General features: G+C 33.8%; 56 protein-coding genes, 1 tRNA gene, 2 pseudogenes and 1 riboswitch (1 of these 60 running past the window's edge). Of the genes and pseudogenes, 44 read left to right on the forward strand and 15 right to left on the reverse strand.

Features of this window, described 5'->3' with window-relative positions; genetic code table 11:
• Positions 1-765 precede the first annotated feature (765 nt).
• The 7 genes from Q7C23_RS15885 (at position 766) to Q7C23_RS15915 (ending at position 10,997) form a co-directional block, all read left to right on the forward strand.
• A complete protein-coding gene (locus Q7C23_RS15885) occupies positions 766-978 on the forward strand; it encodes a hypothetical protein (protein WP_375033457.1) in 213 nt (70 codons plus the stop codon).
• Complete coding sequence (locus Q7C23_RS15890) at positions 966-2,066, forward strand: phosphotransferase enzyme family protein (RefSeq protein ID WP_375033458.1); 1,101 nt, start codon at positions 966-968, stop codon at positions 2,064-2,066. The genes Q7C23_RS15885 and Q7C23_RS15890 overlap by 13 nt, the downstream gene beginning before the upstream one ends.
• Before the next feature lie 44 nt (positions 2,067-2,110).
• A complete protein-coding gene (locus Q7C23_RS15895; RefSeq protein ID WP_375033459.1) occupies positions 2,111-3,976 on the forward strand; it encodes a beta-galactosidase family protein in 1,866 nt (621 codons plus the stop codon).
• A gap of 305 nt (positions 3,977-4,281) precedes the next feature.
• Positions 4,282-7,608, forward strand: a complete 3,327-nt coding sequence (locus Q7C23_RS15900; RefSeq protein ID WP_375033460.1) for a SusC/RagA family TonB-linked outer membrane protein — start codon at positions 4,282-4,284, stop codon at positions 7,606-7,608.
• 11 nt (positions 7,609-7,619) lie between these two features.
• Positions 7,620-9,155, forward strand: coding sequence for a RagB/SusD family nutrient uptake outer membrane protein (locus Q7C23_RS15905; protein WP_375033461.1), 1,536 nt, complete (start codon positions 7,620-7,622; stop codon positions 9,153-9,155).
• A 26-nt stretch (positions 9,156-9,181) separates the two neighbouring features.
• Positions 9,182-9,817, forward strand: a complete 636-nt coding sequence (locus Q7C23_RS15910; RefSeq protein ID WP_375033462.1) for a hypothetical protein — start codon at positions 9,182-9,184, stop codon at positions 9,815-9,817.
• Positions 9,818-9,917: 100 nt separating this feature from the next.
• Positions 9,918-10,997 carry a hypothetical protein gene (locus tag Q7C23_RS15915; RefSeq protein WP_375033463.1) on the forward strand — a complete coding sequence of 360 codons (1,080 nt, stop codon included), beginning with the start codon at positions 9,918-9,920 and terminating at the stop codon, positions 10,995-10,997.
• Positions 10,998-11,236: 239 nt separating this feature from the next.
• Here Q7C23_RS15915 and Q7C23_RS15920 read toward each other — a convergent pair.
• Positions 11,237-11,800 (reverse strand): annotated as a pseudogene (locus Q7C23_RS15920) (RagB/SusD family nutrient uptake outer membrane protein); the annotation flags it as partial.
• Between the two features lie 73 nt (positions 11,801-11,873).
• Between Q7C23_RS15920 and Q7C23_RS15925 the strand changes: the two are divergent.
• The 17 genes from Q7C23_RS15925 to Q7C23_RS16005 all read left to right on the forward strand — a co-directional run bounded on the left by Q7C23_RS15925 (position 11,874) and on the right by Q7C23_RS16005 (position 24,176).
• Positions 11,874-12,275 (forward strand): helix-turn-helix domain-containing protein, encoded by a 402-nt coding sequence (locus Q7C23_RS15925; RefSeq protein WP_375033464.1) that lies wholly within the window; start codon positions 11,874-11,876, stop codon positions 12,273-12,275.
• A 112-nt stretch (positions 12,276-12,387) separates the two neighbouring features.
• Positions 12,388-12,460 (forward strand) — tRNA-Lys (locus Q7C23_RS15930).
• Positions 12,461-12,753: 293 nt separating this feature from the next.
• Positions 12,754-13,077, forward strand: coding sequence for an ArsR/SmtB family transcription factor (locus tag Q7C23_RS15935; RefSeq protein WP_375033465.1), 324 nt, complete (start codon positions 12,754-12,756; stop codon positions 13,075-13,077).
• 6 nt (positions 13,078-13,083) lie between these two features.
• Complete coding sequence (locus tag Q7C23_RS15940) at positions 13,084-13,551, forward strand: SRPBCC domain-containing protein (protein ID WP_375033466.1); 468 nt, start codon at positions 13,084-13,086, stop codon at positions 13,549-13,551.
• Positions 13,552-13,557: 6 nt separating this feature from the next.
• Positions 13,558-13,935 carry a DoxX family protein gene (locus tag Q7C23_RS15945; protein ID WP_375033467.1) on the forward strand — a complete coding sequence of 126 codons (378 nt, stop codon included), beginning with the start codon at positions 13,558-13,560 and terminating at the stop codon, positions 13,933-13,935.
• Between the two features lie 17 nt (positions 13,936-13,952).
• Positions 13,953-14,528: a YdeI family protein gene (locus tag Q7C23_RS15950; protein ID WP_375033468.1), complete on the forward strand. Its 576-nt coding sequence runs from the start codon at positions 13,953-13,955 to the stop codon at positions 14,526-14,528.
• A gap of 29 nt (positions 14,529-14,557) precedes the next feature.
• Positions 14,558-15,223 (forward strand): DNA alkylation repair protein, encoded by a 666-nt coding sequence (locus Q7C23_RS15955; protein WP_375033469.1) that lies wholly within the window; start codon positions 14,558-14,560, stop codon positions 15,221-15,223.
• Between the two features lie 18 nt (positions 15,224-15,241).
• Positions 15,242-15,802: a DUF4256 domain-containing protein gene (locus tag Q7C23_RS15960; RefSeq protein WP_375033470.1), complete on the forward strand. Its 561-nt coding sequence runs from the start codon at positions 15,242-15,244 to the stop codon at positions 15,800-15,802.
• 222 nt (positions 15,803-16,024) lie between these two features.
• Entirely contained in the window at positions 16,025-16,798 is a 774-nt protein-coding gene (locus Q7C23_RS15965; protein WP_375033471.1) for a hypothetical protein, read from the forward strand.
• Between the two features lie 110 nt (positions 16,799-16,908).
• Positions 16,909-17,409: a tetratricopeptide repeat protein gene (locus Q7C23_RS15970; RefSeq protein WP_375033472.1), complete on the forward strand. Its 501-nt coding sequence runs from the start codon at positions 16,909-16,911 to the stop codon at positions 17,407-17,409.
• Positions 17,410-17,537: 128 nt separating this feature from the next.
• Positions 17,538-18,500: an ion channel gene (locus Q7C23_RS15975; RefSeq protein ID WP_375033473.1), complete on the forward strand. Its 963-nt coding sequence runs from the start codon at positions 17,538-17,540 to the stop codon at positions 18,498-18,500.
• Positions 18,501-18,572: 72 nt separating this feature from the next.
• A complete protein-coding gene (locus Q7C23_RS15980) occupies positions 18,573-19,472 on the forward strand; it encodes a MerR family transcriptional regulator (protein ID WP_375033474.1) in 900 nt (299 codons plus the stop codon).
• A 37-nt stretch (positions 19,473-19,509) separates the two neighbouring features.
• Positions 19,510-20,976, forward strand: coding sequence for a phytoene desaturase family protein (locus Q7C23_RS15985; RefSeq protein ID WP_375033475.1), 1,467 nt, complete (start codon positions 19,510-19,512; stop codon positions 20,974-20,976).
• Positions 20,977-20,980: 4 nt separating this feature from the next.
• Positions 20,981-21,820 carry a phytoene/squalene synthase family protein gene (locus Q7C23_RS15990; protein WP_375033476.1) on the forward strand — a complete coding sequence of 280 codons (840 nt, stop codon included), beginning with the start codon at positions 20,981-20,983 and terminating at the stop codon, positions 21,818-21,820.
• An 85-nt stretch (positions 21,821-21,905) separates the two neighbouring features.
• A complete protein-coding gene (locus Q7C23_RS15995; protein WP_375033477.1) occupies positions 21,906-22,346 on the forward strand; it encodes a carotene hydroxylase in 441 nt (146 codons plus the stop codon).
• A gap of 9 nt (positions 22,347-22,355) precedes the next feature.
• Complete coding sequence (locus tag Q7C23_RS16000) at positions 22,356-22,841, forward strand: hypothetical protein (RefSeq protein WP_375033478.1); 486 nt, start codon at positions 22,356-22,358, stop codon at positions 22,839-22,841.
• Positions 22,842-22,880: 39 nt separating this feature from the next.
• Positions 22,881-24,176 carry a cryptochrome/photolyase family protein gene (locus Q7C23_RS16005; protein WP_375033479.1) on the forward strand — a complete coding sequence of 432 codons (1,296 nt, stop codon included), beginning with the start codon at positions 22,881-22,883 and terminating at the stop codon, positions 24,174-24,176.
• Positions 24,177-24,289: 113 nt separating this feature from the next.
• On the opposite strand, the gene Q7C23_RS16010 is transcribed toward Q7C23_RS16005, so the two are convergent.
• Both Q7C23_RS16010 and Q7C23_RS16015 read right to left on the reverse strand, forming a co-directional pair.
• Positions 24,290-25,594 carry an ABC1 kinase family protein gene (locus Q7C23_RS16010; RefSeq protein ID WP_375033480.1) on the reverse strand — a complete coding sequence of 435 codons (1,305 nt, stop codon included), beginning with the start codon at positions 25,592-25,594 and terminating at the stop codon, positions 24,290-24,292.
• On the reverse strand, positions 25,591-26,253 hold the full coding sequence (locus Q7C23_RS16015) for a TetR family transcriptional regulator C-terminal domain-containing protein (RefSeq protein WP_375033481.1): 663 nt from the start codon (positions 26,251-26,253) through the stop codon (positions 25,591-25,593). The genes Q7C23_RS16010 and Q7C23_RS16015 overlap by 4 nt, the downstream gene beginning before the upstream one ends.
• 96 nt (positions 26,254-26,349) lie before the next feature.
• Between Q7C23_RS16015 and Q7C23_RS16020 the strand changes: the two genes are divergently transcribed.
• On the forward strand, positions 26,350-27,261 hold the full coding sequence (locus Q7C23_RS16020; protein ID WP_375033482.1) for a TIGR01777 family oxidoreductase: 912 nt from the start codon (positions 26,350-26,352) through the stop codon (positions 27,259-27,261).
• 1 nt (position 27,262) lies between these two features.
• Here the strand turns inward: Q7C23_RS16020 and Q7C23_RS16025 are convergent, their stop codons facing one another.
• The 4 genes from Q7C23_RS16025 to rmuC form a co-directional block, all read right to left on the reverse strand.
• Positions 27,263-27,832, reverse strand: a complete 570-nt coding sequence (locus Q7C23_RS16025) for a YceI family protein (protein WP_375033483.1) — start codon at positions 27,830-27,832, stop codon at positions 27,263-27,265.
• Positions 27,833-28,066: 234 nt separating this feature from the next.
• Positions 28,067-28,459 (reverse strand): VOC family protein, encoded by a 393-nt coding sequence (locus Q7C23_RS16030; protein ID WP_375033484.1) that lies wholly within the window; start codon positions 28,457-28,459, stop codon positions 28,067-28,069.
• A gap of 30 nt (positions 28,460-28,489) precedes the next feature.
• The gene (locus Q7C23_RS16035; protein WP_375033485.1) at positions 28,490-29,038 is read right to left on the reverse strand and encodes an acyl-CoA thioesterase; all 549 of its coding nucleotides are present in this window, start codon (positions 29,036-29,038) and stop codon (positions 28,490-28,492) included.
• A gap of 31 nt (positions 29,039-29,069) precedes the next feature.
• Positions 29,070-30,443, reverse strand: a complete 1,374-nt coding sequence (gene rmuC, locus Q7C23_RS16040) for a DNA recombination protein RmuC (protein ID WP_375033486.1) — start codon at positions 30,441-30,443, stop codon at positions 29,070-29,072.
• 193 nt (positions 30,444-30,636) lie between these two features.
• Between rmuC and Q7C23_RS16045 the strand changes: the two genes are divergently transcribed.
• The 4 genes from Q7C23_RS16045 to Q7C23_RS16060 all read left to right on the forward strand — a co-directional run bounded on the left by Q7C23_RS16045 (position 30,637) and on the right by Q7C23_RS16060 (position 34,690).
• Positions 30,637-31,515: a protease complex subunit PrcB family protein gene (locus Q7C23_RS16045; RefSeq protein ID WP_375033487.1), complete on the forward strand. Its 879-nt coding sequence runs from the start codon at positions 30,637-30,639 to the stop codon at positions 31,513-31,515.
• 261 nt (positions 31,516-31,776) lie between these two features.
• Positions 31,777-32,331, forward strand: coding sequence for an RNA polymerase sigma factor (locus Q7C23_RS16050; protein ID WP_375033488.1), 555 nt, complete (start codon positions 31,777-31,779; stop codon positions 32,329-32,331).
• On the forward strand, positions 32,328-34,070 hold the full coding sequence (locus Q7C23_RS16055) for a hypothetical protein (RefSeq protein ID WP_375033489.1): 1,743 nt from the start codon (positions 32,328-32,330) through the stop codon (positions 34,068-34,070). Before Q7C23_RS16050 ends, Q7C23_RS16055 begins: the two co-directional genes overlap by 4 nt.
• 59 nt (positions 34,071-34,129) lie before the next feature.
• A complete protein-coding gene (locus Q7C23_RS16060; RefSeq protein ID WP_375033490.1) occupies positions 34,130-34,690 on the forward strand; it encodes a MepB family protein in 561 nt (186 codons plus the stop codon).
• 59 nt (positions 34,691-34,749) lie between these two features.
• Here Q7C23_RS16060 and Q7C23_RS16065 read toward each other — a convergent pair.
• A pseudogene (locus Q7C23_RS16065) lies at positions 34,750-35,501 on the reverse strand (SDR family NAD(P)-dependent oxidoreductase).
• A 164-nt stretch (positions 35,502-35,665) separates the two neighbouring features.
• Entirely contained in the window at positions 35,666-36,034 is a 369-nt protein-coding gene (locus Q7C23_RS16070) for a hypothetical protein (protein ID WP_375033491.1), read from the reverse strand.
• A 432-nt stretch (positions 36,035-36,466) separates the two neighbouring features.
• On the opposite strand from Q7C23_RS16070, the gene Q7C23_RS16075 reads away from it, so the two are divergent.
• The 3 genes from Q7C23_RS16075 (at position 36,467) to Q7C23_RS16085 (ending at position 38,363) form a co-directional block, all read left to right on the forward strand.
• Positions 36,467-37,039, forward strand: coding sequence for a pseudouridine synthase (locus tag Q7C23_RS16075; RefSeq protein WP_375033492.1), 573 nt, complete (start codon positions 36,467-36,469; stop codon positions 37,037-37,039).
• Positions 37,040-37,113: 74 nt separating this feature from the next.
• Positions 37,114-37,572, forward strand: a complete 459-nt coding sequence (locus Q7C23_RS16080; RefSeq protein WP_375033493.1) for a tRNA (cytidine(34)-2'-O)-methyltransferase — start codon at positions 37,114-37,116, stop codon at positions 37,570-37,572.
• A 2-nt stretch (positions 37,573-37,574) separates the two neighbouring features.
• On the forward strand, positions 37,575-38,363 hold the full coding sequence (locus tag Q7C23_RS16085) for a hypothetical protein (protein WP_375033494.1): 789 nt from the start codon (positions 37,575-37,577) through the stop codon (positions 38,361-38,363).
• Here Q7C23_RS16085 and Q7C23_RS16090 read toward each other — a convergent pair.
• From Q7C23_RS16090 to Q7C23_RS16100, 3 genes are read right to left on the reverse strand one after another with little or no spacing between them, the layout of a single operon-like run.
• Positions 38,356-39,132: an ABC transporter ATP-binding protein gene (locus Q7C23_RS16090; RefSeq protein WP_375033495.1), complete on the reverse strand. Its 777-nt coding sequence runs from the start codon at positions 39,130-39,132 to the stop codon at positions 38,356-38,358. The two genes, Q7C23_RS16085 and Q7C23_RS16090, sit on opposite strands and share 8 nt — an antisense overlap.
• Positions 39,133-39,176: 44 nt before the next feature.
• Positions 39,177-40,205, reverse strand: a complete 1,029-nt coding sequence (locus Q7C23_RS16095; RefSeq protein WP_375033496.1) for an iron chelate uptake ABC transporter family permease subunit — start codon at positions 40,203-40,205, stop codon at positions 39,177-39,179.
• Position 40,206: 1 nt separating this feature from the next.
• Complete coding sequence (locus Q7C23_RS16100; RefSeq protein WP_375033497.1) at positions 40,207-41,349, reverse strand: ABC transporter substrate-binding protein; 1,143 nt, start codon at positions 41,347-41,349, stop codon at positions 40,207-40,209.
• A 173-nt stretch (positions 41,350-41,522) separates the two neighbouring features.
• On the opposite strand from Q7C23_RS16100, the gene Q7C23_RS16105 reads away from it, so the two are divergent.
• From Q7C23_RS16105 to Q7C23_RS16135, 7 genes are all read left to right on the forward strand, one after another.
• Positions 41,523-41,885: a DUF5522 domain-containing protein gene (locus Q7C23_RS16105; RefSeq protein WP_375033498.1), complete on the forward strand. Its 363-nt coding sequence runs from the start codon at positions 41,523-41,525 to the stop codon at positions 41,883-41,885.
• A 166-nt stretch (positions 41,886-42,051) separates the two neighbouring features.
• Positions 42,052-42,573 carry a bifunctional adenosylcobinamide kinase/adenosylcobinamide-phosphate guanylyltransferase gene (cobU, locus tag Q7C23_RS16110; protein ID WP_375033499.1) on the forward strand — a complete coding sequence of 174 codons (522 nt, stop codon included), beginning with the start codon at positions 42,052-42,054 and terminating at the stop codon, positions 42,571-42,573.
• Positions 42,574-42,754: 181 nt separating this feature from the next.
• Complete coding sequence (cobT, locus tag Q7C23_RS16115; protein WP_375033500.1) at positions 42,755-44,434, forward strand: nicotinate-nucleotide--dimethylbenzimidazole phosphoribosyltransferase; 1,680 nt, start codon at positions 42,755-42,757, stop codon at positions 44,432-44,434.
• A 51-nt stretch (positions 44,435-44,485) separates the two neighbouring features.
• The gene (locus Q7C23_RS16120) at positions 44,486-45,283 is read left to right on the forward strand and encodes an adenosylcobinamide-GDP ribazoletransferase (RefSeq protein WP_375033501.1); all 798 of its coding nucleotides are present in this window, start codon (positions 44,486-44,488) and stop codon (positions 45,281-45,283) included.
• The gene (gene cobC, locus Q7C23_RS16125) at positions 45,268-45,804 is read left to right on the forward strand and encodes an alpha-ribazole phosphatase (RefSeq protein ID WP_375033502.1); all 537 of its coding nucleotides are present in this window, start codon (positions 45,268-45,270) and stop codon (positions 45,802-45,804) included. The genes Q7C23_RS16120 and cobC overlap by 16 nt, the downstream gene beginning before the upstream one ends.
• Before the next feature lie 68 nt (positions 45,805-45,872).
• Positions 45,873-46,079: riboswitch (cobalamin riboswitch) on the forward strand.
• A 26-nt stretch (positions 46,080-46,105) separates the two neighbouring features.
• Complete coding sequence (locus Q7C23_RS16130; RefSeq protein WP_375033503.1) at positions 46,106-47,959, forward strand: TonB-dependent receptor plug domain-containing protein; 1,854 nt, start codon at positions 46,106-46,108, stop codon at positions 47,957-47,959.
• A gap of 4 nt (positions 47,960-47,963) precedes the next feature.
• The gene (locus tag Q7C23_RS16135) at positions 47,964-49,025 is read left to right on the forward strand and encodes a YncE family protein (RefSeq protein ID WP_375033504.1); all 1,062 of its coding nucleotides are present in this window, start codon (positions 47,964-47,966) and stop codon (positions 49,023-49,025) included.
• 76 nt (positions 49,026-49,101) lie between these two features.
• Here Q7C23_RS16135 and Q7C23_RS16140 read toward each other — a convergent pair whose 3' ends face one another.
• A complete protein-coding gene (locus Q7C23_RS16140) occupies positions 49,102-50,574 on the reverse strand; it encodes a S41 family peptidase (protein WP_375033505.1) in 1,473 nt (490 codons plus the stop codon).
• Positions 50,575-50,793: 219 nt separating this feature from the next.
• Between Q7C23_RS16140 and Q7C23_RS16145 the strand changes: the two genes are divergently transcribed.
• From Q7C23_RS16145 to yiaA, 5 genes are all read left to right on the forward strand, one after another.
• Positions 50,794-51,303: an RNA polymerase sigma factor gene (locus Q7C23_RS16145; protein ID WP_072974436.1), complete on the forward strand. Its 510-nt coding sequence runs from the start codon at positions 50,794-50,796 to the stop codon at positions 51,301-51,303.
• Entirely contained in the window at positions 51,290-51,748 is a 459-nt protein-coding gene (locus Q7C23_RS16150; RefSeq protein WP_375033506.1) for a hypothetical protein, read from the forward strand. Before Q7C23_RS16145 ends, Q7C23_RS16150 begins: the two co-directional genes overlap by 14 nt.
• 22 nt (positions 51,749-51,770) lie before the next feature.
• Positions 51,771-52,298, forward strand: a complete 528-nt coding sequence (locus Q7C23_RS16155; RefSeq protein WP_375033507.1) for a DUF4252 domain-containing protein — start codon at positions 51,771-51,773, stop codon at positions 52,296-52,298.
• Between the two features lie 2 nt (positions 52,299-52,300).
• A complete protein-coding gene (locus Q7C23_RS16160) occupies positions 52,301-52,846 on the forward strand; it encodes a DUF4252 domain-containing protein (RefSeq protein WP_375033508.1) in 546 nt (181 codons plus the stop codon).
• 150 nt (positions 52,847-52,996) lie between these two features.
• Positions 52,997-53,392 (forward strand): inner membrane protein YiaA, encoded by a 396-nt coding sequence (gene yiaA, locus Q7C23_RS16165; RefSeq protein ID WP_375033509.1) that lies wholly within the window; start codon positions 52,997-52,999, stop codon positions 53,390-53,392.
• A 74-nt stretch (positions 53,393-53,466) separates the two neighbouring features.
• Here the strand turns inward: yiaA and Q7C23_RS16170 are convergent, their stop codons facing one another.
• A complete protein-coding gene (locus Q7C23_RS16170) occupies positions 53,467-54,852 on the reverse strand; it encodes a S41 family peptidase (RefSeq protein ID WP_375033510.1) in 1,386 nt (461 codons plus the stop codon).
• A gap of 150 nt (positions 54,853-55,002) precedes the next feature.
• Positions 55,003-57,671, reverse strand: partial view of a carbamoyl-phosphate synthase large subunit gene (gene carB, locus Q7C23_RS16175; protein WP_072974444.1) — the 3' portion only. The gene runs 187 nt beyond the window's last position; only the last 2,669 of its 2,856 coding nucleotides appear in the window; its start codon lies off the right edge, out of view; it ends in the stop codon at positions 55,003-55,005.

Raw genomic sequence — 57,671 nt, forward strand, 5'->3', positions numbered from 1 at the left:
GGGTCATCTCAAATTCTTAGATTGCAAATTTCTTATTTTATTTTGACATTTCCTCCCCAGGTTTTGTGCTTGATCCTTCAAAATACCGATAAAGATTTTCTCCTTCATTCTCTCAATCACTAAACAACAAAACTCACTCTTAGTTAGAACATCAAAAATAATAAAAATCAACTTTTTTTTCCCATTTCAGTAAAAACCTTCGCATTACGAATATACTTTTTCTAACCGTTCATTTAAAAAATCTCCTGCAAGTACAAAGAAAGTTTTTTCTTGTTATTTGTAAAAAGTTAAAAAACCAGAAAAAAAGGTTGAATGTTGTTATTTGGCGTATTTAATGTGCTCGTGCACATAAATTTAATGTGTTCGAACACATTTTTTTAAATTTTCTTTTTTTATTTAAAAAAAATATATAGTTTAGTCATTGAATTACGAACAACTAGTTCATATTTTTAATTTAAAAACAAATAAAACAGCAATTAAGTATGGTTTTTTAGATTTTTTATGAAAACATATAATTATTAAATAAAGTCTTTTTTACTCATTTTTTTTAATATGGGAAAAAGTCCAAAATAACAGGCCTTTTTGAAGATTAATATTTGTTAAAAAAGGGAGGGAATTATTATTAATTTGTTTATTTTTTTTAAGATTAATACTCGAAATAAACAAAGAGTAAATTCTTCAATAACAAGATTTTACTTCTAAATTATCCTATAAACTAAAATAGAACAACCAAAGATTTATATTAATAAAGCATAACCAAAGTAGATGAAGCGAAAATTAGCAGAATTAGCCGTAGTTATTGTAACACAACACGGAACCTTTAAAAAGTTACAAACTAAAAAATCAAATATTGAAATTTCAAATAAAAACCACCAACAGGCTGGATTTACTTATACAACATATAAAGATTTGGCTGAAATAGAGACAAAAAAAACGCATACTAACGGCATTCATCAAATGATAGTATGGAACAATTAATTCAAACTGTCTTTCAGGATTTTTATCCGGACAAACCTATAATTGCCTACACTGTCATCGATATTGGCTTGATTAATAGCACTTATAAAATTAAGACTGCCGATGCTGAATATATTTTGCAAAAGATCAACCAGATCGTGTTCCCAAACATAAAAGCTTTGTTGAACAATAAGATCAAAACTACTTGCTATCTAAATGCAAACGGTTTTTTTACTTTGACATTTATCGAAAATAAAAATGGCCATTTTTATTCGGAACAAAACCAAGCGATCTGGCAGCTTTCAACGTATATCCCTTCTTTGGTCCTAGATCGAATTGACTCAGATGCGGTTGCTAGTCAGGTGGGTGCTTATTTAGCAAAGTTTCATACGGCATTGCTTAATTTTCCTGTTTCGGAGTTGGAATATACAATCCCGGACTTTCATAATACCATAAAAAGATTTTCTGACTTTAAGGAAAGTATAAAAAAAGCTTCTCCGAAAAGGTTATTAGAAGCAAAAGAATCAATTGCGTTTTTAGAATCTAATTTTAAAAACATACAGAATGTTGCTAGTGATATAAATACAGGAACAATACCTCTGAGAGTAGTACACAATGACACTAAAATAGGCAACATGCTTTTTGATCAAAACAAAAATATACTATGTATGATTGATTTTGATACCATAATGCCGGGAAGTATTTTTCACGATATAGGTGACACTTTAAGAACAGGAACTAACACAGCAACTGAAGAAGAAAAGGATCTATCAAAAGTATCTTTTGATATAGAAATTTATGAGGCCTTTATGAAAGCCTATGTAAATGTAGCCTCTTCTTTTATGTCGGAGAAAGAAGCAAAAAACATCCATCTAAGTTTACCCCTGATTCTTTTCGAGCAAGCCTGTCGTTTCTTGGGAGATTACTTAAATAATGATAGTTATTACGCTACAACATATGAAAATCAGAATTTGGTAAGAGCAAAAACCCAAATTAAACTTATGGACAGTGTACAGTCCTATCTCAAAACAAAAAAATCAATTCCGTTTCAATACAAGACAATGAAATTTCTCAAGGGAAAATTGTCTTTGATTTTAAATAGAAAATAATAAACAACCAATGGTTCGTTGGTTTCATTAAATTAAATAGTTACATGAAAAAAAATCTTTTTACCCTATTTCTCTTTCTTTTGCTGGCGGTAAACGCAAAAGGACAAACTAAACATACTTTTACTATTACAGATGGTAATTTTGTTTTAGACGGAAAACCTATTCAGATTCATAGCGGAGAAATGCATTATGCACGAATTCCTAAACCGTATTGGCGTCATCGTTTGCAAATGATGAAAGCCATGGGACTAAATGCCGTGGCAACCTATGTTTTTTGGAATTACCATGAAACTGTGCCGGGTGTTTGGGATTTTGAAACGGGTAATAAAGATATTGCCGAATATATAAAGATTGCTCAGGAAGAAGGTTTGTATGTCATTTTACGTCCGGGACCGTATGTTTGCGCTGAATGGGAGTTTGGCGGATATCCGTGGTTTTTACGAAATGTTCCAGGAATGGTTATTCGTGGTAATAATCCTCAATATTTAGCTGCGACAAAATCTTACTTTACCGCACTTTATGGACAGGTAAAAAATTTATTGGTTAGTAATGGAGGCCCAATAATTATGGTTCAGGGTGAAAATGAATTCGGTTCCTATGTAGCGCAACGAAAAGATATTCCGTTAGAAGAACATAAAAAGTACAGTGCAGCCGTTTTTCAACAACTGAAAGATGTCGGTTTTAACGTTCCTTTCTTTACTTCGGATGGTAGCTGGTTATTTGAAGGCGGTGCCCTTCCGGGAGCTTTACCAACAGTAAATGGTGAAGATGACGTAGCTAAACTAAAAGAAGTTGTCAATAAATATAACGATGGAAAAGGTCCCTATATGGTGGCTGAATTTTATCCAGGCTGGTTGGATCATTGGGCTGAAGAATTCCCGAAAGTTTCTACCGAAAGTGTAGTAAAACAAACTCAAAAATATCTTGATGCAGGGGTTTCTTTCAACTATTATATGGTGCATGGAGGAACTAATTTCGGTTTTACCTCTGGAGCTAATTACGATGGGAATCATGATATTCAGCCAGACTTAACTACTTATGATTATGATGCTCCAATAAGCGAGGCAGGTTGGGGAACAGAAAAATACATTGCATTACGCGATATCTTAAAGAATCCTAAAACACCACCAGTCCCTACAAAGATTCCGGTAATTTCTATTCCAAACATTAAATTAACCAAAGCCGTTAGTCTCGAATATTTAAAGAATAAAGTAAAACCAGTTAATGCAGATTCACCTTTAACTTTTGAGGATTTAAATCAAGGACATGGCTACGTTTGGTACAGTAAAAAATTCAAACAGCCTATTAGTGGAACACTTGAGTTAAAAGGACTTCGTGATTATGCAATTGTATATGTGAATGGAGTAAAAGTAGCTGAACTGAATCGTTACTACAAAAAATACGATTGTACGATCGATGTTCCTTTTAATGCCACTTTGGATATTATTGTCGAGAACATGGGACGTATTAATTACGGAGCAGACATTATAAATAGTACAAAAGGAATTATTTCACCTGTAATTATCAACGGACAAACAATCACCGGAGATTGGAACATGTACCAACTACCAATGGATGTCGCTCCAAATTTAACCGATGCTAAAAATAACGCAAAAGTTGGAGCACCAACAGTTTATCAGGGAACTTTTAATCTGAGTACAGTAGGTGACACTTTCCTTGACATGCGCGATTGGGGCAAAGGAATCGTTTTTGTAAATGGAATCAATATTGGCCGATATTGGAGTGTTGGACCTCAACAAACTTTATATCTCCCAGGATGTTGGTTGAAAAAAGGTGCTAATGATATTGTAATTTTTGAACAGAAAAATGACAAAGTACAAACTTCAGTAGGAACTTTAGAAACGCCAATATTAGAAAGTTTACAGCCTGAGAAAGGAGAACCTAAATAAAAAAGGTTGGTTTTTCAGGAGAAAAATTAGGGCAATGAAAAAGTAAGAACAGCCAAAATAACCATCTCTATTTACTGTCTGATTTTAAGAAAGTTAAACCGAAAAATGGTTTACTTATTGCCCTTCCTATGCCTTTTTTTAAAATAATTAAACAAATAAATATCAAAAATGAGCAGTACTCACCATGCTTCTATTTTTTGATTTCAACCTAATTAAAATCGCCAATAACGAGCCAATAGAGCGAACTGTTATTACATCAAACATTTAATTAAACCATATTTATAAACCACTTAAACAACCAATTTATGAGAAACCAATTTGACCCGGCTCCGGCTGGGCTATTAACCAAACAAAAAAAAATATTTCTTTTGATGAAAAAGAAAGCAATATTCTTTTTTGCATTCTTATTTACTATTTCTTCTTTTGGAAATACATCAAAATTATCTTCTGATTCAAAGAAAGATATTTTGATGAAACTTCCTGTGAAATCAAAACCCGAAGGAAAACTAATCACATCCAAAATTGACAATCCCATCACTGGAAAAATTTTGGGTGAATTAGGTGAAAATTTATCAGGAGCAACTGTTAAAGTAAAAGGCAGTTCCATACAAGCTATTACTGATGTAGACGGAAGTTTTTCTATAGCTGCAAAAGAAGGAGATGTTTTACTTATCTCTTTTGTAGGTTATCAAAACAAAGAGATTACTGTTGGTACTCAAAAAAATTACAACATTAAACTTAAATCTGCTCAAAACGATTTAACAGACGTTGTTGTTATTGGATATCAAAAAGTCCATAAAAAGAATGTAAATGCAGCAGTATCAACTATTACCAGCAAAGACTTACAGGATATTCCGGTAATTAGTGTTTCTTCTATCATTGGTAGTTTGGCAACCGGAGTACAAACACCAACTCAAACGGGTGCTCCCGGAGGAAGAGGTTCTTTGGTTATACGTGGAAATACAAGTATGTCTTCAGGATACAGCAGCCCGCTTTATGTAATTGACGGAGTACAGACTTCTTTAGAAGATTTAGCAGGATACAATACTTCCAACACAGACTTTTTAGCTTCTTTGAATCCAAATGATATTGAGAAAATAGATTTCTTAAAAGATGCTTCTGCAGCCGCTATTTACGGATCACGAGGTGCTAATGGGGTAATTATCATTACCACTAAAAAAGGAGGGGCATTGGATAAACCAGAATTTACTTTTTCATTAAACACAGGATTATCCCCTATTCCGGATTTAGTACCAATGAATATTGGATCTGCCGAAAGAAATGCCAAGATGGCCATGGTAAACAAATGGTGGAAATCTGATGACTTACAAACATCACATATTCCAATGGTTTTATCAGACAGTTTGAATCCGGCTTTTAATAACAAAGTAGATTATCAGGGATTATTTTATAGAACCGGGATTTCTAATAAGTATAACTTAGGTATGAGAGGCGGATCAGAATCGACCAACTATAGATTATCATTAGGATATGATAATGTAGAGGGTGTTATTAAAAATTCAGGTTTTAAGCGTTATACTTTTTCAGGAAATATCAATTCTAAAGTTGGGCAGAATTTTGACAATCAATTTCGTGTGAATTTAGTGCTAACTGAAAATCAAACTGGTCAGGGAAATCCTGATGGCGGAAATTTTCAATTTAATAACACATTACCTACTGACCCTTCAAACTTAAATTCTTCTTTATTTTATGTTTCAGATGCTAAAATTAAATCACTTCAAGGAGAATTATCTGAAAAGCTAAATACTGATGAAGTTACACAAGTGACCTTTTCTGATTTTATGAAATATGATTTCACTTCTGCTTTTTCTGTTAATGCCCAATTTAATTATGTGTATAGTTCTGAAAAGAAAAATTATTATGAGCCTTCAACAGTGCGTGAAGATGGCGATGGTTTTGCCAGTTATGCTTTGTATAACCGTAAAAATTTGTCTTCAGATCTTTATGTTAACTACCTGAAAAAATTTAGTGAACATACCATTACGGCTGTACTAGGACAAAAAACGGATTATAATAAATATGAAAATATGTTTATGTACGCCAAAGGATTTGGAGTAGATGCTATCAAGGTTATTAACGAACGTTATACGCAGGATCAGATTAATGGTAATACAAGTATAGAATCAAATGCCTTATTATCTTATTTTGGCCGTGTAGGGTATCGTTATAAAGATCGTTATATGATTGACGTTGCTTTTAGTAGGGATGGTTCTTCTCGTTTTGGTGAAGATGTTCGTTATGCTAATTTCTCTTCTGTAGCGTTAGGATGGGTTTTCTCTGATGAACCTTTCATCAAAAATTGGGGTGAAAATATTATAAGTTATGGAAAACTAAGAGCCAGTTATGGTGTAAATGGAAATGAAATTGACGAGAACTTTTTAAGATATGGATCTTACAGATTAGGGTACGGTGGAAACCCGTTGTGGTCTAACCTTATGAATGTCTCTACTTACGGCGGCACAACAGGAGTGGTAACCGATTATAATACTATCGGGAATCCTAATCTTTCCTGGGTAAATGCAAAACAATGGGATATTGGTTTCGATTTGGATTTGTTTAATAATCGAATCAATGTAACTTTTGATGCCTATAATAAAAAAACAGAGAATCTATTATTTGAAACACTTTTCCCAGCTTATTCAGGTTTCAATCAGGCCAAATCAAATGTAGCGGGAGTAATGAATTACGGTTGGGAATCAATGGTTAAATTCCAAATCTTTTCGATGAATAATCCCTGGAAACTAGAGGTAACTACGGGGATAAGTCAAAACAAAAACTATGTAACGAAGCTTCCTAATGGGAACAAAGATTATTACGGATATGATGCAAACAGAGGCAGAGATTATGGATATGTGGTAGGAATGCCATTAATTCTTCCTGTACAATTCAAGAATGAATATATTATAGATTATCTGAGTCAGTTACCCGTAAATCCATATACAGGTGAAGTGCTACATGGCAAGTCTGCCTGGGGAACTATTGCACCTGGTACACCAATATGGAAAGATTATAATGGTGATTATTTGTTAGATGAAGCCGGTGATTACAAACTAGATACTTCATTTAAGCCAACACCAGATTTCACAGGTTTATTCAATATAAATTTACGATACAAAGGCTGGTATTTACAAGCCTACAGTCAATTCTCTTTTGGTTCTGATATTATAGATTCATCTACACAAAGATATTTGGATAATTATGATAGAGGTACTGATTGGGCTACTACAGGACTGCAAGATCTGAGTGATTTGTCATTTTGGGAGAATCCCGGAGATGGTGCAGCAGGCGTACATTACCCGGCTTTATATCCTGCCCGACCAAATACTACACCATACTACAGGTTTAGAAGTGGTCAGTCTTTATGGAAAGAAAGTGGTGATTATTGGAAAATATCAAATGCTACTCTTGGCTATACAATAGACAAAAATCGTGTTTTAGATCAAATGCATATTTCTAGAGTGCGTGTTTATGGAACAATTTTAAATCCATATCAATGGCAACGTTCTAAAGTAGTTGCAGATGCTTCTCAAGTAGATGAGATGGGGTATACTCTTGGAAACGGGTATCCACAATCAAAAACATTCACATTTGGATTGGATATTAAATTTTAAATGAATTAAAAATGAAAAAATATACATACAGTAAAATAACAGTCCTGATTTTTGGCTTTTTTAGCCTTTTTAGCTGTACAGACATGCTGGACCAGGAACCACTAGGTCTTGCTACTCCACAAAATTTTTGGGTTTCGCAAGCCAATGTCGAATCAGCATTAGCTGGAGATTACGCTTTACTTAAAGAAGCACTGACTAGAGATTCAAACTTTTTGTTATGGGGAGAATTTACCGGAATGACTTTTATGGATAGTCAATTCTGGATTGTAGATTATATCGAAGGAAGTGGCAATTATGTTTTGGCGTATCGAGATGATTCCCGTAATTGGAAAGGATTTTACAGAGCAGCAAACTGGGCCCTTTCTATAGAAAAACACGTAAGCGAAATGCCAGACAGTGCTTTCCAATCGACAGAAGAAAAAAACAGATTAATGGGAGAAGCGGCTTTTGTAAGATCGTTATCTTATTTCTATCTGGCCCGTATTTGGGGAGATGCACCTATTGTTGATGAAGTTATAGAAACTTCAGACCAATTGATTAAGGACGGTTATATCGTCACAAAACCAAGAGAAAACGAATTAAAAGTGCTGGATTTTGCTTTGGCTGCAGCCAATAAAGCAATCAGCTTACTGAAATACTCATCTCCAGGGGCTCCTAAATGGGCTATTACAGCAAACAAAGCAAGCGCTGAAGCCTTAAAAGCACATATTACACTTTGGTACGCGAGTAGAGATCATGGCAATCCAGCGATGCTGGCTCAAGCTCTTGCCTCGGCTAATTCAGTAATTGGAAACAGTAATGCTTCACTTATTGATTATGCAAATGAAGGAGTTGATGGCTTTAATGATATGTGTATTGGTCAATCTAAAACAGGACTTTTTGAGATCAATATCAGTTCTGCAATGAATGAGTCTTATCGTGTTGACGGAGGAGACAATACGATGACAGGGTTAACATTAACAGATCCGTTTTTTCTAAATCCTAATTCCAATGCTCCAATTATTAATGATGATTTTTATGGTAAGAATATGATGAATTCTAATCCGGATCGGGATAATGACAAGCGTAAAGAATTGTTTTTTAGTGATTTCGACTCCAATGAACAATCCTCTTTGATGAAGTATTCGCAGGCAACGCGTGACGGTCAGTCAACTGATCCGTATGCGAGATTTTCAGAATCGAATATTCTAATTTTCCGATTGGCAGATATCTATCTTCTTAGAGCAGAAGCCAATATGAAATTAGGAAATACTACAGCTGCGGTTTCAGATCTAAATACAATCAGATCTAAAGCAAATGTACCTAATTATACTGGTGCAACAGATATTACATCATTAACCAAAGCCATTTTTGATGAACGTACAATTGAACTTGTGGGAGAAGGACAATCTGGATTTGACAGAATCAGAATGAATTACTACGCAGGAGTGAGTTGGATGAATCCAGACAGAATTTCTCATCAAGGATGTTTTTGGCCAGTTGATCCGACAATAATTTCAATTAATCCAGCCATTATTCAAACAGATTACTGGAAAGGAAAACTGTAATTTTTTAATCTTAAAGAACACAAAACATGAAATATATATCTATAATAATTGTACTGTTTACCTTGTATTCCTGTTCAAACGATGACTATCTAATAGATGGCGGTTTGGCCGATCAAAATGTTGGAAAATCAACTTATGATTTTCTAAAATCACATAAACAATTAGACACCTTAGCTTTATTAATTGAAAAAGCAGGAATGATTGACGTAGTTAACGCCGAGTCAACAACTCTTTTTGCTCCAAATAACTTATCTATAAAAAATTATATTTATTATATGAGGGACATAGAGGAGAATCAGGATTATGGAATCGATGATATACCTACTGAAGATTTAAAAGGGATGTTGGGAGGCTACATTTTTGATCAAAGTCTCGATCGAAGTAAACTGGTAAAAGAAGGAAAAATTTATACGGCACATAATGGAGAGCAAAGAATGCTTTCGCTTAAACCTGTCGATGAATATGGAGATCAGTTAGATGAATTTCCTGAATATGTATATTATACTTTTAAGGGAGATGACGACTATTGGGGGGCTAACCCAAGTGAAGACGGTAACAATGACGATGTTAATACTGTTGTCAGAACTTCCAATTTAATTTCTACCAATGGAGTAATTCATGTACTGCAAGGGTCTCATCATTTTTCGAATTATACCGATTAAACCATCGTTTTTATAGGAAAATGTCAGAACAAAAATGGAATGCCAAAATTGATTTTTTGAAGCTATTTCTAAGAAAATTAAAAAAATAACATAAGTACATATGAAAAAGATAATTTATTTATTCGGGATTACCCTGCTTGTATTATCGTGTGAGCAGCCCGAAGTAGGATATATCAGTGATAATATACATTCACTACAAGACACAATAACCGTACCTCGTGGCGTATTTTATTCTTCAACGCCACCAGCTGTAGAAGGATCGACCTATCCTATGGAATGGTCAATCACCGGTATTACAGACAAAGATGGTAAACCAACTACTGAATTGCAGGACTTACATGAAATTCTAACCTGGACCGCTCCGTTTGATCCTAAAACAGATACTACGCTGGAGCTGGCCATGAAAAAATTAAAATTGAGCCCGCAGCCTTCTATTATAATGAATCCGGTGAGTGGTGAATTTGTCTTCACACAAGCTTCAAAAAATGTTGTTAATAATGATTTCATTATTAATGTAAATGCTAAAAATGTTAGGGGCGAACGTCAATTAGACAAGTTTACGTGGGTAAAAATGGGACCTTTTGTTCCTGTAGAATTCAAAACGGAGATGCGTTCAAGATTACAATTAGGCAAAGGAGGAGGAGTTTATGACACAGGTTATACCTACTCTGTTTTAAATGATAGTGATCCGAAAGTTCCGGGTGTATTAGATGGGACCGATCCTTATATCACAATTGTAAAAATAAGCGATGAACCTAAAATGGCTGTAAACGTAAAAATGATTATTGCCGATAGTCATGGAGCAGCTCTTGATCCTAATAAAGTAGTTTTTAATATTAGTGGATCTGAACCTTTGCAAAATTACCATGACAATACTATAGGTGTCGTATTGGATTCAGAAAGCACTACTTTTGGTTTACCTGCTCCTCCATTTCCACAATATGCAAGAAATTACCAAGGTAATGATGCTTACTTAATGTATTATTTAACAACAGCTGATGCTTTTACGGTAGATAAAGCAGCTTTTGAAGCAGATAATGGAGTAAAAGACTGGACGAATTATATCGATCCTGCCACTGGTCAAATTCGAAACAGAGCATACATAAGATGGGGTGTAAAAATAAATGATTCCGGTACTTGGGAAATTAAAATGAAAATCCCTTATACAACCAAAAAATAATTTTAGCTGAAACCTCAATCATAAAGTTATTTAGGCTCATTTATTTGAGTTGCTATTAAAACAAATCCCTTTTTACTGTAACAGGTAAAAAGGGATTTGTTTTTTATATCCAGTTATTTATTTACACTAGAAAAAAAAGCACTGTCCTACCACAGGACAGTGCTTCTTACATAAACCACCAATTTATTGGAAACCAAAACCAATCAACAACAACTTACAAATTGTTGATCGTCTTTTCTTTAACACCCTTTTTCTGATTGTGCCGAACTCAAATTCGGGTTCTTATCTACCGCAGCCTGCGGATAGGGCAATTTCATAAATTTGGCCTGCCAACCACGCTCTTGTGCAATGTTACCTGTAATATCATAAATGGTTTTCATTACCTGATCAGCAATTCCCCAACGGCGACTATCAAAATAACACTGCCCTTCTCCCGCTAATTCAATACGTTTTTCATTTCGAATAAGTTCACGCATTTTTTCTTTCGTATTATACATCGCCTGATCTACTGCTGGCATTCCTGAACGATCTCTAATGTCATTAATTGCATCGTAAACAGAGCTATCCGGACCACTCTCCTCATTTTTTGCTTCTGCATAAATCAGTAAAATTTCAGCATAACGCATAATCGGAAAATCCTGCGCGCCATCCCATTCTGCAGAAAGATAAGCTGGATCCGTTAATTTTCTGTAATTATATCCTGTCATATTGCTGCTTGCGCTCCAATCATAAATATAACCCGGCGAAGCATTTTCCCAAGGGGAAGTAGGAAACATTATACTAGCGTATAAACGTGTATCTCTATTATGAAATTCTGCAAAATAAGCAACTGAAGGACTTCAGCGAATAATTGAATTTCTTAAGATCGTAAATATTATGCTCAATACTGATGAATATGAGCTGCTTGCCGGTTTAGGATATTTCCATTCCTATAATGAAAAAGACACCGAAAGAATGAATCAGGTGTATAAATACATAATGATGAATTTCACCAAACCCATTTCTTTAGAAACGATTGCATCTGTCGCTCACATGACACCACCGGCATTTTGCAGTTTCTTTAAAAAACGAGCTCAAAAATCATTTACCCGTTTTTTAAACGAATTAAGAACAGGGCATGCCTGCAAACTTTTGCAAAATGAAAAACTATCAGTATCTGATGTATGCTATGAAAGTGGTTATCAGAATTTTGTGAATTTCAATAAGCATTTTAAACAGATAACAGGAAAAACGCCAAGTACCTATAGAAAAGAATTTACTACGATTCGAAATTTCTAATAAACAACGAGTTAAAAAAAAACTACTATTCTCAAGCTTTTTAAATTAAATTTATTGGGTATTACCAAAAAAAACTTCCTATATTTGCACCCCCATTCAAGAATCGAATTATGACTCGATAGCTCAGTTGGTAGAGCACATCACTTTTAATGATGGGGTCCTGGGTTCGAGCCCCAGTCGGGTCACAAAAGGTTGAGTAATTTATTTTACTCAACCTTTTTTTATTTTAGGTCATGCAGAGAAATGGTACACTCGCCATCTTGAAAGGATCGTGCTTTTATTACTTCCAGGGCACAAATAATCATTAGAGAGCAATGTAATTTTTTAAAGTTTTCAAGAACTACACTTTTCCAGTTCTCCTTTCAATCTATCAGAACAAAGACTTTACTACTAAAATACAATCAATTACAAAAAAAATCCTAAAAATATTTGCGTAGCCAAATAACTTCACATATATTTGTAGCCAAATAACTTCACAATGAATTTAAGACGAGATGTATTTCAGGCTATAGCCGATCCGACGAGAAGAGCTATTTTACTTTTGGTGACTTCGCATTCGATGACAGCCGGAGCGATCGCATCCAATTTTGACACAGCAAGACCAACCGTATCCAAACATTTAAAAATCCTGACCGAATGTGAATTACTTCAGCAAACACAAAACGGCAGAGAAGTCTATTATACCATAAATGCAGAACGAATGAGAGAAGTTGCTGAATTCATTGAACCTTTCATAAAAATGTGGGATGACAGATTCAATAAACTTGAGGACATAATGAAAAACTATAAACCAGAAAACTAAACCAATATGGAATTAAAAACAAAAATAAATGCTGAAGACAGCAAACAGGAACTCGTCATTACAAGAGATTTCGACTTACCTGTTTCCCTGCTTTTCAAAGCGTATATAGAACCCGGAATTGTAGAACAATGGATGGGAACCAAAGTTTTAAAACTGGAAAACAAAAAACACGGCGGCTATCAATTTGAAACTAGTGATGCAAAAGGAAATGTAGTACTACAGATCAACGGCGCCATCCATGAGTATATCCCCAACCAAAAAATCACCCGAACATTTGAAATGGAAAATTCACCATTTGCAGTGCAATTAGAGTTTCTGGAATTTGAAGCAATCACAGCAAATACCAGCAAACTGACCATGCAAATTGTTTACAAATCAAATGCATTAAGAGATCAAATGATGCAGCTTCCATTTAAACAAGGCATCAATATGGCCCACAACAGATTACAAGAAATCGTTAGCAAACTAAAATAAAGTATCATGACAAAAAGAAACAAAATTATATACTGGGTTGCCACACTATGGCTGGCATTAGGAATGACTGCAACGGGAATCGTGCAGATATTACAAATTAAAGAAGAAGTGGATATGATGGCGCATTTAGGCTATCCACTTTACTTTCTGGTTATACTAGGGGTTTGGAAATTACTAGGCGTTATCGCAATACTAATTCCGAAATTACCGTTACTAAAAGAATGGGCATACGCAGGTTTCTTCTTCGCTATGTCGGGTGCGATTATATCACACTTTGCCAAAGGCGACGAAGCCATTGCTTATTTTGGCCCAACTTTACTACTTGTTTTAACTGTACTATCGTGGTATTTTAGACCTGCGGATAGAAAAACAATTTCAGTTTAACCTATAAAACAAACAGCATGAATCCTAAAGTTGATTTTTATTTTAAAGACAAAAAGTGGCAGGAAGAATTGGAACAACTAAGAAAGATTGCGCTTGATTGTCAATTGACAGAAGAACTAAAATGGGGCACTCCCTGTTATACGTACCAAAAAAAGAATATTGTTTTAATACACGACTTTAAAGAATATTGCGCCTTTTTATTTTTTAAAGGCGCTTTATTAAAAGATACGGAAGAAATATTGATTCAGCAATCTGAGAATGTTCAGGCAGCGAGACAAATCAGATTTACGAATCTTAAAGAAATTGTCGAGCAAAAAAACATTTTAAAAGCTTACATCTACGAAGCGATCGAAATAGAAAAAGCAGGTTTAAAGGTCGAATTAAAAAAGACCTCAGAATTTCCGGTTTCTGATGAATTTCAAAAGAAGTTAGACGAAGATTCTGAATTAAAAGAAGCTTTCGAAGCCTTAACTCCAGGACGTCAAAGAGGTTATTTATTGCATTTTTCTCAGCCAAAACAAGCCCAAACCCGCGAAGCAAGAGTAGAGAAAGCTATTCCACAAATTCTTGATGGAAAAGGATTAAACGATTAATTATCTTTACAATACAAAACGAAATCAAAATGAAGTCAAAAGAAATTTTAGCACAACTTGAGGCATTAGGCGATGAAAAAATGCGTGCCCAAAATAAGAAACGTGGTGCAGGAGATAATCAGTTTGGTGTTAAAATGGGCGACATACGAAACATCGCGAAAAAGTTAAAAACCAATCACGAATTGGCACTTGAACTTTGGGATACCGGAAACGTTGAAGCTCGCTTTTTAGCAGCTTTAATTATCGATCCAAAAAAGCTTTCCAACGACGAAATTGCCAAAATAGTTTCATCAGAAAAATTCACTCACATTGCCGATTGGTTTTATTCGTATGTCATAAAAGAATACGCAGACAAAGAAACATTACGCCAAAAATGGATGCATACAGCTGATGTTATGCAAGCACGTGCTGGCTGGAGCCTTACCAGCGGTTGCGTAACACGTATTCCTGAATTAGTCGACATACCAGCTCTTCTTGACCGAATAGAAAAAGAGATGCCAACAGCAGCTCCTGAAGTACAATGGACAATGAATAGCACTTTGGCACAAATCGGAATTAATCATACGGAGTATCGTGAGCGCGCTCTTGCTATTGGAGAAAAATTAGGAATTTATAGAGATTACCCAACTTCTAAAGGCTGTACATCCCCTTTCGCACCCATCTGGATTAACGAAATGGTTCGCAGACAAAAATAACCACACAAATAAAACATCATGAGCAAAAATAAATTATCACCAGAACATCAGGAAGAAATCATCAGCATCCTGAAAACGCGTTTTGAAAAAAATAAAACACGTCACAACGATATTGAATGGAATAAAGTTCAGGAGAAATTAGAAGCAAATCCAACAAAACTCTGGTCCCTTCTTGAAATGGAAAAAACCGACGGCGAACCAGATGTCGTAGGCTATGACAAAAACTCAAATGAATACATTTTTTTCGATTGCGTGGCCGAGAGCCCAAAAGGACGACGAAGTCTTTGTTACGACCGCAAAGCACTGGATTCTAGAAAAGAACACAAACCTAAAAACAGCGCCATCGATATGGCCGAAGAAATGGGCATCGAACTCCTGACCGAAGAACAATACAGAAATTTACAGGAATTAGGGAATTTTGACACCAAAACATCAAGCTGGATTGCTACAACTCCGCAGGTCCGTAAACTAGGCGGCGCTTTATTTTCTGATTACCGTTATGGCAGAACTTTCGTGTATCATAATGGTGCTGAATCTTATTATGCAGCAAGAGGTTTTCGTGGTTGTTTAAAAGTTTAGTTTTTTTTTAGCAGCTATTTCCTGCTGTCCCTTCCAAACGAAGTTCACTGAACTCCGATTAAAAATAAGTATAATGTGAAGTACTCTTTTGAGCCGAACCCCGGCACAAAAGGATTTTCCCTCCCATCAGGGCTAGGGACTCATTTTCATAAGACATTTTGAAATATATTTTGTAAATTTCCCTTTCAATTAACCATTCGTACTATTAAAAAAATAATATTTATGGGAAGAATACACTTATTCGAATTTGAAGATCAAAAATGGTTTCCTGATTTTTTAAGGAACTACGGGACAGACTTTCTACAGTTTCTTTCCAACAAAACCGGAATGTACAAACCTATTGCACCATTAATAGAAGATGTACTAAAATCAAAAAACACTAACACAATAATTGATCTTGGCTCGGGCGGCGGCGGCGGATTGATTTGGTTAAACCAGGAACTTAAAAAAGCAATTCCGGACCTAAAAATCATCCTAACTGATTTTTACCCCAATATTCCAGCTTTTGAATACACAAAAAAGCAATCGGATAATTTTGAATTCTACAGCAAACCGGTTGATGCACGAAATGTTCCTTTAGAACTAAAAGGGCTCCGAACACAGTTTCTTTCCTTTCATCATTTCAGGCCAAACGATGCCAAACAAATTCTTCAAAATGCAATAAATTCAAAGGCGCCAATTGCTATTTTCGAAGCTCAGGAAAGAAGCTTTCCAAGTATTCTGACAATGGTATTTTCTCCGCTCAGCGTTTTATTAACTACGCCATTCATCAGACCATTTAAAATCGGCCGAATTATTTTTACTTATCTCATTCCGATTGTCCCACTATTTGTTTTATGGGATGGAATTGTTTCTTCCTTAAGAACCTATTCAGTTGAAGAAATGAAAGATCTTGTAAAAGATCTACACAATTCAGAAACTTATAATTGGCAGATTCACAGAGTAAAACCTGGACCGGGAGTGATTCTATATTTACTGGGAACAGAGAAAAAATAATCTTTTAAATTTAATTACGATTATTTCACAAAAGAATTTCCCCTACAAATAAAACTTTCATAAATTCGTTTCAGAATAAATTAACCTACTAACTAATCCCAAATTGGTTTATGAAAAAATTATTACTTGTATCATTTATTATGATCAGCTGCTCAACCTGGGCACAATCTTCAACGGCTTATTTTGACAAAGCCATGAAAAAAGCCGAAGCCGGCAACACAAAAGGCGCCATCGCCGATTACACAAAAGCAATCAACATGGATCCTAAATTTGTCGAAGCGTATCAAAACAGAGGTGTGGCAAAATACAATCTCAATGATTTAAAAGGAGCTCTTGCCGATTTTAACAAAACACTAGAGTTAAATGATATGAATACTGATGCTTATACAGGAAGAGCCAATGTCAATTACAAATTAATGAACTTTAAAGAAACCATTGCAGATTGTTCTTCATCACTCGAGTTAAATCCAAAAGATTATGTAGCTTACAACTTAAGAGGTTTGGCATATAATAAAATTGGAGATAAAAAGAATTGCTGCAAAGATTTCGCTAAAGCTATTGAATTAGGAAGTCAGAGCGCCAAAAAAAACAAAGCAACGTTTTGTAGATAAACAAAAAAAGTTGGCAAAATCAAAAAGCAATCAATAAAAGCTACTTTTTATTGATTGCTTTTCTGTTTAACACCATAGCCTTTTCATATAAAAGATATCGTTACATTTGCTCTTTAAACTAACCTTGAATGGCACTTCTTAAAAAAATAAACAACCAGGCACAAACCGATAAAAATTCAGGATTCGGGACCAATGCAAACAGTTACGGCGGTAGATTTGTAAACAAAAACGGAACCCCAAATATCGAAAAAAGAGGAATGAACATCCTCCGTCGCATTAGTTGGTACCACACCATGATCGACATGCCTAACTGGAAATTTATGCTTATTTTATTCAGTTTTTATATTGCCATCAATTTTGTTTTTGCCTTGCTTTATTACGGAATCGGAATTGAGCATCTCGATGGAATTGCGCCAACACAAAGTGCGTTAATACAATTTGGACAAGCCTATTTTTTTAGCGCACAAACTTTCACAACCGTAGGGTATGGGCACATTAGTCCGAGTGGTTTTTTAACCAGTGCGTTATCTGCGGCAGAAGCTTTAATTGGTTTATTAAGTTTTGCTATTGCAACAGGTTTGTTCTTTGGAAGATTCAGTAAACCAACTGCTTTTCTAAAATTCTCACACAATGCCCTAATTGCACCATATGGTGAAGGCAAAGGCTTAATGATTCGTCTGGTACCTTTTAAAAATACCAATTTTACAGATGCAAAAGCAAAAGTAACTCTCGGAATGAGCATTGAAGAAAATGGCGAACGAACAAACAAATTTTACACCTTAGATTTAGAACTTGACAGCATCAACGCATTATCTTTAAGCTGGACCTTAGTACATCCCATAACAGAAAACAGTCCGCTATATAATTTTACCGAAGAAGATTTCAAAAAAATTCATGGCGAAATTTTAGTTTTTATTACCACATTCGATGACATGTTCAGTAACACCGTGGCAGCCAGAACTTCCTATACTTTTAGCGAAGTTATTTATGGCGCAAAATTCGTTACCATGTACAACAGAAGTAAAGATAGCTCCAAAACAATCTTGTATTTAGACAAATTAAATCAGTATGATACTACAAACTTCTCATAATCTATCATTTTAATCAGGTTTTAAATGTAATCTCAGATTTTATTCTATTTTTGTTCATCCAAAATAGCAATAATGATAAACAACATAAAGACCGTTTTTAGCATAAAAGACCTTGAAAATTTATCAGGAATAAAAGCGCATACCATTCGTATTTGGGAGAAAAGATATAACATTCTTGAACCCATGAGAACTGATACCAATATCAGACTTTATAATGTACATAATTTACAAAAACTATTAAACATAACGCTATTACACGAGTACGGATATAAAATATCTAAAATAGCGACATACCCGGAGGAAAAAATTCCACACCTGGTTCGTGAAATCATTTCAAAGAAGAATTCTCAAAATTACGCCATAACATCCTTTAAGATGGCAATGATGAATTTTGATCAGGAATTATTCTTTACAACATTTGACTGGCTTATTTCAGAAAAAACTTTTAGCGAAGTATTCAAAGACCATTTTCTTCCTTTATTAAAAGAACTGGGATTACTATGGCAATCTGAAACTATTAGTCCGGCAAACGAACATTTTATATCTCATTTGATCAAACAAAAGATTTTAATTTATACCGAGAGTCTCCAAATCTTAAAACCGGCGAAAACAGATCGTGTTTTTGTTCTTTCGTTACCCCTAAATGAAATTCACCAACTCGGGCTATTGTACATACAATATGAAATTCTCTTAAAAGGATACAAATGCATTTATTTAGGAGAAAGTATGCCTATTGAAAACCTTCAGGATCTTACCCGATATTTTGAGAACATTACGTTTGTCTCTTTCATGACCGTACAGCCTGATCGTAGCGTAATTAATCAATATGTAAAAACAATGGGGCAAAAATTACTGGAGAAAAACAATGAAATCTGGCTTATGGGTAGTATGATAGAACACATTGATGACACCGTTTTACCAGAAAGAATAAAACTTTTCTACTCTATGGACGAGACTCTGGAAAGAATATAATTATTTTGTTTAAAGTTTTTGTATATTTGTTAAACAAATGACAAAAACTATCACAATATTAGGTTCTGGCTTCTCTTCGTTAGCCGCTTCTTGTTACCTGGCACAACAAGGCAACAAGGTAACTATTTATGAAAAAAACGAATCGATTGGCGGTCGCGCACGACAATTCAAAAAAGACGGTTTTACTTTTGACATGGGACCAAGCTGGTACTGGATGCCAGATGTTTTTGAAAAATTCTTCAGTGATTTCAACAAAAAAACAGACGATTATTATGAACTCATCAAACTAAATCCGGCGTACCGTGTTTATTTTGGAATAAATGACTTCATCAATATTTATGATAATCTTGAAGCAATAAAAACCACTTTTGAAGCCATTGAAAAAGGGAGCGGATCAGAACTACAAACTTTTATCAATCAGGCCAAAAGCAATTATGATATTGCAATTAAAGATTTGGTTTATCGCCCGGGAGTTTCTCCTTTAGAATTAATCACGCCACAAACTGCATTAAAACTAAATCAGTTTTTTGGCAATGTAAGTACTGATATTCGGAAGAAATTTAAAAACGAGCGATTAATTCAGATTCTCGAATTCCCCGTTTTATTCCTAGGTGCAAAACCAACCAAAACACCATCGTTTTATAATTTTATGAATTATGCCGATTTTGGTTTAGGAACCTGGCATCCTAAAACCGGAATGTTTGACGTCGTTCGTGGCATCGAGAAACTAGCAACTGAACTAGGAGTTACGATTGAAACGAATGTAGCAATTGAAAAAATTATAGTAGAAAACAAAACCGCAACCGGAATCATAATTAACGGAAAAACCATAAAAGCGGATATCATTTTAAGTGGTGCTGATTATCAACATACCGAAACCTTACTCGACGAAGTACATCGCAGTTATTCAGAAAAATATTGGGAAAATCGTGTTTTTGCACCTTCTTCCCTATTATTTTTTGTTGGTTTCAATAAAAAAATAGAGAACATTACACATCACGCTTTATTTTTTGATGTTGATTTTAATCAGCATGCAGCCGATATTTATGACAACCCAAAATGGCCTGAAGCTCCCTTGTTCTACGCCAACTTCCCATCAAAAACAGATGCGTCTACAGCACCAAACGGAATGGAAAGCGGGTTCTTTTTAATTCCGTTAGCACCGGGAATCACAGATACTGAGGAACTTCGCGAATTGTATTTTGAAAAAATAATCACTCGTTTTGAACAACTTACGCAGCAAAAAATTAAAAACAATATTATATTTAGAAGATCCTTCTGCAAAAATGATTTTGTAACAGATTACAATGCTTACAAAGGAAATGCATACGGAATGGCCAATACATTATTACAAACTGCATTTTTAAGGCCAAAACTAAAAAGTAAAAAAGTTCGTAATTTATATTTTACAGGACAATTAACCGTTCCTGGTCCAGGGGTTCCACCAGCCTTAATCTCGGGAAAATTAGTAGCTGAATTAATTCACCAATCTCTAAGATCGTAAAAAGATGAAATCATTATTTGACACCGTTTCTATAAAGTGCAGCAAATTGGTTACCCAAAGCTACAGTACTTCTTTTTCGCTTGCCGTAAAAATGCTTTCACCTAGTATTAGAGATGGCATTTACAGCATTTACGGTTTTGTTCGTTTCGCCGATGAAATTGTCGATTCTTTTCATGATTATGACAAAGAAAACCTCATCAATGATTTTGAGAAAGAACACTACAAAGCCATGGAAATGGGTATTAGCCTCAACCCTATTTTAAACTCGTTTCAACATACCGTGAAACAATATAATATAACGGATGATTTAGTACAGGCATTTCTTAAAAGCATGAAGCTAGACTTGATAAAATCAACTTATAATACGCAAACCGAATACGAAGATTACATTTATGGTTCTGCCGATGTTGTTGGCTTAATGTGTTTAAAGATTTTTGTCAAAGGAAACAATCAAAAATACGAGCAACTAAAATACGAAGCGATGCGATTGGGCTCTGCTTTTCAGAAAGTCAATTTTCTCAGGGATTTAAAAGACGATAACTTAGTTTTAAACCGAAATTATTTTCCCGGTGTCGATTTAAAATCTTTTGATGAAAATGCTAAAACGGCAATCATCAAAGAAATCGAAGAAGATTTTAGAATTGCCTATCAGGGAATTATAAAACTTCCAATGGAAGCAAAATTTGGCGTTTATACAGCTTACATTTATTACAAAAAGCTACTTCAGAAACTAAAAAATACGCCTTATTATGAAATTGGAAATTCGCGAATAAGGGTTTCAAATTACACAAAAGCGGGACTTTTAGCCCAATCTTTTGTAACTTACAAGCTAAAATTAGTCTGATAATTTATAGAGTCAATCTTTTATATTTTCAGGTTAAAATTTCAGTCATTTTAATTGCAACTTTAATATTTCAACAAATAAAAAAATGATTTCTTCCTTAATCTTTTTAGGTGTTTTTCTGTTCATGGAATGCGTTACCTGGCTTACGCATAAATATGTAATGCACGGATTAATGTGGTACTTTCACGCAGACCATCATCAACCAAAATACGATCACGCTTTTGAACGAAATGATATTTTCTTTGTCATTTTTGCCATTCCGAGTATTGTTCTTTTTTATTTTGGCGTTCAGGGCGGATTTAATTATTTGTTTTTCATTGCCTGTGGCGTAACTTTATATGGGGTTTGCTATTTTTTAATTCATGATGTTTTGATTCATCAGCGTTTTAAATGGTTTAAAAACACTAAAAACAAGTATCTCATCGGGTTACGAAAAGCACATAAAATTCACCATAAACATTTAGGAAAAGAAGAAGGAGAATGTTTCGGAATGTTATTTGTTCCTTTTAAATATTACAAAATGTAAATTGATTTTATGAAAGTATACAAAATAGAAACCATTCAACATGTAAATGCAAGTGTCGAAGAATGCTGGGATTTTTTCTCCAGCCCAAAAAATCTTCAAACCATAACACTTGATAATATGAGTTTTGAAATTCAGGATTTTGACGGTAAACGTATGTATCCCGGCCAGATTATTACCTATACTTTAAAACCTCTTTTAGGCATTAAAATTAATTGGGTTACGATCATCATCGTTTCAAAAGAAAATCAATATTTTATAGACGAACAGCGTTTTGGACCTTACGCCTTATGGCACCATAAACATTTTTTTGAACCAACAGAAGACGGAACAAAAATGACTGACATCGTACATTATGCCCTGCCATTAGGATTCTTGGGCCGAATAATGAATAAACTGGTTGTAAAAAGTAAACTGAAAACGATTTTTGATTATCGCCATAATAAAATCGAAGAACTATTCAATTCAAAAGTACTAGTTGAAAATCAAATCGATTAATATTAAACACACGAAACATATTTTTCACTAAAGATTAAAATGGCAAAACAAAAAGTTACCTTTTTCTGGTTTAGACGTGATTTGCGTTTAGAAGATAATACCGGATTATTTCATGCGCTACAATCAGACTTTCCTGTAATTCCATTATTTATTTTTGATGATGATATTTTGGAGAGCCTTCCTAAAAATGATGCGCGGGTAAGTTTTATTTACGATTCGCTTCAAAAAATAAACGAACAGCTTCAGACAATTTCTTCTTCTATTTTAATCAGAAAAGGGAAAACTAGTGAAGTCTGGCAATCACTTTTAGAAGAATATGATATTCAACAGGTTTTCTTTAATAAAGATTATGAGCCTTTTGCCATTAAACGTGATTCAGCCATTTCTTCTTTACTGAAAGAAAATCAGATTAAAACTTTTTCATTCAAAGATCACGTGATTTTTGAAGAAAAAGAAATAACAAAAGCAGACGGTCTTCCCTATACTGTTTACACTCCGTACAAAAATAAATGGCTCGAGAAATACCATCTTTCAGGTGGAGTATCAGAATATAATTCAGAATCACTATTCGATAATTTTGCAAAAAATCAATTTATATTTCCAGAATTAAGCGAAATAGGTTTTGAAAGAAGCACAATAAAAGTCCTTCAGCATAACTTAACACAAATTGCCAATTACAAAGAAACCAGAGATTTTCCAGCTTTAGACAGTACTTCTTATCTTTCACCACATTTGCGTTTTGGAACTGTAAGCATTCGCAAATTAGTAAATTGGGCAAACCGAAAAAATCAAACTTTTTTGAGCGAATTAATCTGGAGAGAATTTTTTATTCAGATCTTATTTAATTTTCCGAATTGTGTTAATCATAATTTCAAATCGGCTTATGATGGTATTCAATGGAGTAATAACGAAGATGATTTTAAGCGCTGGTGTTCCGGAACAACAGGCTACCCAATGGTCGATGCAGGAATCCGTCAACTGAATGAAACCGGTTACATGCACAACCGCGTTCGCATGGTTGTCGCCAGTTTTTTATGCAAACATTTACTCATCAACTGGCAATGGGGCGAAGCTTATTTTGCTGAGAAGTTATTAGATTTCGAATTGGCCTCCAATGTTGGAAACTGGCAATGGGCCGCTGGAACAGGTTGCGATGCAGCACCTTACTTCAGAGTTTTCAATCCCGAAATTCAACAAAAGAAATTTGACGAAAAAGGAATCTACATTCGTAAATGGATTCCGGAATTTGATTTGGGATATAATGAACCAATGATTGATCACGCTTTTGCGAGGGATCGGGCGATTGCAACTTATAAAGCAGGAATTTTGAAATAAGTTTTTTTTGTTTCAGGTTTAACCGCAAGGTTCGCAATAATTCTACGCAAAGGTCGCAAAGAGATTATAACGCAATCTTGTCAACTTGAAACCTGAAACAAAAAAACTATCTTTTAATATTTCAAATAATTCGTCACCACAATTTTCGCTTTCAAATCAAACATTAAATTATACAAACCAAAGAAAGTTCGATTCATATAAATAAAGTGCTTAGAACCGCGATTTCCGTTCATTTTTTTGAGGGCAGTATCATTTGAGAAACGTTCGCCTAATTTAGCAATGCTTTCGAAAAAGCTTTCATCGGCAAAATCGAAGGTCTCATCTTTAAACGGTTTTGTAAAAAGTGACAACAAATCATGAAACATCTCTGTGAAATATTCTATTTCTGAAGGTGTATCATCTTGACGAAGAATTTCTAATTCAAATAATTTCTGATTGAAAAGTGCTGGATCTGTAATTACATTTTTGTTGATTAACTCAAAATACGGCACATAAAAATCTTCAGGAATTTGTTTCATACAACCAAAATCCAAAGCAATTAACTGATTTTGCTCGTTCACTAAAAAGTTCCCGGGATGCGGATCTGCATGCACTTTTTTCAAAACATGAATTTGATACATGTAGAAATCCCAAAGTGCCTGACCCAATTTATCTCCTACTTCCTGATTTGTATTTTTAGCCGTAAACTCAGAAAGGTGAATTCCCGTCATCCAGTCCATCGTAATGATTTTCTCTGATGAGAACTCCGGATAATAATTCGGAAAGATTATATTTTCAATTTTACTGCAGGCTTCAACAACTTCCTGACTTTGTTTTAATTCTAATAAATAATTGGTTTCTTCAATCAGTTTGTCTTCAACTTCTTTAAAATATTTATCAGAATCTTTCCCTTGCAAATTAAACATTCTGATCGCAATAGGTTTCACCAAAGCCAAATCTGAAGAAATACTATTAGCAACGCCAGGATACTGAATTTTAACTGCCAGTTTTTTATCATTTTTCTTAGCCAAATGCACCTGACCAATACTTGCCGCATTGACCGAATTAGCATTGAATTCATCAAAGATTTCATAAGGCGTTTTTCCGAAATTCGTTTTAAATGTTTTTAAAACCAATGGTGCCGAAAGTGGCGGAACAGAAAACTGCGATAATGAAAATTTCTCGACATAAGCCTGAGGCAAAAAGTTCTTGTCCATACTTAACATTTGAGCGACTTTCAACGCACTTCCTTTCAGGCTTTTTAATCCGTCGTAAATATCTTCGGCATTATTTTCGTTTAATTTGTCTCGGGTTAGGTCTGGATTAACCATTTTTTCGGCATAATGCTTAACATAGTTTACACCTATTTTAGCTCCGGTTTGCACCAGTTTTCCAGCTCTTTCTATTTTTGATGTTGGTATATAATCGATTGTTTTCATTGTTTGCTGTATATTTTTTCTTTGAACAGAAATTTTCCAAAATCTATCAAATGATTTAATGGCGCTACATTCATAAGTTCGAATGATGCATTAACGGACTTTTCGATAAAAATATCTGTTTTCTCAAAAGCGGCAGAATCATCATCCATCCAGAATTTTATGGTCATCATCAATTGCAGCCATGCACTTTCCTGAATTCCTTTTTCCTGAAATTTTTGAAATTTCTCCTGTTCCAATCTATAATCGTCTGTCAGGATTTCAGCAACATATTCTTTGAATGATTCACGAAGGGAAGTCAGTTGTACTAAATTTTTTAATGGATTTCTATCTAGTTTTAATGATTGTAGAACATAACTTCTGTTCGCTGTCAGAATCTCGAAGAATGTGAAATAAAAACTCAACATTTTATTCTTCATATCATATTCCTGATAATCCGAATTTTTATGCAGCAAATCAACTGTATTGACTAAAAAGAGTCTGAATATCTCTTTTTCTAAGCCTTCTAGTGTTCCAAAAAAAGCATAAAATTCCGTTTCTGTAAAATCATTTTCTTTTGCAAAATGATAAACTGATTTTGGTTTTTGCCCCTTTTCTAAAACTTCATTCATGTACATTGAAACGATATCTTCTTTATTGATTATCTTCTTTTTAGTAGCCATTTCATTTAAATTTAGAATTTGCCTTAAAGGTAAGGAATGTTTAAGTACCTTTACTTATCGTTAAACAAGATGCACTGTTAAATATATTATAATATAATGGCTAAGAATGTTTTACTCACCGGAGGAACTGGATTTATCGGCAAGCATCTTACAGATGTTCTTATCGAAAGTGGTTTTACGGTTTCTATTTTAAGCCGTTCGAGCAGAGAAAATACACCATCGATTACGTACTATAAATGGAATCTAAAAGATAATTTTATCGAGAAAGATGCCATTCTGAATGCCGATTATATTATTCATTTGGCAGGTGAAGGAATTGTAGAGAAACGATGGACTAAAAGGCGTAAAAAGGCAATTCTGGAAAGTCGTATTAAACCCATTGAACTTATCTATTCTATTTTAAAAGAAAATAATAAAACTCTGGTCGCTTTTATTTCTGCCTCTGCGGTTGGTATTTATGGTGCTATTACTAGTCAGGAAATTTGTACAGAGAATACACCTCCCGCCAATGATTTTCTAGGCACTACCTGTCAAAAATGGGAACATGCTGCTGATCAAATTGCTTTATTGGGAATTAGAACAGTAAAAATCAGAACGGGAATTGTTCTTGGAAAAGATGAAGGATTTCTAAAAAAAATAGCTCCTGGTTTTAAAGCTGGTTTTGGTGCCATTTTAGGTTCCGGAAAACAATATTTACCTTGGATTCATGTAGAAGATTTGTGCCAAATTTACTTAAAAGCAATAGTAGACACTGAAATGCAGGGTCCCTACAACGCCACGATAACTGATAATACTACAAATGCAACCCTGTCAAGAATTCTGGCCCATTTATATGGATACTCCATTTGGCTTCCCAATATACCAGAGTTTCTTATCAAGCTTGCATTAGGTGAAATGAGTATTGCTGTTTTGAAAGGGCAAAGAATTTCATCTGAAAAAATACAGGAAGCAGGTTTTGAATTTCAATATAAAGATATTGAAGCAACGCTCTCAACGAGTCTTTCCTAATTTATTTTAGTGTTAAAAGAATCGCATCTTCGTTTCGTATCACTCCAATTAAATCTGTATTTGCCGTTTGCGAAATTTTCTCGGCAATTCTATTCGGTATTTGAATATTAAAATCAGATATCGCAATTGGAAAATCAGAATGAATCTGAATGCCTTCGTTTACTTTTTTCAAATAGGCTTTCACTTCAATTTCTTTTGACTTACCACGAACAGTCAATTTACCTTTGATCGTATATTCTTTTTCAGTTTCATTGATATCCTTCAAATCAAATTTTGCAATTTTACCTTTAAAAATCGCTTTAGGATAGCGATTACTTTCCATATAATTATCGTTAAAATGTTCTTGCATCAAGTCCAGTTTAAAACGAAAATCTTTGACAACAACGGTGCAGATGAAAACGCTTGTTTTAGGTTCCAAAACAATCGCAACAGATCTATTTACTGCTTTTACTTCCTCAAATAATGGTACTGAAGCCTCAAAATTTACAGTTGCCGTATTGGTTGTAAATTTTTCCTGAGCAAATAAAGAAAATGCAGAAAAAAGCAAGATTAATAATGTAGTTCTTTTCATAATCGTCAGCAATTAAACAATTATGTCATTCGGTTTTTTTTAGTGGGATTAACTAAAAAAAGAATCAGATTTTTAAAAAATCGAATGGCAATACTCCGTGAAATTTTAGTAACATATCTATATACTTAAAGTTACGAAAATTTCCAGCTATTAGTTGCTGCAATATGCTAAATATTTGTGAAATGTTTTTGTGGTGTAAAATGTGAGATGTTGTTTGTGAAATACTTTTTTAAACTATTTCATTTCAGTACAAATCTCCACTAGAAATCCATCTAAATCCCTAACATAGGCCACAACTTGACCCCAAGGTTTTTGTGTTGGTTCTTTTATTAGTACTGCTCCAAAAGAGGTTGCTTTTTGTACCAACTCCGGAACATCATCTGTAATAAAACCAATTTCTATTGCAAAAGGTTTATTATCTAAGTTACTTTCAACAAAACCATCTTTTAAATTTTCCCCTGCCAATTTCTTTGACGCAAACGAAAGTGTAGTTTCACCTGTAATTAATTCGCCATAATCATTGCCAGGTGCGATAAATTTTCTTGAAAAACCAAACACATTCTCATAAAATACAATCGACTGTTCTACATTTTCTACATATAAAATTGTATATCCAAATTTTACCATTTTGATCTGATTTAAATTAAACTTTTACTTTTAACTAATTTCTAAAAGTACATTATATTGATCCAAACTTGCCAAATCTTCAATCGAATTTACTTTTGCAATTTTTTCATGTTCCTGAAATTCTTTTTTGGCTTCATTATGTTTAATTGCTTTTCTAAAACGACGAACCTCTTCTAAATTCGACAAAATAAGTCCGGGCACTTGCACACTTTTACCTTCTTTATCTTTGGCAACCATTGTAAAATAAGACGAATTACAATGTTTAACAGCTCCTGTCTGAATATTTTCTGCTTCAACGCGAATTCCAACCACCATCGAACTTCTACCAACATAATTAACCGAGGCTTTCATGGTAACCAATTCTCCTACTTCAATAGGTTTTAAAAAATTTACGGTATCAACCGAAGCTGTCACACAATAGTTCCCGGAAAATTTTGAGGCAGAAGCAAAAGCAATCTGATCCAGTAATTGAAGAATATAACCTCCATGAATTTTTCCGCTAAAGTTGGTGTGCGAAGGCAACATTAATTCGGAAATACTTATTTTCGATGAAGAAACGGATTTGAAATCTGTAGTCATATGATTGTGGTATTTTAAGTCGGTAAATATTTTAGTTTAGTAGTTGATTATCCTCTGTATTTGAGGCTCTTGCAATAATATTTTCCGGAAGCGACTTTTTGGCCTTTGCTCCCATTTTCTTTAATTTTTCGACACTTGAAATCAAGTTTCCTTTTCCGTCTACCAATTTATTCATGGCATTGTCGTACTCATTTTTGGTGTCTTTTATTTTGTTTCCAATTCGAACCAAATCGGCAACAAAACCTTCAAATTTATCGTATAAAGCTCCCGCTTGTCTGGCAATTTCAAAAGCATTTTCCTGCTGTTTTTGGTTGGCCCACATACTGTCGATTGTTCTTAAAGTTGCCAGTAATGTGCTAGGCGTTACAATTACAATATTTCGGTCAAATGCTTTATTGTATAAGGCCGAATCTTCATTCAATGCAATTGCAAATGCCGGTTCTATCGGAATAAAAAGCAAAACAAAATCCGGGCTTTCGATTTGATACAAATCGTGATAATTCTTATTTCCGAGTTGTTCTACATGTCTTCTAATCGAATTGACGTGTTCTTTTAAATAATCAATTTTTAGAATTTCAGATTCTTCATTGATCCATTTTTCATAGGCAACCAAAGAAACCTTAGAATCGACAATCATTTTTTTGCCGTCAGGCAGGTTGATAACGACATCAGGAAAAACACGAGCTCCTTCGCTATTTGTAAAACTTTGCTGTACTTCGTACTCACGTCCTTTTTCTAAACCCGATTTCTCTAAAACACGTTCCAAAACCAATTCACCCCAATTACCCTGCATCTTGCTATCACCTTTCAAGGCTTTGGTCAAATTCAAGGTTTCCTTGCTCATTTGCGCGTTCATCTCACTTAAACCTACAATCTGCTGACGCAAGGCCGCATGATAATCGATACTTTCTTTATGCGTTTGTTCGACTTTTTTCTCAAATCCCTGAATTTTATCCTGCAAGGGTAACAAGATATTCTTCATGTTCACACTGTTTTGTTCAGTGAATTTAGCCGACTTTTCTTCAAGTATTTTGTTGGCTAAATTTTCAAACTCTTTAGTAAATTTTTCCTGAAGCTCCGTTATTTCCGTTTTTTGTTCTTTATGACGTTCCCACAAATTTTCAAAATCTACTTCTTTTTTAGAAAGCTGAATTGCCAGACTGTCTTTTTCAGTTCGGATACTTTCTTTTTCTACATTATTTAACTGAAGTAACTTTTCAAAATTTCTTTTTTCACTTTCAAATTGTTCCTTCTGTAACTGCAATTGATTCGTATTGGCATTTAATCTTTCCTCTAAACTCACTTTTTCTGATTGAAATTTAGCTGAAAACAACATTCTTCCTAAGTAAATCCCTAGAAACAACGCTACAATAAAAGCCAATAAAAACGGAAGAAAATCAAACATAACTTAGTTCTTTTTTACGTAAAAGTACGCAATAATACGTAGTACTTACTTTTTAAAATTAAAATTTCACGAATAATTAGTAATCTTAAATTAAATCAACATTTTCAATTAAAATATTTCTAAAAAAGGAATGCTACACGCAACCATTTTAAAAAAACACATCTACTAAGTATAACCTATTAAAATATTACCGATGAAAAAATTAATGTTAAGCTTGTTTATAGCTTTTGGATTTAGTGCCTGCTCTCTTAATAATGATGACCTGGATAATGTAGATTGTGGAGTAAACACAAATGTAGCTTTTACGGGGTTTCCACTTTTATGCAATTATGCCGTAAAAAATTTACCTACTACTCCTGCCGCTATAGTAGTAAACTCAACTGAAAAAATGGAGTACTACTTTACTAAACACGAAAATACCTGTACTGTTCCAAGCGATCCTAACATCGATTTTACTCAAAAATACTTAGTCGGAATTTTTGCCGGAGTAAAACCTACTAATGGTTATGCCATAAAAATCACAAGTATAGTTGAAAACAGCTGTCAGATGGTTATTAATTTTTACGAAAAAGGGCCACAAGCAGGTGAAACAATATCATCGTCCCCTACTTATCCATCAGATTTTATTTTGATTCCAAAAACATCAAAACCTATCATTTTTAACAGAACAACAGAGACTTCTGATAACATTGTAATTGGAAGTTATAACGATAAATGTACGGGAACAGATTGTCAGAAATTCTTTCAGATAAACAATTACAATATTCTAAATTTTCTAAATGTAGTAGCAGGTAAGTATGATTTCAACCAATATAAATACGCTACCATAGCAAAAAAAGACGATTATACTTTATTCTTAACTAAAGTACCAACTGAAATTTTAAACTTAAAGGGACAAACCAAAACATACGGAACACCAGGTTCAGCAGATCAGGGAGGTATTTATTTTCAGTTGACTCAAGGTGCAGTAGTTACCAAAATTTTTATTGACCCTAACGATACTGCTGATCAAAGTTCAGAAGTAAAATTATTCAAAAAAACTATTCAGGATAAAATCACAAGCTTGAAATAATAAGACTATATTTTTCTACTGAATTATTATGCTAAAATGATGTAGAAATTTGAACAATATAGATCAACCAAAAAAGTATTGTTTTCCTGACAGCCAGATCACAATCTGACTCTCTTGAAAACAATACTTATATCATATAAAATATTGACCATCAAAACTTAACAATCGTTAGCAATAAAAAGTATACTAAGTGTAGTATTTATAAAAGGTAGCTTTTTAAGTTTATAAAAACTATTTTTGCAAAACCAAATTAAACCATTTTTGAAAGACGATTTAGAAAAATATATTCGACAATGCATGCAAAATGACAGAGATGGACAGCTGAAAATTTATCAGTTGTTCTCTCCTGTCTTGTATGGTATTTGCCTGAAATATATGAAAAATGAAGATGATGCCAAGGATGTTTTCCAGGAAGCATTTGTGATTGTTTTTCAAAAAATAAGCCAGTACAAATTTGAAGGAAGCTTCGAAGGCTGGTTAAAACGTATTTTCATAAATAAGCTTATCGAAACTTTAAATAAAAAGAAGAAAGAAAGTTTCTTTTTAGATGTTTTTGATCCTGATACTGATTTTATAGAGGAGGAAGAATTAGATGCAATTCCGATAGAACAAGAAAAACTGTTAGAATTTATTCAGGATTTACCCGATCAGTACCGAACCGTTTTTAACTTGTATGTTTTTGAAAAAATGAAGCACAAAGACATAGCCGAATTATTAAAAATATCAGAAGGAACATCAAAATCAAATTTAAACCGGGCGAAAGGGATTTTGCAAAAAAGGATTTTGAGCATAAAAAAAAATTTTAAAATAGCATGAAAAAACAGAATATAGAAGATATTTTTTCATCAATGGAAGACTTTTCAAGTATTCCGCCTCCTGAATTGTGGGCAAACATTGAAGAAAAACTGGACCAACCTAAAAAGAAAAAAAGAGCTATTCTTTGGTGGTCAGCAGCGGCATGCCTGTTACTAGGCTTGTTATTGCCTTCTGTTTTACATTTTAGCTCAAATAATGGAATTCAGACTATTACTAATGGTGCTGGAGGAAATAACAGTGTTGTTATAGACGAGAATAAAAAAGATTTTAATACTACCCGAACAATTTCTACCGAAGAAAACAGCACCGAAAAGCAATCTGAAATTGGGAAAAATTCTTCTGAAGATAGCTTAAAAAATAACCCTAATACTGTTGAAGAAATTCAAACAAAAGAAACTGCAGTTGCTCAAGCTGATTCTAAAAATAACAATGGTTCCTCTGATGTAAAATTAAATTCAGCAAAAATAAATGTAAACCAGGCCGTTGCTGAACAAACAAGAATTTCTGAAAAGCAAAATGAAGTCAATTCAGCATTTTCCAAAAATAAAAATTTAAATTCTCAAAAAAGAAATGCAAATCAGGCAGTAGCTGAAAAAACATATACTTTTGGAAATCAAAATCAATTCAATTCTTTTTCGAAAAATCAAAGCTTTAACCCTGAAAAAAGAAATGGAAATCAAGCTGTAGCAGAAAAAACTTTTAAGACCGGAAAACAAAATCAATTTAATTCGTTCTCAAAAAATCAGGTACCCAATTCTATTTTTGAAAATCAACCGAATTCAAATGCTGCCAGTGTTGCTTTAGGAACTTCAAATTCAGTTTCAAACAATAGACAAACAGCGGCAATTGACAATAAAAAACAAGCTGCACCAACAACTATTAAAACCGAAAAAGCGATTGCTGACAATACTTCAAAAAGCAGTTCAAAATTCAGCGACGTTTTGAGCAAACAAGATTCTGTTCAGTTGGCAGAACTTCAAAATTTAGAAAAAGGCATAATTCCTGAAGTTAAAAAAGGAAATGAAAAAAAATCTAAAACTTCATCAACTGCTGAAAAATGGGCTCTTGAAGTTTTTGCCGGAATTGCCAATTCTGAAAACTATAAAAATGACAAAACTTTAGGCAACGTAAACGACTCTAAACAAAGTAGTACGTACGGTGTTAAAACTAAATATAAAATCAATAAAAAATGGGCAGTTGGTTCTGGTGTCAAAATCAACGAATTAGGCCAGAGTGTTGCTAATGTTTCTTATATTAAAACGGCCAACAATGCTTTCCTGACCACTGGTGATTATTTTATAAAAAACCCTACTGTTCCTCAAATCGCAAGTAGCGAAGGCTATGTATTGGTTTCTAATTCAACTAAAAATGCATTGACAAGCAACAATGTTCAGAGTGGCAATTTAGACCAAAGCTTAAGATATGTAGAGATGCCATTAGAAGTTTCGTATGCCGTTTTTTCTAAAAATAAAGCTTCCATTAGTTTAAATACAGGAGGTTTTGTAGGGAAACTGATTTCTAACAATGTTGCTATAGACGGAAATTCTCTGGGAGAAAATATAAACGCGAATGATTTCGTATATGGCTCTACATTAAGCAGTACGGTACAATATCGTATTTACAAAAAAACAAATGTTTTTGTAGAACCAGCTATGAATTATTACGTAAATCCATTGAACAGTCAATCTTTTAATCAGTTCCAATGGGGCTTAAATTTCGGATTAAATGTTTCATTTTAAATAAAAAACAATATATTTAACACCCAAAAACCTACACAAACCCTAAACCTACAATAATTTTGAAAACAAGCTTAAAAGCGAGTCTTCACAAAATGATCGTAAAAAACCATTGGACAAATCACAAATCTATACCCAGAGATTTGCTTTTGACCAAAGAACTGGTTTATGATTGTTTTGATTTTGACTGTTCGCAACCACAGCAGGAAAGTGAAAGCATTGATTACAGTGCTTATCGTTTTTATCTCAATGAAAAATTTATTTGTTACCGTGAAGCCAAAATTACTCCCACAAAAACGGGTCAATTTGTCACTTTATGGAAACGAAGCAGATTAGGAACTATTGAGCCTTTTGATTCCTCCGATCTGATTGATTTTGTCTTCATTAGTGTTCGAAAAGAAAATCTTCTTGGTCAGTTTATTTTCCCGAAAGCGGTGTTATTAGAAAAAGGAATTTTTTCGACAGCAACCAAAGATGGAAAAAGAGCTATCAGAATTTATCCTTCATGGGACGAAACGACAAACAAACAAGCTCAAAAAACACAGCGTTGGCAATTGGATTATTTTTTTGAAATAGCACCAAAACCCGATTTTGATACTTTTAAAAAATTACTGGATTACTAGCATAAAAAAACGGCCGTCCTAAATAGACAGCCGTTTTGTATTCCATTTGATTCCTAATTTTAAACAGCAGTATAACCACCATCTGCAATAATATAACTTCCTGTTGTAAAAGACGATTTTTCAGAGCTTAGAAATACAACTAATTCAGCAATTTCTTCGGAAGTTCCTAATCGGTTCATCGGTGCTTTTGCAGCAATAGCCTCCATCATACTTTTATTTAGGTTATCTTTTAGCAAAGCAGTTTCAATGTACCCTGGCCCAACGGCATTACAACGAATATTTTTTAATGCATACTCGGCAGCAATATTCTTCGTCAGTCCAACAACACCGTGTTTAGAAGCGGTATACGCTGGACTAAGTGGAGCGGCAACCTGCCCGTGAATCGAAGCGATATTAACAATACTGCCTCCACCGTTTTTTTCCATTTGCTCTAACTGATAGCGGCAAGCATAAAAAACGCCGCTTAAATTCAATGCAATTACCTTATCCCATGCTTCTGGTTCATATTCTCCCGTTGGTTTTGCAGGGCCGCCCATTCCGGCATTATTGCACGCAATATCCAACCGTCCGTATTTTGAAACTGTAACTTCCACCATATGTTTATTATCAATCGCACTCGATGAGTCACCTTTTACAAAACAAGCTTCTCCACCACTTTCCTTTATTGCTTTAACCGTTTCTTCACCATGTTCTACATTATATCTGAAAGTACTACTTTTGCTCCTTCGCGAGCATAAGCCTCTGCAACAGCGCGACCAATTCCTGAACCACCGCCGGATACAAAAGCAACTTTGTTTTCTAAAAGTGCCATATTCTTAAAATTTAAATTTGTAGCTACAATTTACGAAGATCCTGATGGCTTATGCAATCAAAAAGGAAGTTTAGAATAAGATTAACGCTGTACGCTAATCAAATGTTATTTTCGGAAAAATCGAATCATTTCTGCAGAAAAATCATTATTTAGAAGAATAGAAATTATTTATCCAGTTTCATATTTCCTCTGTCTTCATGACTTTCCGGATTTGAATTAGGATAACGATTTGGAGTAACATCTGAATTACGATCTTTATTCTCAACTGTTTTTTTAGCTTCTTCTTCTGTCGAGACACCACGATTGGCATTTGGATTATCCGGATTGATTTGCTTTGAAGTTTCTTCAATTTTTTCATTTACATTTCTAGCCCGATCTACGATTTCTTTATTTCCTTTCGTATCGGATACAATTTCTTTTTTCAATTCTGATTCATGTACTTCTGTATCGTGAGAAACATTTTTGCCTTTCGATTCGTCTATATTTTTTTGTGCCCCATTTATTTTTTTTGAGCCTAGATTATTATTTTCCATGGTGTTTTGTTTTTTCATTACTACATAATATTACGAATTTTAGATTTTAAAACTAAGTCATTTAACATAGCTTTTGGATTCTTTATTTAATTTTAAAACTGCGTTTAAAACACATAACGCAATAATTATCAAAATAACAGTAAATTAGTACCGCATAATTTTCAAACAGAAATAAATCAGGAATTATGATTTTTTTCAAAACAAAAACGAGTTGGTCAAATGCCGAGTTTATCATAATAAAACTTTGCATCGCTTCTGCCTATATTTTAATTGGAAGTTATTTTCACGATTTCTTTAAGGACCACTATTAATCTTATTTGGTATAACTGTGATTTAGTTTGTCTTGTTATGGCTGAAGAAGATGAAAACCCAACTTAAGGATTAATTGGAAATACTCCTGAAACAAAACTATCTTTGCATAAAAACTACAATATGCATCAACATTTCATTCTTTTTAAACCTTACGGCTATTTAAGCCAATTTATTTACGAACTAAAAAGAAAGAAAAAGCTTTTGGGTGAATTGTACAATTTTCCTGAAGGAACGATGGCAATTGGCCGTTTAGACGAAGATTCAGAAGGATTGCTTTTGCTTACCACAGACGGAAAAGTAAGCGAGCTTATAAGAAGCAAAAAAGTCGAGAAAGAATATTATGTACAAGTTGATGGCGTAATAACTCCAGAAGCAATTGAAGAACTGCAAAAAGGAGTCGAAATTGGTTTTGACGGCGGAAAATACAAAACCAAACCTTGCAAAGCTTTTATTGTTACTGAAATTCCGGATTTTGGAGTAAGAGCCAAAAAAATCAGAGATGAACGTCATGGTCCAACTTCGTGGGCTTCAATCACTATAAATGAAGGAAAGTTTCGCCAGGTTAGGAAAATGACTGCAGCTGTTGGTTTTCCGACTTTAAGACTGGTTCGCGTTCGAATAGGAAATGTATATTTGCAAAACTTAAAAGCTGGTGAGGTTTTGGAAGTTTCCGATTTTAAATTAGATAATTAGAAAATGTGTCAATTAGATAATTATTAAAAGCTTGAAACTCTTAACCTATAATTCATAACTCATAACTCAAAAAGATGCTGAACGTTGTTCTTGTAGAACCTGAAATACCAAATAATACTGGAAATATTGGACGCTTATGTGTAGGCACCGAAAGTCGCTTACATCTAATTCATCCTTTTGGATTTGTGATTAATGATAAAAATCTGAAACGTTCCGGTTTGGATTATTGGGTACATCTTGATGTGACCGAATATCAAAACATAGAAGAATGGATCCAGCAGATTCCGGATCAGTCGCGTGTTTTCTTGATGAGTTCACATGCTGATAAATCCTACTTGGAAACCGATTTTCAGGATGGAGACTGGTTGGTTTTTGGAAAAGAAAGTGTTGGTTTAAGCAAAGAAGTTTTAGCTCGTTTTGAGAACCATTTAACGATTCCGATGTCGAAGTTAATTCGAAGTTTTAATATTGCTAATTCTGTGGCTTTTGTGGTTGGTGAAGCTAAGAGACAGATTGGGTTGAAAAAGGTTTAATTATGGATAAGACAGTTACCGTTAATGAAGCTTTAAAAAACGGTAGAGCAAGACTTGTTCACTTGCCAACGGTGATCATCATAGCAACTATAAGCTTAGGGCTTTTGTTATTTTATCTGAAAATAGTTCCCGGATGGAGTATTCCCATAAATTTAATTGTAGGTTTTTTATCTGGTTGGCTCTCTTGGAGCTATTTTGTAAATAAATGGAAAATTTGGGCATTTGAAAACGTAAGAAACGTTCATGAATTAAAGCGAAAAGCAATTGAAGATAAATTAATTTGGCAAAGTGGAAGCTGGTTTGAAAAAACTGAATTTAAAAGTGAAGATCAAAAATCAAAACTAAAATTATTAGAAAATAAATTTCTTGAGAAGGATAGATTCGAAGACGATGATACCGTTCCTCAAGAGATAATCGTTTATTATGCAACCTCAGCGCTAATATTTAATTTGGTAATTTATACTTTATCACTTTTTGCTATAATCTATTATTTTTTCGAAAATATTTGGATGATATTACTTTCCACTGCTGTTTGTTTTTGCTTAATTTATGATCTCCTTAAAAAATTACGAGATAGAAATCCTCAAATCATAATTAACTCTAAAGGAATTCAATTGAAAAATAAAAAGTTAGTTCCATGGAATAAAGTACGCAATGATAGCCTATCAGGCAATTATCTAATATTTAATAATGAGGGAATTGAAATTGAGTATTTTAATATAAAAAATTACGAGCTGGAAAACTTACTTCATGTTTACAGAGTACGCTTTGAAAACAACAATCTTAAGTAATTACAAACTTCCCTTTTTCGGCATCAAAAATAATATGTTCGTCTTTGAACAAAGTTTCAAAACTTCCTTTTGAGATTAAATTACAAGGTTCATCCTGCACCACAAATTCTGGCGTCATGATGATCATTTCATCGCTTAACTGAATTGCCAAATCGATATCGTGAGTCGAAAACAAAATACATTTCTGCGTTTCTTGTGTTAGCTTTTTTAGCAGTTTAAAAAGTGAAACTTTATGTAGTAAATCTAAATGTGTTGTTGGTTCATCCAAAATAATTAAGGGTGTATCTTGTGCCAAAGCTCTCGCAATTAAAACCTTTTGTAATTGTCCGTCACTGATTTCAAAATGTCTTTTTTGAGCCAAATGTCCAATTTGGGTCAATGCCATTGCTTCCTGAACTTTCTTTATATCTTCTGAGGTTAAAGTCCCAATCCAATTGGTATAAGGCTGTCTTCCTAACGCCACTAATTCAAAAACAGAAAGATTGCTTGGCGGTAATTTTTCGGTTAAAACCAAACTTAAATTCTGCGCTAAATCTAACGGATTGTAAGCTGCTATGTTTTTTTCATTCAGGAAAACATTTCCTCCTAATGGATGCTGAATTCCAGTTAGAGTTCGTAATAAAGTAGATTTCCCAATTCCATTTGCACCAATTAATGAAATGAGTTTTCCTGAATTTAAACTCAAATTTAAATTTTCTGCAATAGTCACAGTTCCTTTATTGGACTTGTAGCCAATGCTTAGATTTGAAGTTTCAAGTATTGTTTTCATTTTTTTTAAAGGTACTAGGGTTCTGAGATACTAAGGTTTGAAGATTACTGAAAATTTCTTTTTCTTATTAATAACCAAATTACTACCGGCGCGCCAATTATAGACGTAATTGCATTTATAGGAAGTGTAACATCAAATCCTGGCATTTGAGAAACTATATCACAGAATAATACAATAATAGCTCCAAAAAGCAATGTACTCCAAAACAGAATCATATGATTACTGGTTTGAAAAGTTAGTTTTGCTATATGCGGAACTGCCAGACCAATAAAAGCAATCGGGCCTGCAAAAGCAGTTATACTTCCGGCTAAAATACTGGTTGCAAAAATAATGATCACACGTGCTTTTCGTAAATTTAAGCCCATACTTCTGGCATAATTTTCTCCAACCAGCAAAGCATTCAAAGGTTTTATACTGCCCGCACTTAAAGCTAAACCAAAAAATACGCTGGCTGATAAAACGGTTATTGATTTCCAGGAAAGGTTTCCAAGATTCCCTAACGACCAAAAAGTAAATTTCTGAAGCTGTTCTGCTGTACTAAAATAAGTTAAAACACTAACAATTGCCGTGGTAAAACTTCCAAACATTAGTCCAACGATCAAGATTGCCATCGTGTCACGTAAGCGTTGTGAAACCACTAAAACCAACAATAAAACAAGTGTGCTTCCTATGGTCGAAGCCAAAACAATTCCGTATGATGATAAGGCGATAACTTTTAAAAAAGACGGCAAAAATCCGGCACCCAGAATTACAAAAGCCACACCCAGACTTGCGCCTGAACTTAATCCTAAAACGTAAGGTCCTGCAAGCGGATTTCTAAACAATGTTTGCATTAATAAACCACTGATTGAAAGTCCGGTTCCAACTAAAATTGCTGTAATTGCTTTTGGCAAACGGTAGTTGATAATAATATATTCCCAGGTTGATTTACTCGCCTGTCCTCCGGTTAAACTGGCATAAACATCTTTGAACGGAATATTTACCGAACCTAAACTAAGGCTCGCAAAAAACATCAGAAGAAGCCCTAAACCCAGAATGATAAATAAAATGGTATTTCGTTTTTTGTTTGCCAATTTAATTCAGTTTAGATGCAAAAGTAAACTCATAACTCGGCAATAAATCCGGATGAAAGATTTTGATATAATCTTTCAAAACCAGATCTGGACGGCTTGGTGACAATTCATAATAAATGGTTCCCCCAGTTGCACCAAACTTGCTTTCTAAAGTATAAATGGATTTATTTTTAAAAGCGTCAAACTCACTGTAATGCGGATTTGCTTTTTCTAATTCGGCCAAAGTCAGAAAAGATCCTGACGCAATCCAAACATTCGCTGTTTTGGCTTTGTCTAATACTTTTTCGAATGATAAACCTTCACTTCCGGTACCTTTTAAATCGGCCCATAAATAATTAGACTTTGCATCTTTCATAAATTGCGCTACCCAGCTGTTTCCTTTTGCCACATACCAAACGTCTTCGTACATAGAACCATATAAAACTGTTGTTGTAGCAGGCTTATCAGCTACTAATTTCTTAGCCTGATTATAACTTTCAACAATCTTATCGAACAGTTCTTTTGCTTTATCTTCCTTAGCAAACAAGGCTCCGTAAAGTTTAATCCATTCGGCTTTTCCCAGTGGAGATTGTTCCATCCAATCCGCTTGAATCATCACATTTAAACCGCTTTTTTTCAAATTATCCAGCATCGGATTGTTATTGTCAACTCCAAAAGTTACAATCAAATCTGGTGACAAATCTATTAACTGCTCAATGTTTAATTTTTCGTTTTGTCCAACATTTTTTACAATACCTTTATCAATCAATATTCTCGTTTTTTCAGAAGAAATATAATCGGTATGCGGAAAACCAACTAATTTATTTTCTACATCCAGCATTTCAAGATACGGAATATTGGTTGTTGATGTAACTACAACCGTTTCCAGCGGGACTTTGATTGTTGTGTAGGTTTGAAGACTATCCGGAACTTTAGCATCTTTTTCCTTTAAAATATAAGTAAACTTTTTATTTGCATTTGGCCATGGATTGGTAACCGTTACAACAGAATACCCTTCCTGTTTTACTATAGAAAGCCCTGAAGCATATTCGATACTATTTTTAGCAATTGTAGATTTTGCAACTTCGGTAGTTTCATTTTTTTTACAACTTACAAGAAGAAAAAAAGACAAAACATAAAACGTTTTAGGTAATAAATGTTTCATATGTTGGTTATACTATTTTGTGATTTGAAATCGTTAACACCAATATCGGCACAGATTTTGAACACTAAAATTTCAAAATTAAATTTTTTGATGAGGACAAAGGTAAGGCAATTTCTATTTTTTTTGTTTACCTTTATTCTTACAAATCTCAACAAACTCATTTTTTACTTTATATGAATACCACAAAAACCAAAATTTGTTCGAGTTGCGAAACTATTTTTAGATGCGGGGATATTTCTGTTGAAAACAAATGTTGGTGTAATGATTATCCTCCCATTTTTAATCTTTCTGAAGGAGGAGATTGCCTTTGCCCTGCCTGCTTTAAAGAAGCCTGCGTAGACAAAATTGATGCTTATGTAGAAACAATGACACCTAAAAAAGCACTTCAAAATAAAGCCATATCTTTACCAAAAACTGCAAAACTTATCGAGGATATTGATTATTATAAAGAAGACGGCAATACTGTCTTTACTAGTTGGTTTCATTTGAAACGCGGTAGCTGTTGCGGGAATGATTGTCGTCATTGCCCCTACTAATTATTAAAAGCTACTGATTATTTAAATGATAAAGAATTTGAAAACATTAGCAACGATGCCATTACAATCTTAAAACTAATTAGAAGTATTATCAAAACCACAAAAAATCAACTCGTTTCCAAACCAGTTCCTACTACAAATTAACAACTAACAATTAACAATTATAATGATTTACTTAATTACCGGCGGCGAACGATCAGGAAAAAGCAGTTATGCCCAAAATTTAGCATTGAAACTTTCGGATACACCAATCTATGTAGCAACGGCCAGAAAATGGGACGATGATTTCCAGAATAGAATTGACCGTCATCAACAGGAACGCGACGAACGATGGACCAATATTGAAAAGGAAAAACATTTAAGCGAAATTGATTTTTCAGGAAAAGTGGCATTGATTGATTGCGTAACACTTTGGCTTACTAACTTTTTTGTAGACACTAAAAATGATGTTGCTTTAAGTTTGGAAGAAGCAAAAAAAGAGTTTCTTGCGATGGCCAAGCAGGAAAACGCAACACTAATTATTGTTACCAACGAAATCGGAATGGGCGTTCATGCCGAAACGCATATTGGCAGAAAATTTACAGAATTGCAAGGCTGGATGAATCAGTTTTTGGCAGCAAATGCAGATGAAGTGGTTTTGATGGTTTCAGGAATTCCGGTAAAAATTAAACCTTCTCAATTTCAATAGCAAAAATCAATTTCAATGGCAATGGAATACTAAAAACAAAGAAATTGCAAATTTTAAATTCCAAATTCCAAGGCACTGCCTTAACTTTACATAAATCCAGATTAATTTTTGAAATTGATATTGCAATTGTTTTTTTGCAATTGACATTGAATTTTGTAATTGTTATTGACATTGAAAATTTATGAGCTATTTAGATGATATTTTAAAATCGCGTCGTGATACCCGACATTTTACTACTGATGAAGTTCCTGATGAAGTGATCGAAAAAGCTTTACAGGCCGGGCATTGGGCACCATCTGTTGGGCTTACAGATGCCACACGCTACTATATCATCAAATCTGTAGAAGTAAAAAAGGCTATCAAAGATTTGTTTTTGGATTATAATAAAAAAGCCGAATCACTGACCGATAACCCCGAACAAAAAGAACACTATAAATCCCTGAAACTTGAAGCTATTGAAGAAGCTCCAATTGGACTTATTATCGCTTACGACCGTTCTGTTTTAAATCAATTTACGATTGGAACTGTTGGCAGTAATGAAGCGGTTAAATTTAGTTCGGTTTGTGCAGCTCAGAATATTTGGCTTTCCCTTACCGATCAGGGCTATGGCATGGGCTGGGTTTCGATTTTAAATTATCACCAGTTTAAAAAAATACTCGATTTACCTGAAAATATTGAGCCTTTAGGTTATTTCTGCGTAGGAAAACCAGCAACGAATTACAACAATCAGCCGATGTTGCAACAATTGCATTGGAAACAAAAATCCGAAGCTCCTATTTGTTCAGAAATTAAAAATGTAACGGAAAGTTATATTTCTGACTTAAAGTTAAAATCTCAAACTGAGATTGAAAATAAAAATGATTTCAGCAAAGAATTACAAGAAAAAATAGACGGTAAAACCAAACCAGTAGGTGCTTTAGGGACTTTGGAAACTTTAGCTTTTCAGCTGGCTACGGTTTTTGAAACTTTAAATCCGAAAATTATAAATCCGAATGTTATTGTTTTTGCAGCTGATCATGGAATTGCAAATCATGGTGTGAGTGCCTATCCTCAAGATGTAACACGCCAAATGGTGGGCAATTTTCTGGAAGGCGGTGCAGCTATAAACGTTTTCTGCAAACAGAATGATATTCAATTGTCCATTGTAGATTCAGGCGTAAATTATGATTTTCCGACAAATGCTAATCTAATTAATGCCAAAATTGCTAAGGGAACCCAATCGTTTTTACACGCGCCTGCGATGAGCGAAACCGAATTGCAATTGTGTTTTGAAAAAGGAAAAACCATTGTAGAAAATATTGCAAAAACAGGTTCAAACTGTATTGGTTTTGGTGAAATGGGAATCGGAAACACTTCTACAGCTTCTGTATTAATGAGTCTTTTAACTGGTTTTTCTATCGAAGAATGTGTCGGAAAAGGAACAGGAGTTGAAGATCAAAAATTACTACAGAAGCAGGAATTTCTAAAAAAAGCAATCGAAAATTATTCCGGTAAGGCCGATTTAAAAGAGCAACTTGCTTATTTTGGAGGTTTCGAAATTATACAAATGGCAAGCGGAATACTGACTGCGTTTGAAAACAAAATGCTGATTTTAGTGGACGGTTTTATTTGCAGTGTCGCTTTTTTAATTGCTACAAAAATAAATCCTTCTATAATTAAAAATGCTGTTTTTTGCCATTGCTCTGCTGAACAGGCACATCAAAAATTACTTCAATATTTGAATGCAAAACCAATTTTAAATTTAGATTTGCGTCTGGGCGAAGGAACGGGCTGCGCAATTGCTTTTCCTATTTTGAAATCGGCGGAAGCTTTTTTGAACGAAATGGCTAGTTTTGAGAGTGCTGGGGTTAGCAAGAAATAAATATCAATGGCAATAACAAATTTCAATGCCAATTAAAAATAACATTCTTAAATGAAAAAAGAACTACATATTTTCTTTACCTGCTTAATGTTCTATACCCGAATTCCATGCCCAAAAAACATCGATCATAATCCTGATTATTTAAATAAGGCTACACGTTATTTTCCTTTTATTGGATGGATTGTAGGAAGCATTTCTTTTTTGGCTTTTTATATTTTCGCTCAATTTCTTTCTGTTGAAATTGCAGTTATTTTAGCAATTATCGCTTCTATTCTAACAACTGGCGCTTTTCATGAAGATGGTTTTGCTGATGTTTGTGATGGTTTTGGCGGAGGCTGGACTAAAGAAAAAATCTTAATGATAATGAAAGACAGTGCCATTGGTGCTTATGGTGCAATTGGTTTGGTTTTATTATTTTTATTGAAATTCAAATTGCTTTCCCAATCAATTTCTATTTTTCAAATCGAAAGCTATAATGGACTTCTTAAGGTTTTTCTTTTGTTTATTTCAGCTCATGCTTTAAGTCGTCTGGCAGCGATTTCAATCATTTTTACACATGAATATTCTCGTGATGATGCTTCAAGTAAAAGTAAACCAATTGCTAAAAAACACAGCTGGAAAGAAGTTTTCGGAGCTTTTCTCTTCGGATTAATTCCTCTTTTTGTACTATCTTATTTTCAGTACGAATTTTTATTTATCTTAATTCCTGTTTTTATAACTCGCTACTTTTTGGCACGTTACTTCCAGAAATGGATTGATGGTTATACAGGAGATTGCCTGGGCGCAACGCAACAGATTTGCGAAGTTGTTTATTATCTAAGCTTTCTTTTGATATGGAAATTTATCTAGTTCGCCATACCGAAACTGCTTGCGAAAAAGGGATTTGTTACGGACAATCTGATGTTGATTTAGCAGAACCTTTCGATTCCATATTTGAAAATATTCTTTTGCAATTACCTACGGAAGCGATTATTTTTTCAAGTCCGCTGAAGCGATGTGTAATTTTGGCTCAATATATTCAGGACAGTATAAAAACCATATCCTATCAGGAAGACAAACGTTTAATGGAAATGGATTTTGGTGATTGGGAAATGAAAAACTGGAATGATATTCTGCCTGAACAACTCAATCCGTGGATGGAGGATTTTGTAAATGTCCCTGCTTCAAATGGGGAGTCTTTTGTTGTATTACACAAACGTACTGAAGCTTTTTTATCACATTTAACTTCAAAACAAATCAATTCGCCCATCATAGTTGTTTGTCATGCCGGAATCATAAGAAGTATCTTATGCCATCATTCCTCCTTACCGTTAAAAGATGCTTTTCAAAATAAAGCAGATTTTGGTGAAGTCATTAAAATTGAGCTCTAAGAGTAGTTTTGTTTAGAATTTGACTTAAAAAGTAAAACAAATTTGATAATTCAACATTTTTAACTTTATCTTTGCCCGAAATTTAAGGTTGTGTTTTAATTTTAAAAACGCATTAAAAGGGAATCAAGTAAAATCTTGAGCTGTACCCGCAACTGTAAGCTAAGTTCTGAAAAGAATGCTTGTTGTTAACTACAAAACCACTGCTCGCTCCGGCGAGTGGGAAGGTAAACAACAAGACGCAAGCCAGGAGACCTGCCTTTATAACAAATATCGAACTCTCGGGAAAAAGAGTGTAGAAATTATGACTTTAAAAAAACTTTTCGCTTTTTACTTGCTATTGTTGTGCCAGATTATGTCGGCGCAGAACGACTCCATTACAAATTTGAAAGCTGTTGTAGTTTCTGATTCTAACCTGAAAAAATATTCGACTTCACAATCTGTTTTAAAACTCAATGATTCTATTATCAATAAAAATGAGGCTTTATTAACGGATCTTTTAAACTTCAACTCCACTATTTATTTCAAAGAATACGGAAGAGGTATGCTTTCGACAGTGGCTTTTAGAGGAACTACATCTTCTCAAACAGCCGTAATCTGGAACGGAATCAACATAAATTCTCAAATGAACGGAAGTACTGATTTCAATACGATTTCAGGTTCTGATTATAATTCTGTTAGTGTAAAAGCTGGTGGGGGAAGCGTAATTTATGGAAGCGGTGCTATTGGTGGAACTGTACATTTGAATAACGATTTAAGCTTTTACAAACGTTTCGAAAATAATCTGAAATTGGATTATGGAAGTTTTAATACTATCGGAATCAATTATAAAACTAATATTTCGAACGAAAAATGGAGTGCACAGATAGGTTTTTCTAAAAATAGTTCGACGAACGATTATAAGTATCTTAATCGATATACCTGGAAAGGCGAACAGCGCTGGAACCAAAACGGGCAATACGATGTAATTACCATGAGTGCCAATTTGGGGTATAAATTTGACGCTAAAAACAGTTTAAAATTATACAGTCAAACTTCTAACACAGATCGTAATACCTCGTTAATAACTGAAAATGAAACCAAAAGCAAATACGTAAACGGATTCAATCGAAATTTATTAGAATACGATGGTGATTTTGGAAAATTCAAAACCAATTTCAAAACTGCTTATATTTTTGAAAATTATCAATATTACCCTGATAATTCTCTTAATCAATACACTTTCGGAAAAACAGAAAGTTTTATTGCAAAAGCTGATCTAGGATATACCCTTTTTAAATCGACACAAGTCAACGGAATTTTAGATTACAACCGAACCAAAGGATTTGGAAGTGGTTTTGGTGATAATACCAGAGAAATTAGTTCTGCTGCCTTATTGATAAAACAAGATTTTTCGAAAGATTGGAAAAATGAGTTTGGAATCAGAAAAGAATTCACCGATAACTACAAATCACCTGTTTTATTCTCTTTGGGATCTTCTTATCAATTTGGAAAATTATATAATTTAAAATTGAATTTGTCCCGAAATTTTAGAATTCCAACTTTCAACGATTTATATTGGGAGGAAGGCGGAAATCCTGATTTGAAACCTGAAAGTTCATATCAGGCAGAAATTGGAAATGTTTTTACTTATAAAAATATTTCGCTTACGCAGACTTTCTACTACATCAAAATTACAGATTTATTGCGCTGGGTTCCTGGCAGCAACGGAATCTGGACACCGCAAAACACAGATAAAGTCAACACCTACGGAACCGAAACTTTGTTGAGTTGGAAAAAACAATATGGCAAAAATTATTTTGGAGCCAATGCAACTTATGCTTATACGGTTTCTAAAGATATAGCGACTGACAAACAGCTGTTTTTTGTTCCCTTTAATAAAGTTACCGCAGCCGTTTCTTATTCCAGAAATAATATCTCGACTTATTACCAATTTTTGTATAACGGTTTTGTTTACACACAGGCCGACAATGACCCAAATAAAATTGTAGATGCTTATATGGTTTCTAATATCGGAATCGACTATGATTTTAAATTTTTGAGTTCTTTCAAACTAGGCTTCCAGGTTTTAAATCTTTGGAATGAAAATTATGAAAGTCTTGAAAACAGACCAATGCCAGGAAGAAATTTTAATATGTACTTAAACCTTAAATTTTAATATAATGAAGTTAACCAGATTATTTTTAGTAGCAGTAAGCGTATCGCTTTTTGTTTCTTGTTCGAACGATGACAACAACAATGATGATAACACCCCTAAAGGAGCTTATGAGAATGGATTTTTCATCTTAAATGAAGGAAATAGTAGCGGTGGCTCAGTTTCATTTGCAAGTGATGATTTAGCAAATTTCACCTCTGATGTTTATAAAACTGCAAATCCTACCGATGTTGCAGGCGTTTTTCTTCAAAACATCTTTTTTGATGGAGATAATGCGTATGTTATTGCTGGTGGATCTAACGTAATTAACGTTGTAAACAGATATAGTTTTAAGTTAATTGCAAAAGTTGAAACTGGCCTTGCTAACCCAAGATATGGAGTTGTAAAAGATGGAAAAGCCTATGTAACAAATGCAAATACTTATTCTTATAGCAATCCGACAACCGGGAATACTGATGATTATATTGCAATAATTGATTTGGCTACCAATAAAGTAGAATCTAAAATCGAATTAGGTGCAACATCAAACAGAATTTTGTTGGAAAACAATAAATTATACATTACAGATTCTTATAACGACAAAATACTAGTAGTAAATCCAGCTACAAAAGCTCTAGAAACTCCTATAACCATTGGTACTAGTGGAGACAGCATGGAAGCTAAAGACGGAATTTTGTATGTTTTGAGAGCTCCTTATGGTGATAATAGAAGTGAAATTGTAAAAGTAAAATTATCTGATAAGTCGGTTACTAAAATTACTTTCCCTGAATCTTTAGACAGAGCTGGTTACTTAGACATTTATAATGATAAAATTTATTATACTTCAAACAAGTCAGTATACGCAATTAGTACTACTGCAACGGCTGCTTCAACAACAGCAATTGCAACTGTCAGCCTTCCTGTAGGTGGTTCAATTTACGGTTTTGCAGTAAACAAGGATAAAATATTTATTGCTGATGGTGGCGATTTCGGATCTAACAGCAAAGCTTACATCTACAATTTAAGTGGAAATTTACAAAAAGAATTAACAGTTGGTGTAGGACCAAATGGTTTTTACTTCAACGATTAATAAATACCTTTATTTTTAAATTTGTTTTTGGATTTTTTTGTAAAAAAGGCTTTCATTTCTGAAAGCCTTTTTCCGTTTATTTTAATAATTTTTGAAACTCTTTTGGAACAGTCTCTAAATACATTTCGTTTCTATAGCCATTGATTTTCTTAGAATCTGTAACATAAGGCAAGATTAAATTTTCATCAATTTGAACCTTTTTAGCGGTAGAGCCAGTAATTTTAGATATCGCCAAATTTAATAATGGCTCTCCTGAATCACCTAATACACCATAAGTACTAACAGACTCATTCTGGACATATGTTGGTGGCAACCCCGCTGTATAGTCTCCAAAATCAGCAGAATTTGAAATTTTAAAAACTAACGGCTGCATTGCATATTTATGGTTTGGGTTGACATTAGTTTTAGTAAAGGTAGGCGAATCATAAACGGTAAATGAGCCCACATTTTTACCAATTGTCGTTTCCCCAATCTGAACGACATTAATATAGGGTTTTAATCCGTTTATCACCAATTCACTTGCCGATGCGGTATTAGAAGTTGTAATAACATAAACAGTACTTAAATTTAAACTGTTAAGAGCAGCTCCATCAATATCTTTTACAAATCTTTCGTTTAAAAACTCCAAATCATCAGCAGTCATTCCTGCCATTTGCTTCAAATTATACTGTCTTTTTGAAAATATTTTCCCTTCAAATTGCCCGGTAATCATACTTGCTAAACGTGTTGAAGAACGAACTGAACCACCTCCATTATATCTCAAATCTAAAACCAGGTCTGTCGCCCCTTGTGCTTTTAGTTCCCCAAAAGCCTGATTTAATTTAGTATCATATTCAGCATAAAAACCATTATACATTAAATAACCTATTTTGTGACTGCCAGAAGTAACTACCTTCTTAATTAATATTGGATTTTCTTCTAATACAGTTTTGGTTAAAGCAACTGATTTTCCATTCAAAACAAACGCAGAACCATTATAATCCGCAAGGTTTAACGTGTAACTATCAGGATTAAGTAATAACGATTCGTAGTTTGAAACGGTAAGTTTTGTACCATTTACACTCGTAAATAAATCACCCCTTTTAATATCTTTAGATGAAGCATCAGAATTAGGAATAATATAACGGACATAACCTACTACATCATTAGAACCCTCAGAGACTCTGCTCAATCTAAAATCTACTCCATTGTTTTTTGAAATTCCGTTAAGTTCTTGTTCCAAAACAGTATAATCATCAACAATCCAGCTAAAACGATCGATTGCATTAATTGGATATTTACTAACTGGCTTATTTAATAAATCTTCGAATAATTCTTCTGGCTTAGAATATCCAGACAAAAATGAGTTAAGAGCATCTTGATTTGCAAAACGATCATCAGCCAAATTAGGCACATCAGCCTGCCATAAATAAACTTCATTTAATCCTTTCCAGACAAAATCATTTACTTGCAGATTTGCAGGCGCATCAACATCATCATTATCGTCACATGATTGCAAAGCAAATGCAAGCAGAAATACAAGTAATAAACTCTTTAATATTGTTTTCATATATTTAGGTGTAGTAGTATTCAATCCTTTATTAACGTAAAAATACTACCTTTAGTTTTAACTCTATTATCTTTTCTTAAAAAAAATACAAATTCGTTGTAACAAAAATAATAGTACCTCGTCTTGACTATATAAGCTTACTTGTAAATACTGATTAATTAACTAAATCACAATAAACGAATAACTTATAACCGACCAAAAACCAACAAATAACCAATTATGAATCAAGTTGCGTTTATAGAATTGATTAATCCTTTTAAAGACAAAGTTTTTCGTCTGGCAAAAAGATTACTTACCAGTACTGAAGAAGCAGAGGACGCCACTCAGGAAGTAATGGTAAAATTATGGAACAAAAAAGAAAATTTAGACGCTTATAATAATATTGAGGCTGTTGCGATGACAATGACCAAAAATTATTGTCTCGATCAGTTAAAATCTAAAAGAGCGGGAAATTTAAAAATAGTTCATAATAACTATACAGATCGTGAACCGCAGCTAGACAAAAAACTGGAAGATTCAAATAGTCTGGAATGGGTTGAAAAAATTATAAATCAGTTGCCCGAGCAACTCCAAATATTAATTCAGCTTCGCGATGTTGAGCAATATGAATTTGATGAAATTGCCAAAATTGTCAACATGAATGAAACGGCTATTAGGGTAGCACTTTCGAGAGCGAGAAAAAAAATAAGAGAATCAATGGTTAATACACACAGTTATGGAATCAGATAAAATAGGAAATATATTAGAAAAATACTTTCAGGGAGAAACTACTATTGCTGAAGAAAAAGAATTAAAAGAATATTTTTCTTCTCCGAATGTTGCGCAGCATTTAGAGCAGTACAAACCAATGTTTGGTTATTTCTCTCAGGTAAAACAACAAAAAACGACACAAGAGATTCCACTACAAACTAAAAAACGAAATGTGGCGTGGTTATCAATTGCAGCTTCAGCTGTTGTTTTACTAGGAATAGGAACCTTTTATTTTGCAAGTCAAAAAACTACAACTCAGACTGTAGCACAATCAGAATTAGGAACCTATGATAATCCGGAAGAAGCACTTGCTGCAACGCAAAAAGCTTTGGCTTTATTATCGAACAATGTGAATGTAGGTATTGAAAGTGTACAGTACATTCAGGAATATGAACAATCAAAAGACAAAATTTTTAAACAGTAAATCAATCAAAAAAATAAACAAAATGAAAAATTTCATCATAACATTAGTATTCGCATTCGTTAGTACCGCTTTTTATGCTCAGGGAGCATTTGATAAATTTGATGGTCAGGACGATGTAACCTCAGTAATTGTAAACAAAAAAATGTTCGATTTAATGAGCAAAGTAAAAGTTGACGCTTCTGATAAAGAAATGCAACAATACATCAGTCTGATTAAAAAATTAGAATACTTAAAAGTGTTTACGACAAAAAATCCTAAAATCGAAGCTGATATGAAAGCTTCAGCAGATAAATATGTAAAAACAGCCGGTTTAGAAGAATTAATGAGAATCAATGACGGTGGCAGAAACGTAAAAATATCAGTAAAATCTGGAGCGACAGACTCTCAGGTAAGAGAATTACTGATGTATGTTGACGGTGCTAAAGGTGACGAAACCGTTTTATTATCTTTAACGGGTAACTTTGACATCAACGAAATTTCAGTACTAACAGATAAGATGAAACTTCCTGGTGGTTCTGACTTAAAAAAAGCCACTAAAGGCAAAAAATAATTATGAGACTTAACGTTTTTACCACAGCCCTTTTAGTATTACTAACTTTAGTAAGTTGTAATTCTGAACCTTCATTGCAAAAATATTTTGTACAGAATACCGATAACAAAGATTTTATCGCTCTTGATATTTCGCCAAGTATCCTAAACATAGAGAAAACGAAGCTAACTGCAGAACAAACTGAAGCTTTAAAATCATTTGACAAAATGAACATATTGGCGTTCAAAGCTAATGCTACAAATCAGGCGCAATTTGAAACAGAAAGAACTAAAGTTAAAGCTATTTTGAAAGATCCAAAATACCAAAAATTAATGTCTTTTGGTTCGGGGAAAGACGGTGCTTCTATAAGCTACGTTGGTACAGATGAAAACATTGAAGAGTTTGTCGTTTTTGCTAATAGAAAAGAAAATGGTTTTGCGGTAGTTCGTGTTTTAGGAAAAAATATGAATCCAAATAACATCATGACTTTAATGTCGGTTTTGCAAAAGTCAAAAATTGACATGGAACAATTGAAGCCTTTACAGCAATTGATTAATACTAATAAATAATACATCTTACTTTTAATAAAAAAAGCTCCAAATAATTGGAGCTTTTTTTTGTTAAAACATTGAAGGATTAAACTTACTAAAATAATAATTGATTTATTTTAAAGTGAATTGAATTTAGCTATATTTGTTATCTAACCAAAAATAATAAATATGGTACAAAAAACATCGAATGCCTTTATTGCGGCATCTTGGGTAGCTCTTGGAGCTGGAACAGTTGGTTTTATAGTTGGACTTGCCAGAGCTGAAATGCTGCTAAATGAAAAAGGATACTATTTTACAGTTTTAATGTTTGGTCTGTTTGCTGTAGTTTCACTACAAAAAAGTGTACGAGACAGACTTGAAAAACTTCCGGTAACAGATATATATTATGGAATTTGCTGGTTCGGAACTCTTTTATCAATTGTATTATTGACTGTCGGATTATGGAACGCAACTATTTTACCAAGTGAAAAAGGATTCTATGCTTTTGCATTTTTATTAGCATTATTCGGTGCTATTTCGGTACAAAAAAATACCCGAGATAATATGGCATTTTCTAATGAATAATATCTTAAAATCATAACGACAAAAACTTCCAAATACCAAAACGAAAAAAGCTCCAAAAAATTTGGAGCTTTTTTCTATTTACTATTTTTTGCTGTTTCATATCGCATTTTCAACCCCTCTAAATAGGGAGCTCTTTGCTCTTCTGCTAAAACTATTGATTTTTCAAAATTACTCAGAGCCAACTTTTTCTTGCCATTAAGCTCAAGCATATCGCCATAGGCCAAATAAGTCATTGGAGATTTGGAATATAAAACAGTATTGCTTTTTAAAATACATTCTGCCATTAAAGGATTTTTCTTGATATTTTGAGAACCGAAAAAATTAATATCACCCTCGCTAAACAAACCTAAATCAATTCCTTTTCTAAAAATTTCTGTTATTTGGTGCTCCATTTTTTCAACATTATTTTCTGAAAATGATTGCCCTTGCTGCTTAGCAATAGCCTCTAATTCATCATATAATTTTTTTGATTCTGCTGCTTTTTTAATTCTATAGATTTCTGCAGCCTGAGCAGCTAATTCAACGGTTTTAGAATAGGCATTTTCTCCTGAAGTTTTAATTTCCGGAAGTACACCGATTCCTTCCCAATTTGTCTTTGTTACTGGATTTACCCCGGTTCCTACTGGAATAAAGATTTCTAAATCAGAATTTATCTTAAAAACATCTCCAGGATTTGCCGCTCCTCCGGTAGCTTCTCCCACTAATACAGCCCTTTTTTGGCTTTGCATATTATAACTAAATTCCTCTGCTCCTGAAAAAGCTTTCGGACCAGTAATTATAAATAAAGGAACATCAATCCTTTTTTTTCCATTTACCTCATGGGTAATCACTTCATCTTTACGATTTCCTTCCCTAAAGTAAAGCGTATTAATTAATAAATCACTTTTCAAAAAATAACTGCATAAGTAATTTACCGTTTTAGGATTACCTCCGCCATTATTCTGTAAATCAATAATTATAGCATCCGTATTTGCCAGAAGAAACATATAGGCATCAATAGTTTTATTTGTTTCTGCAAGGAAAAAGTCAATGCTTAGATACCCAATATTTCCATCAATTACTTTTACCTCTTTAAAACCGTTAGCCTGTTTTCGGGTATCTGTATATTTTTTCAAATACAATTGGTAATCATCACCTGAATTTTCCTGTTCCTTTACTGGAACAAAAGCAGGCCAGACACCTAAATGCTTATCACCATTAACTACTCTAATTTCTTTAGTTAAAGCAACTGCAAAAGAATCAAGTAGCTCCTGTTTTTTAAATTTCCCTTCCTTTAAACTTTTATTTAAATGACTAACAATTAATTCAGCCTTATCTGGAAAAACATAATGTTCCTGTAGTAATAAATCAATTTTACTGATGGTTTCTTTTTTGAACTTCTCATTTATTTTTTTCTGCCCAAAAACTTCGGCTTTAAAAACAATGACAAATAACAAGAGATGGATAAAAAGTGATTTCATGTTTTTTCTTTAGAAATAATTACAATAAAAATGACGGAGTTAAATCGGTCCTTATCAAATATAGGTAAATATTTCATTATCAAACACAAGTTAAAAAAAGGCATAAAAAAAGCCCCATTTTCATGGAGCTTTTTTATATCAGGTTTGAGATTATTTACTCAAATACATTTTTCTTCTTGAGTACAACTCGTAGAATTGATCATCTTTTAAGTCATCAATAAACAAGATGCTTTCTCCAGTCGATTTCATTTCAGGTCCTAATGCCTTGTTTACATTTTGGAATTTGCTGAAAGAGAAAACAGGTTGTTTGATCGCATATCCTTTCAATTGTGGATTAAAATCGAAGTCTGTTACTTTATTGTGGCCTAACATTACTTTTGTAGCATAGTTCACATAAGGCTCTCCGTAAGCTTTTGCGATAAACGGAACCGTTCTTGAAGCTCTTGGATTTGCTTCGATAATGTAAACTGTATCATCTTTAATCGCAAACTGAATGTTGATTAGACCTACTGTTTTTAAAGCTCTTGCGATTTTATAAGTATGATCTTTAATCTGCTGCATTACGAATTCTCCTAAGTTAAAAGGAGGCAATGTAGCATTACTATCCCCAGAGTGAACCCCACAAGGTTCGATATGCTCCATAATTCCGATAATGTAAACATTACCATCAGCATCACAAATTGCATCTGCTTCCGCTTCGATTGCTCCGGCTAAATAATGATCTAAAAGCAATTTATTTCCTGGAATTGTTTTCAATAAATTGATAACATGTTCCTCTAATTCTTTTTTGTTGATTACAATTTTCATTCCCTGACCTCCTAATACATAAGAAGGACGAATCAATAATGGAAAGTCTAAAGTATCCGCTAAAGCAGAAGCTTCGTCAGCTGTTTCAGCAATTCCAAATTGTGGGAAAGGAATATGTAATTCTCTCAATAAGTCAGAGAATCTTCCTCTGTCTTCTGCTAAATCAAGTGCATCAAAACTAGTTCCGATGATTTTCACTCCGTATTTAGATAATTTTTCAGCCAATTTCAAAGCTGTTTGTCCACCTAACTGAACAATAACACCTTCTGGTTTTTCATGCTGAATGATGTCATAAATATGTTCCCAGAAAACAGGCTCAAAGTATAATTTATCAGCTGTATCAAAATCAGTCGAAACTGTTTCAGGATTACAGTTGATCATAATTGTTTCGTATCCACATTCTTTTGCAGCCAAAACTCCGTGTACACAAGAATAATCAAACTCAATTCCTTGTCCAATTCTGTTTGGTCCTGAACCTAAAACGATGATTTTCTTTTTATCGGTAACAACGCTTTCGTTATCTACATAACGTTCGCCATTTGCTTTTTCAATCTCAGCTTCGAAAGTCGAGTAGTAATAAGGTGTTTGTGCTTTAAACTCTGCAGCACAAGTATCAACCAATTTAAACACACGGTTGATGTTTTGGTCCATACGTAAAGTGTGAACTTCACTTTCCAGACAATTCATCATGTGAGCAATTTGTCTGTCGGCAAAACCTTTTTGTTTTGCTTCAAGCAACAATTCTTTTGGAAGATTAGAAATTTTGTAGTTCGAAATTTCTTTTTCTAAAGTATAAAGCTCTTCGTATTGTTTCAAGAACCACATATCGATTTTTGTGATTTCATGGATACGACTCAACGGAATTCCCATTGCAATCGCATCATAAATTACAAAAACACGATCCCAGCTTGCAAAAGTCAGTTTCTCGATAATTTGCTCATAATTGGTATATCCTTTTCCATCAGCACCTAAACCATTTCTTTTGATTTCTAATGACTGTGTAGCTTTGTGCAAAGCTTCCTGGAACGAACGTCCAATTCCCATTACCTCACCTACAGATTTCATCTGAAGTCCTAAAGTTCTGTCAGCACCTTCAAATTTATCAAAGTTCCAACGTGGTATTTTTACAATTACATAATCAAGAGTCGGTTCAAAAAGAGCCGAAGTCGATTTTGTAATTTGGTTTTGTAATTCATCTAAATTATAACCCAAAGCCAGTTTAGAAGCAATTTTAGCAATTGGGTAACCAGTCGCTTTTGATGCCAACGCAGAAGAACGAGACACACGAGGATTAATCTCAATCGCTACGATATCTTCTTTATCATCTGGTGAAACTGCAAATTGTACATTACAACCTCCAGCAAAATTTCCGATACTACGCATCATGAGGATAGCATAGTCACGTAATTTTTGGAAAGTGGTATCCGATAAAGTCATTGCCGGTGCAACCGTAATCGAATCTCCGGTATGAATTCCCATTGGATCCATATTTTCGATCGAACAGATAATCACCACATTATCATTTTTATCTCTTAAAAGCTCTAATTCATATTCTTTCCATCCTAACAAAGCTTTGTCAATCAAAACTTCGTGAATTGGCGACATTTCTAATCCGTAGGTTAGTTTTTCGTCAAATTCTTCTTTACTGTGAACAAAAGCTGCTCCTGTTCCTCCTAATGTAAACGAAGGACGAATTACTAACGGAAATCCAAATTCCTGAGCAATTTCTTTTCCTTCAAGGAAAGAAGTAGCTGTTTTTGCAGGTGCAGTAGGTACATTTATCTTTTGAAGCAATTGTTTAAATTGCTCTCTGTCCTCAGTAATGTTAATAGCATTTACATCAACACCTATTAATCTTACTCCGAAATCCTGCCAAATTCCTTTTTCATCAGCTTCCAGACATAAATTCAAAGCTGTTTGTCCTCCCATTGTTGGCAAAACCGCATCAATTTGTGGATGCTCCTTCAGAATTTCAATAATCGATTTTGTAGTTAATGGTTTCAAATATACAT

This window comes from Flavobacterium sp. LAR06 (assembly GCF_041946075.1).
GTDB lineage: Bacteria > Bacteroidota > Bacteroidia > Flavobacteriales > Flavobacteriaceae > Flavobacterium.

Coding starts and splice junctions, on each gene's coding strand:
- Q7C23_RS15985 (WP_375033475.1), top strand. CDS start 19,510: ATGACAAAAACTATCACAATATTAGGTTCTGGCTTCTCTTCGTTAGCC.
- cobU (WP_375033499.1), top strand. CDS start 42,052: ATGATTTACTTAATTACCGGCGGCGAACGATCAGGAAAAAGCAGTTAT.
- Q7C23_RS15925 (WP_375033464.1), top strand. CDS start 11,874: ATGCTCAATACTGATGAATATGAGCTGCTTGCCGGTTTAGGATATTTC.
- Q7C23_RS16160 (WP_375033508.1), top strand. CDS start 52,301: ATGAGACTTAACGTTTTTACCACAGCCCTTTTAGTATTACTAACTTTA.
- Q7C23_RS15970 (WP_375033472.1), top strand. CDS start 16,909: ATGAAAAAATTATTACTTGTATCATTTATTATGATCAGCTGCTCAACC.
- Q7C23_RS16080 (WP_375033493.1), top strand. CDS start 37,114: ATGCTGAACGTTGTTCTTGTAGAACCTGAAATACCAAATAATACTGGA.
- Q7C23_RS16025 (WP_375033483.1), bottom strand. CDS start 27,832: ATGAAAAGAACTACATTATTAATCTTGCTTTTTTCTGCATTTTCTTTA.
- Q7C23_RS15905 (WP_375033461.1), top strand. CDS start 7,620: ATGAAAAAATATACATACAGTAAAATAACAGTCCTGATTTTTGGCTTT.
- Q7C23_RS16135 (WP_375033504.1), top strand. CDS start 47,964: ATGAAGTTAACCAGATTATTTTTAGTAGCAGTAAGCGTATCGCTTTTT.
- Q7C23_RS15945 (WP_375033467.1), top strand. CDS start 13,558: ATGACAAAAAGAAACAAAATTATATACTGGGTTGCCACACTATGGCTG.
- yiaA (WP_375033509.1), top strand. CDS start 52,997: ATGGTACAAAAAACATCGAATGCCTTTATTGCGGCATCTTGGGTAGCT.
- Q7C23_RS16015 (WP_375033481.1), bottom strand. CDS start 26,253: ATGGCTACTAAAAAGAAGATAATCAATAAAGAAGATATCGTTTCAATG.
- Q7C23_RS16010 (WP_375033480.1), bottom strand. CDS start 25,594: ATGAAAACAATCGATTATATACCAACATCAAAAATAGAAAGAGCTGGA.
- Q7C23_RS16070 (WP_375033491.1), bottom strand. CDS start 36,034: ATGGAAAATAATAATCTAGGCTCAAAAAAAATAAATGGGGCACAAAAA.
- Q7C23_RS16145 (WP_072974436.1), top strand. CDS start 50,794: ATGAATCAAGTTGCGTTTATAGAATTGATTAATCCTTTTAAAGACAAA.
- Q7C23_RS15980 (WP_375033474.1), top strand. CDS start 18,573: ATGATAAACAACATAAAGACCGTTTTTAGCATAAAAGACCTTGAAAAT.
- Q7C23_RS15890 (WP_375033458.1), top strand. CDS start 966: ATGGAACAATTAATTCAAACTGTCTTTCAGGATTTTTATCCGGACAAA.
- Q7C23_RS15885 (WP_375033457.1), top strand. CDS start 766: ATGAAGCGAAAATTAGCAGAATTAGCCGTAGTTATTGTAACACAACAC.
- Q7C23_RS15940 (WP_375033466.1), top strand. CDS start 13,084: ATGGAATTAAAAACAAAAATAAATGCTGAAGACAGCAAACAGGAACTC.
- Q7C23_RS15895 (WP_375033459.1), top strand. CDS start 2,111: ATGAAAAAAAATCTTTTTACCCTATTTCTCTTTCTTTTGCTGGCGGTA.
- Q7C23_RS16120 (WP_375033501.1), top strand. CDS start 44,486: ATGAAAAAAGAACTACATATTTTCTTTACCTGCTTAATGTTCTATACC.
- Q7C23_RS16075 (WP_375033492.1), top strand. CDS start 36,467: ATGCATCAACATTTCATTCTTTTTAAACCTTACGGCTATTTAAGCCAA.
- Q7C23_RS16140 (WP_375033505.1), bottom strand. CDS start 50,574: ATGAAAACAATATTAAAGAGTTTATTACTTGTATTTCTGCTTGCATTT.
- Q7C23_RS15910 (WP_375033462.1), top strand. CDS start 9,182: ATGAAATATATATCTATAATAATTGTACTGTTTACCTTGTATTCCTGT.
- Q7C23_RS16085 (WP_375033494.1), top strand. CDS start 37,575: ATGGATAAGACAGTTACCGTTAATGAAGCTTTAAAAAACGGTAGAGCA.
- Q7C23_RS15950 (WP_375033468.1), top strand. CDS start 13,953: ATGAATCCTAAAGTTGATTTTTATTTTAAAGACAAAAAGTGGCAGGAA.
- Q7C23_RS15935 (WP_375033465.1), top strand. CDS start 12,754: ATGAATTTAAGACGAGATGTATTTCAGGCTATAGCCGATCCGACGAGA.
- Q7C23_RS16030 (WP_375033484.1), bottom strand. CDS start 28,459: ATGGTAAAATTTGGATATACAATTTTATATGTAGAAAATGTAGAACAG.
- Q7C23_RS15915 (WP_375033463.1), top strand. CDS start 9,918: ATGAAAAAGATAATTTATTTATTCGGGATTACCCTGCTTGTATTATCG.
- rmuC (WP_375033486.1), bottom strand. CDS start 30,443: ATGTTTGATTTTCTTCCGTTTTTATTGGCTTTTATTGTAGCGTTGTTT.
- Q7C23_RS16000 (WP_375033478.1), top strand. CDS start 22,356: ATGAAAGTATACAAAATAGAAACCATTCAACATGTAAATGCAAGTGTC.
- cobT (WP_375033500.1), top strand. CDS start 42,755: ATGAGCTATTTAGATGATATTTTAAAATCGCGTCGTGATACCCGACAT.
- Q7C23_RS16170 (WP_375033510.1), bottom strand. CDS start 54,852: ATGAAATCACTTTTTATCCATCTCTTGTTATTTGTCATTGTTTTTAAA.
- Q7C23_RS16055 (WP_375033489.1), top strand. CDS start 32,328: ATGAAAAAACAGAATATAGAAGATATTTTTTCATCAATGGAAGACTTT.
- Q7C23_RS15995 (WP_375033477.1), top strand. CDS start 21,906: ATGATTTCTTCCTTAATCTTTTTAGGTGTTTTTCTGTTCATGGAATGC.
- Q7C23_RS16035 (WP_375033485.1), bottom strand. CDS start 29,038: ATGACTACAGATTTCAAATCCGTTTCTTCATCGAAAATAAGTATTTCC.
- Q7C23_RS15990 (WP_375033476.1), top strand. CDS start 20,981: ATGAAATCATTATTTGACACCGTTTCTATAAAGTGCAGCAAATTGGTT.
- Q7C23_RS15975 (WP_375033473.1), top strand. CDS start 17,538: ATGGCACTTCTTAAAAAAATAAACAACCAGGCACAAACCGATAAAAAT.
- Q7C23_RS15960 (WP_375033470.1), top strand. CDS start 15,242: ATGAGCAAAAATAAATTATCACCAGAACATCAGGAAGAAATCATCAGC.
- cobC (WP_375033502.1), top strand. CDS start 45,268: ATGGAAATTTATCTAGTTCGCCATACCGAAACTGCTTGCGAAAAAGGG.
- Q7C23_RS15965 (WP_375033471.1), top strand. CDS start 16,025: ATGGGAAGAATACACTTATTCGAATTTGAAGATCAAAAATGGTTTCCT.
- Q7C23_RS16150 (WP_375033506.1), top strand. CDS start 51,290: ATGGAATCAGATAAAATAGGAAATATATTAGAAAAATACTTTCAGGGA.
- Q7C23_RS15955 (WP_375033469.1), top strand. CDS start 14,558: ATGAAGTCAAAAGAAATTTTAGCACAACTTGAGGCATTAGGCGATGAA.
- Q7C23_RS16090 (WP_375033495.1), bottom strand. CDS start 39,132: ATGAAAACAATACTTGAAACTTCAAATCTAAGCATTGGCTACAAGTCC.
- Q7C23_RS16155 (WP_375033507.1), top strand. CDS start 51,771: ATGAAAAATTTCATCATAACATTAGTATTCGCATTCGTTAGTACCGCT.
- Q7C23_RS16045 (WP_375033487.1), top strand. CDS start 30,637: ATGAAAAAATTAATGTTAAGCTTGTTTATAGCTTTTGGATTTAGTGCC.
- Q7C23_RS16130 (WP_375033503.1), top strand. CDS start 46,106: ATGACTTTAAAAAAACTTTTCGCTTTTTACTTGCTATTGTTGTGCCAG.
- Q7C23_RS16005 (WP_375033479.1), top strand. CDS start 22,881: ATGGCAAAACAAAAAGTTACCTTTTTCTGGTTTAGACGTGATTTGCGT.
- Q7C23_RS16020 (WP_375033482.1), top strand. CDS start 26,350: ATGGCTAAGAATGTTTTACTCACCGGAGGAACTGGATTTATCGGCAAG.
- Q7C23_RS16105 (WP_375033498.1), top strand. CDS start 41,523: ATGAATACCACAAAAACCAAAATTTGTTCGAGTTGCGAAACTATTTTT.
- Q7C23_RS15900 (WP_375033460.1), top strand. CDS start 4,282: ATGAGAAACCAATTTGACCCGGCTCCGGCTGGGCTATTAACCAAACAA.
- Q7C23_RS16100 (WP_375033497.1), bottom strand. CDS start 41,349: ATGAAACATTTATTACCTAAAACGTTTTATGTTTTGTCTTTTTTTCTT.